Genomic DNA, 55,881 nt, shown 5'->3' with positions numbered 1-55,881 from the left:
GCAGGCTGGCCGAGCTGTACTCCCAGGAGCTGGCCGACGCCGTCCGTATCCAGTACGGCGGCTCGGTGAAGTCCGGCAACGTCGCGGCCATCATGGCGCAGCCCGACGTGGACGGCGCCCTCATCGGCGGCGCCGCGCTGGACGCCGACGAGTTCGTCAAGATCGTCCGCTTCCGCGACCAGTGAGTATGCGGTAGCGCGGATCCGTCGTACCCTTGCGGGGGCCGGAGGGGCTAGTCGCCCTTCGGCCCCCGGTGCACGTACACGCAGTAGTCAAGAATTCCGGAAAGTAGGGACCAGCCGTGGTTTTGGCGTTCCAGATCGCTCTGATCGTCTTCAGCCTGCTGCTGATGCTGCTGGTGCTCATGCACAAGGGCAAGGGCGGCGGCCTCTCCGACATGTTCGGTGGCGGAATGCAGTCCTCCGTCGGCGGCTCCTCGGTCGCCGAGCGCAACCTCGACCGGATCACCGTCGTGGTCGGCCTGGCCTGGTTCGCGTGCGTCGTGGTGCTCGGTCTGCTCGTCAAGCTGGACAGCTGACCCGTCGTCCGCGCATACCGGTGACGGTGTAACTCCTCCCACTGGACGCGCGTTGGGCCTTACGTAGACTGGGGCATCGCTCGACTCACGCAGGGAGTTACGACCGTGGCAAGTGGCAACGCGATCCGGGGAAGCCGGGTCGGAGCGGGGCCGATGGGGGAGGCCGAGCGGGGCGAGTCCGCGCCGCGCGCCCGCATCTCCTTCTGGTGCTCGAACGGGCACGAGACGCAGCCGAGCTTCGCCCATGACGCACAGGTGCCGGACACCTGGGACTGTCCGCGCTGCGGCTTCCCGGCCGGCCAGGACAAGGACAGCCCGCCCGACCCGCCCCGCACCGAGCCGTACAAGACGCATCTGGCGTACGTACGCGAGCGGCGGAGCGACGAGGACGGCGAGGCGATCCTCGCCGAGGCGCTGGCCAAACTCCGCGGCGAGATCTGACCTCACCGTTCCACGGACCACCCAGTCGTTCACCGGCCGGACACCCCACGGGTGTCCGGCCGTATCGCGTTCCCGCGCCACCGCCCCTCCCCACGCCTTCGGCCTCCTCGATCAATTAGGTTGGAGGGGCAGCGGGGATGCTGAGTGACGAGAAGAAGTGGGCTGATATCCGGGATGAACGCAGCAAGCCGAACCAAGCTCAACCAGACGCCCGAGTGGACGGCTCTCGCCCAGCACCGTGAGGAGCTCGGCGCACCCCAGCTGCGCGAGCTGTTCGCACGGCAGCCGGAGCGCGGCACCGCCTACACCCTCCGGGTCGGCGACCTCCACCTCGACTACTCCAAGCACCTGGTCACCGACGAGACACTGCGCCTGCTGCGCGAGCTCGCCGCCGCCACCGGGGTCGCGGAGCTGCGGGACGCGATGTTCCGCGGCGAGAAGATCAACACCACCGAGGACCGGGCGGTCCTGCACACCGCGCTCCGCGCCCCGCGCGACGCGGTCGTCGAGGTCGACGGGGAGAACGTCGTACCGGGCGTGCACGCCGTCCTGGACAAGATGGCCGGCTTCGCCGAGAAGGTCCGGTCGGGACAGTGGACCGGCCACACCGGCAAGCCCGTCAAGAACATCGTCAACATCGGCATCGGCGGCTCCGACCTCGGCCCCGCCATGGCGTACGAGGTGCTGCGCTCGTTCACCGACCGCGCGCTCACCCTCCGCTTCGTCTCCAACGTCGACGGCGCCGACCTGCACGAGGCCGTCCGTGACCTCGACCCGGCCGAGACGCTGTTCGTCATCGCCTCGAAGACGTTCACGACGATCGAGACCATCACCAACGCCACGTCCGCCCGGGACTGGCTGCTGACCGAGCTGAAGGCCGGTCAGGACGCCGTCGCCCAGCACTTCGTGGCCCTGTCGACCAATGCCGAGAAGGTCGAGGACTTCGGCATCGACACGGCCAACATGTTCGAGTTCTGGGACTGGGTCGGCGGCCGCTACTCCTTCGACTCGGCGATCGGCCTCTCGCTGATGGTCGCCATCGGACCGGACCGCTTCCGCGAGATGCTCGACGGCTTCCACCTCGTCGACGAGCACTTCCGCACCGCCCCCGCCGAGGAGAACGCGCCGCTCCTCCTCGGCCTCCTCGGCGTCTGGTACGGCAACTTCTTCGACGCCCAGTCGCACGCGGTGCTGCCGTACAGCCACTACCTGTCCAAGTTCACCGCGTACCTCCAGCAGCTCGACATGGAGTCCAACGGCAAGTCCGTGGACCGCGACGGCGACCCCGTCGACTGGCAGACCGGACCGGTCGTCTGGGGCACACCCGGCACCAACGGGCAGCACGCGTACTACCAGTTGATCCACCAGGGCACCAAGATGATCCCGGCCGACTTCATCGGCTTCGCCGCCCCGGTCCACGACCTGCTGCCCGGTCTGATCGCCCAGCACGACCTGCTGATGGCCAACTTCTTCGCCCAGACCCAGGCCCTCGCCTTCGGAAAGACGCCCGAGGAGGTCCGGGCGGAAGGAGTCCCCGAGGAGCTGGTCCCGCACAAGACGTTCCGGGGCAACCACCCCACCACGACGATCCTCGCCGACAAGCTGACGCCCTCGGTCCTCGGCCAGCTCATCGCGCTGTACGAGCACAAGGTCTTCGTCCAGGGCGCGATCTGGAGCATCGACTCCTTCGACCAGTGGGGCGTGGAGCTCGGCAAGGTCCTCGCCAAGAAGATCGAACCGCTGCTGACCGGTGACGGGGGCGCGGACGCCGGGGAGCTGGACAGCTCCACCGCCGCCCTGGTCGACGCCTACCGCACGCTGCGCGGGCGCTGAGCCGATGACCCAGGGGGAGGGGACGGCGGTAGTGCTCCGGCCGCCGCGCAACACGGTGAACGAGCGCGCCGTCGGCTGGTGGCGGGCCCAGTGGCTGCTGCTGGCGGCCGCGCCCGTCGTGCCGCTCGTGGTGCTGGGCGCGCTGATCGAGCCCGCCCGCTTCTGGCTGCTGCTGCCCGCCGCGGTCCTGGCCGGGGCGGGCACGGCGGCCGCCGTCCTCCTCCCCCTGTGGTGGTTCCGTACGCACCGCTGGGAGATCACCGAGGACGCGGTGTACGTCCGCACCGGGTTCTTCCGGCAGGAGTGGCGGATCGCCCCGATGTCCCGCATCCAGACCGTCGACACCGTACGGGGCCCGCTGGAACAGCTCTTCCGGCTCGCCACCGTCACGGTCACCACCGCCTCCGCCAAGGGCGCGGTGCGGATCGCGGGCCTGGACCACGAGGTCGCCGCCGACCTCGCCCAGCAGCTCACCCGGATCACCCGCGACACGCCCGGCGACGCCACATGAGCACCGCCGCCCCGCCCGCCGACTGGCGCCGCCTCGACCCCCGTACGGTCCTGGTCACCGCCCTCGTCGTGGCGGGGGTCGTCGCGGGCGCGGCCGTCCCCGTCACGCTCGGGCTCACCCGGTGGTTCAGCCTGCCCGCCGCCGTGCTCCAGGTGCTCGCCGGAGCCGTCGTGGTCATCGGGGCCGCGGCGGGCGCCGACCGCGTCCGCTGGCACCGCACGCGCTACCGGATCGGCGAGGAGCGCGTCGACCTCCACACCGGCCTCCTCCTCGTCAAGCGCCGCTCCCTGGCCCGCAGCCGCATCCGCACCGTCGACCTCACCGCCAACCCGATGCTCCGCCTCCTCCGTCTGGTCACCGTCAGGATCGGCACCGGCGAGCAGGGCCACGACTCCACCCTCGAACTGGACCCGGTCACCCGGGCCGAAGGCGAACGGCTGCGCCGCCTCCTGCTGGAGCGCGCCGCCACCGCACCGCCCGGCGTCCACCGCGAGGGCGAACTGGCCGTCCTGGACCCCCGCTGGATCCGCTACGCACCGGTCTCCTTCGTCGCCCCCATGCTCGGCGGCGCCGCCGCCGGGGCCGTGATGCAGGTCAGCGAATGGGTCGGGGCCCAGAGCGAGGTCATCGAGTGGGTCGGCGACCTCTTCCGGGACACGCCGCTGCTCTGGATGATCGTCGTCCTGGCCCTCGCCGCCCTGGTCGCGGGCGTCGTCGGGGCGCTCGGCCTCTGGATCGAGATGTGGTGGAACTACCGGCTGGAGCGCGAGCCCGGCGGCACCCTGCGAGTGCGGCGCGGACTGTTCACCTCCCGGTCCATCTCCGTGGAGGAGGCCCGGCTGCGCGGTGTCGACCTGGTCGAGCCCCTGGGCGTACGGCTGCTCGGCGCGGCCCGCCTCGACGCCATCACCACCGGTCTCGCCAAGGACGACGAGGCCAGGAACGCCGACCACAACACCCTGCTCCCGGCCGCGCCGAGGACCCGGGCCGACACCGTCGCCGCCGACGTGCTGCGCGAGGCGGCCGCCCCGACCGGAGCCGCGCTCGTCCGCCACCCGCGCGCCGCCCGGGGGCGCCGGCTGCGCTGGTCGCTCGCCGCGGCCCTCGGACCGGTCCTGGTCCTGGCCGTCCTCGGGGCGCTGCTCACCCCCGTGCTGCTGTGGATCGCGCTCGGCTGCGCGGTGGTGTCCGTCCCCGTGGCGGTGGCGCTCGCCCTGGACGCGTACCGGGGGCTCGGGCACGCCGTATCCGGGCGCTACCTGGTCACCCGCTCCGGCACGGTCCGCCGCTCCACCGCCGCCCTGGAGCGGGCCGGGGTGATCGGCTGGACGGTCAGGCAGTCGGTCTTCCAGCGGCGGGCCGGGCTGGTGAGCATCACGGCCACCACCGCCGCCGGCGGGGGCGCCTACACGGTGTACGACGCCGACGCGGCCGAGGGACTCGCCTTCGCCGCCGAGGCGGTGCCGGGCCTCCTGGAGCCCTTCCTGGAGCGCACCGGGGGCACCGGCGTGTGACGGACCGCACAGGAGGCCCCCTGTGCGGCGGGGGCGGTGTCGGCAACACCCGCGTGGGCCGGGCCGGGAGCACGACCCCGGTCTTCGACCGCTTCGTCGGCGCCTGCCGGGCCGCGATCACCGAGCTGGAGAAGGGCACGGACCAGGTCGTCCTCTGACCCCGGGAGCCCGGGCCGCCGTCAGCCGCCGTACGTCGTGTCGATGACGCAGAAGCGGTTGCCCTCGGGGTCGGCGAGCACCACGAAGTCCGGGTCCGGGGGATACAGCTCCCAGGCGACCCGTTCGGCGCCGAGCCCGATCAGCCGCTCCACCTCGGCCTCCCGGGTGTCGGAGTAGAGGTCGAGGTGGACCCGGGGCACCTCCTGGACGGGAGAGACGGAGCGTCCCAGCGAGAGCCCCACACCGGGTCCCTCCACCGGTACCAGCACCACCCAGTCGTCCGTCCCGGGCTCGCGCTCGGTGTACCGGAGCGCCGCCTTCCAGAAGGCGGCGGCCCGCCCCACGTCGGACGCGCCCATCACCACGGTTCCGATATGCACCATGGGCCGAGCCTTTCACGCCGCAGGCCCGGACCGCTCGGTGGGAGCGGTCCGGGCCTGCGAGGGTTGTCGGGGGTCAGGCGGAGGCCTGCGGGTACAGCGCGCGCGGCAGCTGCGAGGCCGCCGCGGAGTCCAGCAGCCACAGCGTGCGGCTCCGCCCGTACGCGCCGGCCGCCGGGGCCTGGATCTCCCCGGCACCGGACAGCGCGATCGCCGCCGCCTCGGCCTTGTCCTCGCCCGCCGCCAGCAGCCACACCTCACGCGCCGCGCGGATCGCCGGCAGCGTCAGCGAGACGCGGACCGGAGGCGGCTTCGGAGCCCCGTGCACACCGACGACGGTGCGCTCGGTCTCCCGTACCGCGGGCAGCTCCGGGAAGAGCGAGGCCACGTGCGTGTCCGGGCCGACGCCCAGCATCAGCACGTCGAACGTGGGGACCGCGTCGTGATCCTCCGGGCCCGCGGCCGCGGCCAGTTCGGCGGCGTAGCCGGCCGCCGCCGCGTCCGCGTCGTCGCCGTACGGGCCGTCGGACGCGGGCATCGCGTGCACCCGGGCCGGGTCCAGCGGCACCGCGTCGAGCAGCGCCTCACGGGCCTGGGTGACATTGCGCTCCGGGTCGCCCTCGGGCAGGAACCGCTCGTCGCCCCACCACAGGTCCAGGCGCGCCCAGTCGACCGCGTCCCGGGCGGGCGCGGCGGCGAGCGCGGCCAGCAGGCCGTTGCCGTTGCGCCCGCCGGTCAGCACCACCGAGGCGTGGCCCCGGGAGGCCTGGGCGTCCACGATCCTCGTGATCAGCCGGGCCGCCGCGGCCTGCGCCATCAGCTCCTTGTCGCGGTGCACGACCAGCTGGGGAGGCGTCACTTCGACGCCGCCTTCCTGGCCGGGGCCTTCTTCGCGGCGGGAGCCGCGGCCCCGGTGGCCTTCTCCGCCTTCTCCTCGGCGTTCCCGGCCGGCGCGGCCTTGGCCTCGCCGCCCGCGTGCAGCCGGTCGACGCCGTACTTCACCGCGGACGCGTAGGTGTTGTCCGGGTCGAGCCGCCGCAGCTCCTCCGCCAGCAGTTCGGCGGTGTCGCGCCGCTTGAGCGCCACCCCGCGGTCCGGCTGGTTGTGCATGGAGAGCGTGGCCAGCGTGCCGTCCGCGCGGTCGAGGACGATGACGCCGTTCTTCGTCTCCATCCGGACCGCCGTGAGGCCGGGGCCCTCGGAGACCGTGCGTTCCACCGGGACGTCGAGCCGGTCCGCGAGCCACATGGCGAGCAGCTCGCAGCTCGGGTTGTCGCTCTCGCCCTCGACGGTCGCGCCGATCACCTCGGCGGGCTGCTGGTCCAGCGACGCGGCCAGCATGGAGCGCCACGGGGTGATCCGTGTCCACGCCAGGTCGGTGTCGCCCGGGCTGTACGACGCCGCCCGCACCGCCAGTGCCTCGATGGGGCGCTCGGCCGAGTAGGTGTCGGTGATCCGGCGCTGGGCGAGGGCCCCGAGCGGGTCCTTCGCCGGGTCGGAGGGCGCGCCCTCGGGCCACCACACCACGACCGGCGCGTCCGGCAGCAGCAGCGGAAGCACCACCGACTGGGCGTGGTTGGCCAGTTCGCCGTGCAGACGCAGGACGACGGTCTCGCCGGTGCCCGCGTCGGAGCCGACCCGCACCTCGGCGTCGAGCCGGGCGTCCCGGCGGGCCCGTGGTGAGCGGCTGACCCGCTTGATCACCGCGATGATCCGCGAGGGGTGCTCGCGGGAGGCGTCGCCGGCCGACTTGAGCGCGTCGTACGCGTTCTCCTCGTCGGTGACGATGACCAGCGTGAGGACCATGCCGATGGCGGGGGTGCCGATGGCCCGGCGGGCCGCCACCAGCGCCTGGTTGATCTTGCTGGACGTGGTTTCCGTGAGATCGATCTTCATGGCCGCCTCCAGCTCCGTCCGTCGCGTGCGAGCATCTCGTCCGCCTCGGCCGGGCCCCAGGTGCCGGCCGGGTACTTCGCGGGCTTGCCGTGCTTGTCCCAGAACTTCTCGATCGGGTCGAGGATGTTCCAGGACAGCTCGACCTCCTGGTGGCGCGGGAAGAGGTTGGCGTCGCCGAGCAGGACGTCCAGGAGGAGCCGCTCGTACGCCTCCGGGCTGGACTCCGTGAACGACTCGCCGTACGCGAAGTCCATCGTGACGTCCCGGACCTCCATCGAGGTGCCGGGCACCTTGGAGCCGAAGCGCACGGTGACGCCCTCGTCCGGCTGGACCCGGATGACCAGGGCGTTGCCGCCCAGCTCCTCCGTGGCGCCGGACTCGAAGGGCAGATAGGGCGCGCGCTTGAAGACGACCGCGATCTCCGTGACCCGGCGGCCGAGCCGCTTTCCGGTGCGGAGGTAGAACGGCACGCCCGCCCAGCGGCGGTTGTTGATCGTCAGCTTGATCGCCGCGTAGGTGTCGGTCGTCGACTTGGGGTCGATGCCCTCCTCCTCGCAGTAGCCGAGGACCTCCTGGCCGCCCTGCCACGCGTGCTCGTACTGGGCGCGCACGGTGTGCTTGCCGAGGTCGTCGGGCAGCTCGACGGCGGTGAGGACCTTGAGCTTCTCGGCGACCAGGGCCTTCGGGTGGAAGGAGCCGGGCTCCTCCATCGCGGTCAGCGCCAGCAGCTGGAGCAGGTGGTTCTGGATGACGTCACGGGCGGCGCCGATGCCGTCGTAGTAGCCGGCCCGGCCGCCGATGCCGATGTCCTCGGCCATCGTGATCTGTACGTGGTCGACGTAGGACCGGTTCCAGATCGGCTCGAACATCGTGTTGGCGAACCGCAGCGCCAGGATGTTCTGGACCGTCTCCTTGCCCAGGTAGTGGTCGATCCGGAAGACCTCGTTGGGCGGGAAGACGTCGTGCACGAGCTGGTTGAGCTCCTGCGCGCTGGCCAGGTCGTGGCCGAACGGCTTCTCGATGACGGCACGCCGCCAGGAGCCCTCCTTCTGGTCGGCCAGGCCGTGCTTCTTCAGCTGCTGGACGACCTTGGGGAAGAACTTGGGCGGCACCGAGAGGTAGAAGGCGAAGTTACCGCCGGTCCCCTGGGCCTTGTCGAGCTCCTGGATGGTCGACTTCAGCGTCTCGAAGGCCTCGTCGTCGTCGAAGTTGCCCTGGACGAAGCGCATCCCCTGGATGAGCTGCTGCCAGACCTCCTCGCGGAACGGCGTACGGGCGTGCTCCTTGACGGCGTCGTGGACGACCTGGGCGAAGTCCTCGTCCTCCCAGTCGCGGCGCGCGAAGCCGATGAGCGAGAAGCCCGGCGGCAGCAGGCCGCGATTGGCCAGGTCGTAGACGGCGGGCATCAGCTTTTTACGGGACAAATCACCCGTGACGCCAAAGATGACCAGGCCCGACGGCCCCGCGATACGCGGAAGCCGTCGGTCCTGTGCGTCACGGAGCGGGTTGGCTCCGGGAACAGCAGACAAAGTGGTCAGCCCTCCGAGGGGGCGAGGCGCGAGAGCTCCGCCTCGGTCGACTTGAGCAGGTCGTTCCAGGACGCCTCGAACTTCTCGACGCCCTCGTCCTCCAGCACCTGCACGACGTCGTCGTACGCGATGCCGAGCTTCTTGATCGCGTCGAGGTCGGCGCGCGCCCGGTCGTAACCGCCGGCGACGGTGTTGCCGGTGATCTCGCCGTGGTCGGCCACCGCCTCCAGCGTCGCCTCCGGCATGGTGTTCACCGTGTTCGGCGCCACCAGGTCGTCGACGTACAGCGTGTCCTTCAGGGCCGGGTCCTTGACGCCGGTCGAGGCCCACAGCGGACGCTGCTTGTTGGCCTGCGCCTTGTCCAGGGGAGCCCAGCGGTCGGAGGAGAAGACCTCCTCGTACGCCTCGTAGGCCAGCCGGGCGTTGGCCAGCGCGGACTTGCCCTTGGCCGCCTTCGCCTCGTCGGAGCCGAGGGCGTCCAGCCGCTTGTCGATCTCGGTGTCCACCCGCGATACGAAGAACGAGGCCACCGAGTGGATCTTGGAGAGGTCCAGGCCCGCGGCCTTCGCCTTCTCCAGGCCCGCCAGGTAGGCGTCCATGACGGCGCGGTAGCGCTCCAGCGAGAAGATCAGCGTCACGTTGACGCTGATGCCCCGGCCGATCGTCTCGGTGATCGCCGGCAGACCTGCCTTGGTCGCCGGGATCTTGATGAGCGTGTTCGGCCGGTCGACCAGCCACGCCAGCTGCTTGGCCTCGGCGACGGTGGCCGTGGTGTTGTGGGCCAGGCGCGGGTCCACCTCGATGGAGACCCGGCCGTCCTGGCCGTCCGTGGCGTCGAAGACCGGGCGCAGGATGTCGGCGGCGTCGCGGACGTCCGCCGTCGTGATCATGCGCAGGGCTTCCTCGACGGTGACCTTGCGGGCGGCGAGGTCGGTGAGCTGCTGCTCGTAACCGTCGCCCGAGGAGATCGCCTTCTGGAAGATCGACGGGTTGGTGGTGACGCCGACGACGTGGCTCTGGTCGATCAGCTCGGCCAGGTTGCCGGACGTGATCCGCTTGCGCGACAGGTCGTCGAGCCAGATCGCCACGCCCTCGTCGGAGAGGCGCTTGAGTGCGTCTGTCATGAGTTGCATCTCCTACTAGTCGTATCTACCGGCGTCAGCGCGCGGCGGCTTCGAGAGATTCCCGCGCGGCGGCGGCCACGTGCTCCGGCGTGAAGCCGAACTCGCGGAACAGCACCTTCGCGTCGGCCGAGGCCCCGAAGTGCTCCAGCGAGACGATCCGGCCCGCGTCGCCCACGTACCGGTACCAGGTCAGGCCGATGCCCGCCTCGACGGCGACGCGCGCCTTCACCGACGGGGGCAGCACGCTGTCCTTGTACGCCTGGTCCTGCTCCTCGAACCACTCGACCGACGGCATCGAGACCACCCGGGTCGGCACACCGGCCGCCTGGAGCTGCTCGCGCGCCCCGACGGCCACGTGGACCTCGGAACCGGTCGCGATCAGCAGCACCTGCGGCGCCGCGGTCTCCCCGGGGGATCCTTCGGCCTCGAACAGGACGTAGCCGCCCTTGGCCGCGTTCTCGTTCGCCTCGTACGTCGGCACGCCCTGGCGGGTCAGCGCCAGACCGTGCGGGGCGCCCTTGCCGAACACCTTGGTGTAGCGGCGCAGGATCTCGCGCCAGGCGATGGCGGTCTCGTTGGCGTCCGCCGGGCGCACGATGTTCAGGCCCGGGATGGCGCGCAGCGCGGCCAGGTGCTCGACCGGCTGGTGGGTGGGACCGTCCTCGCCGAGGCCGATCGAGTCGTGCGTCCAGACGTACGTCACCGGCAGGTGCATCAGCGCGGACAGTCGCACCGCGTTGCGCATGTAGTCGGAGAACACCAGGAAGGTGCCGCCGTAGATGCGGGTGTTGCCGTGCAGCGCGATGCCGTTCATGGCGGCGGCCATGGCGTGCTCGCGGATGCCGAAGTGGATCGTCCGGCCGTACGGGTCGGCCTCCGGCAGCGGGTTGCCCGCCGGGAGGAACGAGGACGTCTTGTCGATCGTGGTGTTGTTGGAGCCCGCGAGGTCGGCGGAGCCGCCCCACAGCTCGGGCACGATCTCGCCGAGCGCCTGGAGCACCTTGCCGGAGGCCGCGCGGGTGGCCAGGCCCTTGCCGGGCTCGAAGACGGGGAGCTTCTCCTCCCAGCCCTCGGGCAGCTCGCCCGCGGCGATCCGGTCGAAGGAGGCGGCGCGCTCCGGGTTGGCGGTGCGCCACGCGGCGAACGACTTGTCCCACTCGGCGCGGGCCTCGCGGCCGCGGTCCAGGGCCTCACGGGTGTGGCCGATGACGGCGTCGGAGACCTCGAAGGTCTGCTCCGGATCGAAGCCGAGGACCCGCTTGGTCGCGGCGACCTCGTCGTCGCCGAGCGCCGAGCCGTGCGCGGCCTCGGTGTTCTGGGCGTTCGGGGCGGGCCAGGCGATGATCGAGCGGGCCGCGATGAACGAGGGGCGCTCGGTCTCGGCCCTGGCCGCCTGCAGCGCCGCGTACAGACCCGCCGGGTCCAGGTCGCCGCTGGGGAGCTGGTCGACACGCTGGACGTGCCAGCCGTACGCCTCGTACCGCTTGATGGTGTCCTCGGAGACCGCGGTCTCCGTGTCGCCCTCGATGGAGATGTGGTTGTCGTCCCAGAGCAGGACCAGGTTGCCCAGCTTCTGGTGCCCGGCCAGCGAGGACGCCTCGGCCGAGATGCCCTCCTGGAGGCAGCCGTCACCCGCGACGACCCACACCATGTGGTCGAACGGGGAGGCGCCGGGGGCCGCCTCGGGGTCGAAGAGGCCGCGCTCGTAGCGGGCGGCCATCGCCATGCCCACCGCGTTGGCGACACCCTGGCCCAGCGGCCCGGTCGTCGTCTCGACACCGGTGGTGTGGCCGTACTCCGGGTGGCCCGGGGTCGTGGAGCCCCAGGTGCGGAAGGCCTTGAGGTCGTCCAGCTCCAGGCCGTAGCCGGCCAGGTAGAGCTGGATGTAGAGCGTCAGGCTGGAGTGGCCGGCGGAGAGGACGAACCGGTCGCGGCCGGTCCACTCGGCGTCCGCGGGGTCGTGCCGCATCACCTTCTGGAAGAGGGTGTACGCGGCGGGAGCCAGGCTCATCGCCGTGCCCGGGTGGCCGTTTCCGACTTTCTGTACGGCGTCCGCGGCGAGAACGCGGGCGGTGTCCACGGCCCGCTGGTCCAAATCGGTCCACTGGAGGTCTGCGGTGGTCGGCTTGATGCTCACCCTGAGTCAGGGCTCCTCTCCACTGTCGTAAACCGGTGACTGTGACCGCACCGGGCGCTGTCGAGCCTACCCCCGTTGACAGGCACACTTTCCGAGCACTTTCCAGGGTGTGGGCGACCCGAGGAGTTCGCCTCCCGGCGGAATGCACATCCGGCGAACAGTCACCCTCAACACGACCCCACCCCCGCGATGGGCGGCGTATCCGCAACGTCTAGAGTGAACGGGTTCGCGCAAGTCTTCACCGGGCCTCTTCGCCCGGAGCTTGCTGGGATTTCTCTGTCAGGGGTGTGCGTGACGGCCGTCGAGTCCCGACCCGCAGGGGTCGCCTTGACTCCCAGCCCGGGGGGCCATCGCCCGTTCGGGGCCCGCGTCAAGGCTTTCGTGGCTCTTACCAAGCCACGGATCATCGAGCTGTTGCTCATCACCACCGTTCCGGTGATGTTCCTCGCTGCCCAGGGTGTACCCGACCTGTGGCTCGTCCTCACCACCACCATCGGGGGATATCTCTCCGCCGGCGGTGCCAACGCGCTGAACATGTACATCGACCGGGACATCGACGCGCTGATGGACCGGACGTCCCAGCGCCCGCTGGTCACCGGCATGGTCAGCCCCCGCGAGTGCCTCGCCTTCGGCATCGCCCTCGCGGTGATCTCGACGGTCTGGTTCGGGCTGCTCGTCAACTGGCTCTCGGCCGCTCTCGCGCTCGGCGCGCTGCTCTTCTACGTCGTCGTGTACACGATGCTGCTGAAGCGCCGCACCTCCCAGAACATCGTCTGGGGCGGTATCGCGGGCTGCATGCCGGTCCTCATCGGCTGGTCCGCCGTGACGAACGAGCTCTCCTGGGCCGCGGTCATCCTCTTCGCCGTCATCTTCTTCTGGACGCCGCCGCACTACTGGCCGCTGTCGATGAAGGTCAAGGACGACTACGCCCGGGTCGGCGTCCCGATGCTCCCGGTGGTCGCCTCCAACCGGGTGGTCGCCCAGCAGATCGTCGTCTACAGCTGGGTGATGGTCGCGGTCTCGCTGCTGCTCACCCCGCTCGGCTACACCGGCTGGTTCTACACCGCGGTGGCGCTGCTGTCCGGCGGCGCCTGGCTCTGGGAGGCCCACGGCCTCCAGAACCGGGCCAAGGCCGGGGTGACCGGGGCCAAGCTCAAGGAGATGCGGCTCTTCCACTGGTCCATCACCTACGTCTCGCTCCTCTTCCTCGCGGTCGCGGTGGACCCCTTCCTCCACTAGGACGTCCCCGACGGGCGGGTCGCGTGGCACAGGCCACGCGACCCGCCCGTCGCCAGTTCATCTACCCGTCGGTAGCATCCTGTTCATGGCAGAGACGGCAGCAGACGCAATCGACGGCGGGCAGACCTCACGCACGGACGCCAGGAAGGCGGCCCGAGCCGAGCGCAGGGCGGCGAAGCTGGCCCGCGAGATCGGCGCCTTCGCCAAGGAGCACGGCGGTGCCGAGGGACAGGTCGCCTACATCGGCCAGGCGGGCGCCCGCATCGTCCTGGTCGGCGAGGACGGCGCCTGGGGCGACCTCGTGGCCCCGACCTACGCGGTGGCCGAGAGCGCGGCGCGGAAGTCCGGCATCACGGTGCACGAGGAGTTCGACGGCGAGTTCGCGCTCAAGGTCCGCACCGGCCCGTACGAGTGGTCCCGGATGGCCGGGATCCAGGTCGGCGGTCCCTCCAACGACCGCTGAGGCGTCCACCTCGGACGGTGTCCCGCCCGGGGCCCCCACCCGTTGGGCAGTGCGTCAGCACGCCTTCCCGGGGAGCCCCGGACGACCGGCACGCGGTCCGGGTCGCCGCGCTGGTCGGGTCGGGCAACGCGCACCGGGTGCACGGGCCGGAGCGAGGGGCCGCGGCACACGTGAGGGGCGGCGGGCCACCGCGGCCCGCCGCCCCTCAGTGACGGATGTCCGTCAGACCGCCGTCGCCGGTGCCGTCTCCGGCCGCTCGGCGGACGGGCCGGGCAGCGGGGCGGGTGCGTCGTCGCCGCGCTCGCGCATGCTCAGCACCAGCCGGATCACGGCGATCCACAGGATGGCCGAACCGAACATGTGGACGCCGACCAGGATCTCGGGGACGTCGCTGAAGTACTGGACGTATCCGATCGCACCCTGGGCGAGCAGCACGACCAGCAGGTCGCGGGCGCGGGCCCGGGTGTCGGCGGGCGCGTCGACCACCCGCAGGGCCAGCCACATCGCGATGGCCAGGGCGCAGACGACCCAGGCGGAGATGGCGTGCACATGGGCGGCGGCCGACCAGTCCCACGGCATGCGCGGTACGTCGCTGCTGTCGCCGGCGTGCTTGCCGGACCCGGTCACCGAGGTGCCCAGCACGATCAGGACCACCGTGGTCGCCACGATCGCCCAGGCCAGGCGCCGCACCGGCAGCGGGGTCCGGGGGCGCGGCGGGCCGTCGCCCTCGCCGACCCGCACCCAGGTGATCACGGCGACCGCGAGGAGCGCGTTGGCCAGCAGGAAGTGACCGGCCACCGTCCAGGGGTTGAGGCCCGCCCAGACCGTGATCCCGCCGAGGACGGCGTTGCCCAGCACGATCCAGAACTGCAGCCAGCCCAGCCGGGCGAGCTTGCGGCGACGCGGCTTGGCCGAACTGATGGCGATGATCGCCCAGCCCACCGCGGCCGACAGGACGTAGGTCAGCATCCGGTTGCCGAACTCGATCGCGCCGTGCAGCCCCTGTTCGGGCGTCGCGAACAGACTGTCGTCGGTGCACTTGGGCCAGGTGTCGCAGCCGAGGCCCGAACCGGTGAGCCGGACGGCCCCGCCGGTGACGATGATGAAGACGCTCATCATGACGGCGGAGAGCGCGGCGCGCTTCACCACCTTGGTGGACGGCGTCCAGCGCTTGGCGATGAGGGAGATGGGGGTTTCCACGCGGACCATCGTAGGACGGGGCTTGTGCATGATTTCACGAGGGGGTGGGTTCGTACCCGGTTGCCCGGACACGTCCAGCCGTACGGCCCCCGCGGGCTACTCCCAGCGGAAGAACCTCGCCGCCGCGCCGAGCCCCAGCACGGCCCACACCGCCAGGATCCCGGCCTGGGCCCACGGCATCGACGCGCCGTGCTGGAGGACGTCCCGCAGGCCCTCGGAGAGGGCCGACACGGGCAGCAGCCCCAGCACCGACCGCACGGCGTCCGGGAACTTCTCCAGCGGCACGATGACCCCGCCGCCGACCAGCAGCAGCAGGAACACCAGGTTGGCGGCGGCGAGCGTCGCCTCCGCCTTGAGCGTCCCCGCCATCAGCAGCCCGAGCCCGGAGAACGCGGCGGTCCCCAGGACGAGGAGCAGCAGCACGGCGAGCGGATTGCCCTGCGGGGACCAGCCGAGCGCCAGGGCGATGGCGGCCAGCAGCACGATCTGGAGCACCTCGGTGACCAGCACCGACAGCGTCTTCGCGGTCATCAGCGCCCAGCGGGGCAGCGGGGAGGCCCCGAGCCGCTTGAGGACCCCGTAACGGCGTTCGAAGCCGGTGGCGATGGCCTGACCGGTGAAGGCGGTGGACATCACGGCGAGCGCCAGGATGCCCGGGGCCAGGAAGTCGACCGACGCGCCCGAGCCGGTGTCCACGATGTCGACCGCGCTGAACAGCACCAGCAGCAGCGTCGGGATGATCACCGTCAGCAGCAGCTGCTCGCCGTTGCGCAGCAGCATCCGGGTCTCCAGCGCGGTCTGCGCGGCGATCATCCGGGGGAGCGGGGCCGCGCCGGGGCGCGGGGTGTACGTACCGGCGCTCATGCGCGCAGCTCCTTGCCGGCCAGCTTCTTGCCGGTCAGTTCGAGGAAGACGTCCTCCAGGGTGTGCCGCTCCACGGAGATGCCCTCGGGCATCACGCCGTGCTGGGCGCACCAGGAGGTCACCGTGGCCAGCAGCTGCGGGTCGATGGACCCGGTGATCCGGTACGTCCCCGGCAGCGGCTCCGCGGCCCCGGAGCCGTCGGGCAGCGCCTTGACGAGCGAGCCGAGGTCGAGGCCCGGGCGGCCGGTGAAGCGCAGGGTGTTCTCCGCGCCGCTCCGGCAGAGCGCCTCCGGGCTGCCCCGGGCGATGACCCGGCCCGCGTCGATGATCGCGACGTCGTCGGCGAGCGCCTCGGCCTCGTCCATGAAGTGGGTCGTCAGCACCACGGACACGCCGTCGGCGCGCAGCTCGCGCACCAGCTCCCAGGTGGAGCGGCGGGCCGACGGGTCGAGCCCGGCGGTCGGCTCGTCCAGGAAGACCAGCTCGGGCCGGCCGACGACCGCCATGGCCAGCGAGAGGCGCTGCTGCTGGCCGCCGGAGAGCCGCCGGTAGGTGGTGCGGCCGCAGTCGCCCAGGCCGAGGCGTTCGATCAGGGCGTCCACGTCGAGGGGGTGGGCGTGCAGCCTGGCCATGTGGCGGAGCATCTCGTCGGCGCGCGCTCCGGAGTAGACGCCGCCGGACTGGAGCATCACCCCGATCCGCGGACGCAGCCGCTCCGCGTCGGCGACCGGATCGAGGCCGAGGACCCGTACGGTGCCGGCGTCGGGGCGGCGGTAGCCCTCGCAGGTCTCGATCGTGGTGGTCTTCCCGGCGCCGTTCGGGCCGAGGACGGCGGTCACCGCGCCGGTCGCGACCACCAGATCGAGGCCGTTCACCGCGGTCTTCGTGCCGTACCGCTTCACCAGGCCCTTGACCTGTACGACGGGCTCGTTCTCCATGGCGCACCAGTCTAGGCAGCGTTCCGGAGGGGGTGTCTCCCGGGGCCAGATTAGGTAACCCTAAGTGACGAACCACACCGTTGATCGTTCCGGACCGTGGTTGTCAGAGTCGAATGAATTACGCAACAATGGTGTTGTGAAATACGACGGACGGGCTCCCCAGGAGGAACTCGCGACCGGTGAGCGCTCGACGCGCAACCGGGTCGCGCGCTCCATCCTGGACCACGGCCCCTCCACCGTCGCGGACCTCGCCAAGCGCGTCGGCCTCACCCAGGCCGCCGTCCGCCGCCACTTGGACGCCCTCGTCTCCGACGATGTCGTCGAAGCCCGCGAACAGCGGGTCTACGGGGCGCGGACCCGCGGCAGGCCCGCCAAGGTGTTCGCCCTGACGGACTGCGGCCGGGACGCCTTCGACCAGTCCTACGACAAGCTGGCCGCCGACGCCCTGCGCTTCATCGCCGCGTCCGGGGGCGACGAGGCGGTCCTCGCCTTCGCCCGCGCCCGGATGGCCGCGGTGGGCGAGGCGTACCGCGCCGTGGTCGAGGCCGCGGAGCCCGAAGGGCGCACCGAGGCCCTGGCCAAGGCCCTGTCGGCCGACGGGTACGCTGCTATGGCGCGAAGCGCGCCGGGCCCGCAGCAGGGCGAGCAGCTGTGCCAGCACCACTGCCCGGTGGCGCATGTCGCCGAGCAGTTCCCACAGCTGTGCGAGGCGGAGACGGAATTCTTCTCCAGCCTCCTCGGGACCCATGTGCAGCGTCTGGCCACCCTCGCCCACGGCGATGGTGTGTGCACGACCTACGTGCCGAGAAGTGGCCACGCAGCACCCCCACAGACCACCCATTCAGCATCTGCAAGCACGGCCGGGAGGAACCCCGCATGACGCTCCCCACGGAGACTGCCCACCCTGAGCTCGAGGGTCTGGGTACGTACGAATTCGGCTGGGCCGACTCCGACGCGGCAGGCGCGGCGGCGAAGCGCGGCCTCTCCGAGGCTGTCGTCCGCGACATCTCGGAGAAGAAGAACGAGCCCGAGTGGATGCTGAAGCTGCGGCTCAAGGGCCTCAAGCTCTTCGGCAAGAAGCCCATGCCGAACTGGGGCTCCGACCTGTCGGGCATCGACTTCGACAACATCAAGTACTTCGTGCGGTCCACGGAGAAGCAGGCGGCCTCCTGGGAGGACCTGCCCGAGGACATCAAGAACACGTACGACAAGCTCGGCATCCCCGAGGCGGAGAAGCAGCGCCTCGTCGCCGGCGTCGCCGCGCAGTACGAGTCCGAGGTCGTCTACCACCAGATCAACGAGGAGCTGGAGGCGCAGGGTGTCATCTTCATGGACACCGACACCGCGCTGAAGGAGCACCCGGAGCTCTTCAAGGAGTACTTCGGCACCGTCATCCCCGTCGGTGACAACAAGTTCGCCTCGCTGAACTCGGCCGTGTGGTCCGGCGGCTCGTTCATCTACGTGCCCAAGGGCGTCCACGTGGACATCCCGCTCCAGGCCTACTTCCGTATCAACACGGAGAACATGGGCCAGTTCGAGCGGACGCTGATCATCGTCGACGAGGACGCCTACGTCCACTACGTCGAGGGCTGCACCGCCCCGATCTACTCCTCGGACTCGCTGCACAGCGCCGTGGTCGAGATCATCGTGAAGAAGGGCGGCCGCTGCCGCTACACGACCATCCAGAACTGGTCGAACAACGTCTACAACCTCGTCACCAAGCGGGCCGTGGCCTACGAGGGCGCGACCATGGAGTGGGTCGACGGCAACATCGGCTCCAAGGTCACCATGAAGTACCCGGCCGTCTACCTGATGGGCGAGCACGCCAAGGGCGAGACCCTGTCCATCGCCTTCGCGGGCGAGGGCCAGCACCAGGACGCCGGCGCCAAGATGGTCCACATGGCCCCGAACACCTCCTCCAACATCGTCTCCAAGTCGGTGGCGCGAGGCGGCGGCCGTACGTCCTACCGCGGTCTGATCGAGATCGGCGAGGGCGCGCCGGGCGCGAAGTCCAACGTGCTCTGCGACGCTCTGCTCGTCGACACGATCTCCCGCTCGGACACCTACCCCTACGTCGACGTCCGCGAGGACGACGTGTCGATGGGCCACGAGGCGACCGTCTCCAAGGTCTCCGAGGACCAGCTCTTCTACCTCATGAGCCGCGGACTCACCGAGTTCGAGGCCATGGCGATGATCGTGCGCGGCTTCGTCGAGCCGATCGCGAAGGAGCTGCCCATGGAGTACGCCCTGGAGCTCAACCGGCTGATCGAGCTGCAGATGGAGGGTTCGGTCGGCTAGGTCCTCGTCCGAGGACCACCGGGACGGCCGTTCGCGGCCGTCCCCGCACTCCCACCGAACCACCCCCCTTCTTGACTGAGAAAGCGAGCACTACGACAGCCATGGCTGAGGCTCAGAACACTCCGGTGGGCTCCACCACCGCCGGCTCCATCGCGGTGGCCGCCGAGTCGACCGTCGCCACCCGCATGAGCGCACCCCCGTCCTTCGACGTCGCGGACTTCCCCGTCCCGCACGGCCGCGAGGAGGAGTGGCGCTTCACGCCGCTGGAGCGGCTGCGCGGACTGCACGACGGCACCGCGGTCGCGAACGGCGGCGGCGTGAAGGTCGCCATCGAGGCCCCCGAGGGCGTCACCGTCGAGACCGTCGGCCGCGACGACTCCCGGCTCGGCAAGGCCGGCACCCCGGTGGACCGGGTCGCCGCCCAGGCGTACAGCTCCTTCGAGCAGGCCTCGATCGTCACGGTCGCCAAGGAAGCCGTGCTCACCGAGCCGGTCCGGATCGCCGTGCACGGCGAGGGCGGCGTCGCCTACGGCCACCAGCTCATCCAGCTGGGCGCCTTCGCCGAGGCCGTCGTCGTCATCGACCACACCGGTGACGCGGTGCTCGCCGCCAACGTCGACTACGTGCTGGGCGACGGCGCGAAGCTGACCGTCGTCTCCGTCCAGGACTGGGACGACACGGCCGTCCACGTCGGCCAGCACAACGCGCTGGTCGGCCGGGACGCCTCGTTCAAGTCGATCGTCGTCACCTTCGGCGGCGATGTCGTCCGCCTGCACCCCCGGGTGGCCTACGCGGCCCCCGGCGGCGAGGCGGAGCTCTTCGGCCTGTACTTCACCGACAAGGGCCAGCACCAGGAGCACCGCCTCCTGGTCGACCACAACACCCCGCACTGCAAGTCCAACGCGGTGTACAAGGGCGCCCTCCAGGGCGACGGCGCGCACGCCGTCTGGATCGGCGACGTCCTCATCCAGGCCGCGGCCGAGGGCACCGACACCTACGAGATGAACCGGAACCTCGTCCTCACCGACGGCGCCCGGGTCGACTCCGTGCCCAACCTGGAGATCGAGACCGGCGAGATCGTCGGCGCCGGCCACGCCTCGGCGACCGGCCGCTTCGACGACGAGCAGCTCTTCTACCTCCAGTCCCGCGGCATCCCGGCCGAGGAGGCCCGCCGTCTCGTCGTGCGCGGCTTCTTCGCCGAGCTGGTCCAGCAGATCGGTCTGCCGGACGTCGAGGCGCGCCTCATCGAGAAGATCGAGGCCGAGCTGAAGGCGTCCGTCTGATGTCCTTCGTCAAGGCCTGTGCGCTGAGCGAGCTGGAGGACGACACCCCCAAGCGGGTGGAGCTCGACGGCACGCCCGTCTCCGTCGTCCGCACCGAGGGCGAGGTGTTCGCGATCAACGACATCTGCTCGCACGCGAACGTGTCCCTCTCGGAGGGCGAGGTGGAGGACTGCTCGATCGAGTGCTGGCTGCACGGATCGTCGTTCGACCTCCGCACCGGCAAGCCGTCCGGCCTTCCCGCGACGCGCCCCGTCCCCGTATACCCCGTAAAGATCGAAGGGGACGATGTGCTCGTCTCCGTCACCCAGGAGTCCTGAGTCACCCATGGCAACGCTTGAAATCCGCGACCTGCACGTTTCCGTCGAGGCCGACAACGCCACGAAGGAGATCCTCAAGGGCGTCGACCTGACCGTGAAGCAGGGCGAGACCCACGCCATCATGGGCCCCAACGGGTCCGGCAAGTCCACCCTCGCGTACTCGCTCGCGGGTCACCCCAAGTACACGATCACCGGTGGCACGGTCACCCTGGACGGCGAGGACGTCCTGGAGATGTCCGTCGACGAGCGGGCCCGCGCCGGCCTGTTCCTCGCCATGCAGTACCCGGTCGAGATCCCCGGTGTCTCGGTCTCCAACTTCCTGCGCACCTCCGCCACCGCCATCCGCGGCGAGGCCCCCAAGCTGCGTACGTGGGTCAAGGAGGTCAAGGAGACGATGGCCGGGCTCCAGATGGACCCGTCCTTCGCCGAGCGCAACGTCAACGAGGGCTTCTCCGGCGGTGAGAAGAAGCGCCACGAGATCCTCCAGCTGGAGCTCCTCAAGCCGAAGATCGCCGTCCTGGACGAGACCGACTCCGGCCTGGACGTCGACGCGCTCAAGACCGTCTCCGAGGGCGTCAACCGGGTCCGCGAGTCCGGCGAGGTCGGCACCCTGCTGATCACGCACTACACCCGCATCCTGAAGTACATCAAGCCCGACTTCGTGCACGTCTTCGCCAACGGCCGTATCGCGGCCTCCGGCGGCGCCGAGCTGGCCGACCAGCTGGAGAACGAGGGCTACGAGGCCTACACGAAGGGTGGCGCTTCCGCGTGACTGACGCCCGACAGGGGCTCACCGGCCTCCTCGACACCGAGGCGATCCGCAAGGACTTCCCGATCCTGGACCGCACGGTCCACGACGGCAAGAAGATCGTTTACCTGGACTCCGCGGCGACCTCGCAGAAGCCGCGCCAGGTCCTCGACGCGCTCAACGCGTACTACGAGCGGCACAACGCGAACGTGCACCGCGGCGTCTACACGATCGCCGAGGAGGCAACCGCGCTGTACGAGGGCGCCCGCGACAAGGTCGCCGCCTTCATCAACGCACCCAGCCGCGACGAGGTGATCTTCACGAAGAACGCCTCGGAGTCGCTCAACCTCGTGGCGAACATGCTCGGCTGGGCGGATGAGCCCTATCGGGTGGACCGTGAGACCGAGATCGTCACCACGGAGATGGAGCACCACTCCAACATCGTGCCGTGGCAGCTGCTCTCGCAGCGCACCGGCGCGAAGCTGAAGTGGTTCGGCATCACCGACGACGGCCGGCTCGACCTGTCGAACATCGACGAGATCATCACCGAGAAGACGAAGATCGTCTCCTTCACGCTGGTCTCCAACATCCTGGGCACCGTCAACCCGGTCGAGCAGATCATCCGCCGCGCCCAGCAGGTCGGCGCGCTGGTCTGCATCGACGCCTCGCAGGCGGCCCCGCACATGGTGCTCGACGTGCAGGCGCTCCAGGCCGACTTCGTGGCCTTCACCGGTCACAAGATGGTCGGCCCGACGGGCATCGGCGTGCTGTGGGGACGGCAGGAGCTCCTGGAGGACCTGCCCCCGTTCCTCGGCGGCGGCGAGATGATCGAGACCGTGTCGATGCACTCCTCGACGTACGCGCCCGCGCCGCACAAGTTCGAGGCCGGTACGCCCCCGATCGCCCAGGCCGTCGGCCTCGGCGCGGCCGTGGACTACCTCTCCTCGATCGGCATGGAGAAGATCCACCAGCACGAGAAGGCGATCACCGAGTACGCGGTGAAGCGTCTCCTGGAGGTACCGGACCTGCGGATCATCGGCCCGGCGACGGCCGAGGACCGCGGGGCCACGATCTCCTTCACGCTCGGCGACATCCACCCGCACGACGTGGGCCAGGTGCTCGACGAGATGGGTATCTGCGTCCGGGTCGGCCACCACTGCGCGCGCCCGGTCTGCCTGCGGTACGGAATTCCCGCGACGACGCGAGCGTCGTTCTATCTGTACTCCACGCCCGCCGAGGTCGACGCCCTGGTGGACGGACTGGAGCACGTCCGGAACTTCTTCGGCTGAGGGTTGACTGGTGAAGCTTGAATCCATGTACCAGGAAGTGATCCTGGACCACTACAAGCACCCCCACGGGCGCGGCCTGCGGGACGGCGACGCCGAGGTGCACCACGTCAACCCGACGTGCGGCGACGAGATCACGCTCCGGGTGAAGTACGACGGCGAGACCATCGCCGACGTGAGCTACGAGGGCCAGGGCTGCTCCATCAGCCAGGCCAGCGCCTCCGTGCTGAACGAGCTGCTCGTCGGCAAGGAGCTGTCCCAGGCGCAGAAGATCCAGGACGCCTTCCTGGAGCTGATGCAGTCCAAGGGCCAGCTGGAGCCGGACGACGCGATGGAGGAGGTGCTGGAGGACGCCGTCGCGTTCGCCGGCGTCTCCAAGTACCCCGCCCGGGTCAAGTGCGCGCTGCTGAGCTGGATGGCGTGGAAGGACGCGACGGCCAAGGCGCTGTCCGAAGGGAAGACCGCATGAGCGACAACGAGACCGCGACCATGAAGCCGGCCTCCGAGGAGGAGGTCCGCGAGGCGCTGTACGACGTCGTCGACCCCGAGCTGGGCATCGACGTCGTCAACCTGGGCCTGATCTACGGCATCCACGTCGACGACGCCAACATCGCCACCCTCGACATGACCCTGACGTCCGCGGCCTGCCCGCTGACCGACGTCATCGAGGACCAGGCGAAGTCCGCCACGGACGGCATCGTCAACGAGCTCCGGATCAACTGGGTCTGGATGCCGCCGTGGGGTCCGGACAAGATCACCGACGACGGGCGCGAGCAGCTCCGCGCGCTGGGGTTCAACGTCTGACACGCTCCGCCGGGAGCGATGAACGGCCATGCCCGCCAGGCAGACTGGCGGGCATGGCCGTTTCCCTTTACCACATCGCCGTCGACGCTCACGACCTGCCGCTCATGGCCCGCTTCTGGAGCGCGGTGCTGGACTGGCAGGTGCTCTTCGAGCACGAGGAGGAGATTGTCATCGGCGCGCACGGGACCGCGCTGCCGGGCATGTGCTTCCTCCCCGTGCCGGAGGGGAAGACCGTCAAGAACCGGCTGCACATCGATCTGGCGCCGGACGACCAGGACGTCGAGGTCGAGCGGATCCTCGCGCTCGGCGCCCGTCGGACGGACGTCGGGCAGGGGCCGGACGCCACCTTCGTGGTGATGGCCGATCCGGAGGGCAACGAGTTCTGTGTGCTGCGCCCCAAGCGGACCCTGACCGACTGAGCCGGGCCGGCCCCCGCGTGCTCAGACGTGGGCGGGCGGCGGCGGGCCGTACTGCTCGGGCAGGGTCGTCGCCGCCGCCTCGGCCAGGACCGGGCCCAGGTTCTCCGTGCGCATCCGGAGGTCGACGTACAGCAGGCCGACCACCAGCGGCGGGAAGATCGCCGTGATCAGCTGGGAGATCATCTGGCTGAGGAAGGACAGCAGCATCACGCTGCCGATCACGGCGATGATCGTTCCGTTGCTCGGGTCGGCGTCCAGGTCCGCGGGATCGAACATGCCGGGAAGCGCGCCGGCCATCTGGAACGGCATCTGGATCATGAAGCCCATCATGGACGCCAGCGTGTAGGCGAGCAGTCCGACGCCGAAGACCCGCCACCACGTGCCGCGCACCAGCTGGGCCGAGCGGCGCAGGGCCGCTACCGGGCGCTGCTGCTCGAAGACCACCACCGTCGGGGCCAGCGAGAACCGCACCCAGAGCCAGACCGCCACCGGGCCCACGATCAGCACGCCGACGAGGCCGGTCACGATCAGGGGCACGACACCGTCCTCGTCGCCCAGCGAGATGGTGTAGATCATCAGTCCGGTGAAGCCGGCCAGGAAGAGCGCCATCGGGACGATCATGATCAGCCCGGTCAGGAACACCGTGCCGATGATCGACCAGACCCGCGACCACGCCCGCCTCCAGACCTCCCCGAAGCGGAGCGGGCGGCCGAGGACGGCCTCCTGGAGGACGACGGGGACCGCCGCCTGCACCACGGCCGACGCCAGCATGTAGATGATCAGGCCGACGATCATCAGCACGCCGAACGCGATGCCCAGCGGGACGAGTTCGGCGGCGTCGGGGGAGCCCGGGGAGTCGGACGTCAGCTCGTCCCAGTGGGTCGCGACGGCGGAGGCGGCTACCACCAGCGCGGCGATCATCACGAGCGTCGCCGCGCCGAACAGCGTCAGGGCGATTCCGATCAGCGGTTTCCAGTACCGCCCGAGCGTCGAGAAGGCGCCGCTGAGCATGTCCGAGACCCTCAGCGGCGCCAGGGGTATGACCCCCGGCTTGGGTGGTGCGGCCCACCCGCCGTTCCATCCCCCGCCCGGTCCCTGCGCGCCCCCGTGGAAGGGCCCCCCACCGTGAGGTGCGCCCCCGTACGGGCCGCCGCCCCACCCTGCGTCCTGCGCCACTGCGTCTCCGTCGTGTCGTCGGCCCGGATGCCGGGCCGTTGTGGTCGGTCGGCACACCGTAGCGCCCCCGACGTGGGCCGATGATATGTACGGGCGTACGCAACGTTGGGTACAGTCGTACACATGGGATACGCATACGGACTGCTGGCCGCCGCCATCGCGGCGGAGGTGGCCGGGACGACGGCCATGAAGTACAGCGAGGGCTTCACCCGGCTCTGGCCCTCGATCGGGACCGTGGTGGGCTACCTCATCGCCTTCACCCTGCTCGCGCAGACCCTCAAGACGCTCTCCGTGGGCACCGCCTACGCCATCTGGGCCGGCGTCGGCACCGCGGCCGTCGCCCTCATCGGGATCCTGTTCCTGGGGGAGTCCAGCGGCCTGGTCAAGATCACGGGGATCGCCCTGATCGTGGCCGGGGTCGTCGTCCTCAACCTGGGGGGCGCGCACTGATGGCCCGGCGGTACGACCCCGGGCGGCGGGCGCGGATCATCGACGCGGCGCTGCGCGTGATCGCGTCCGACGGCATCGACGGTCTCAGCCATCGCACCGTGGCGGCCGAGGCCGATGTGCCGCTCGGCTCGACCACGTACCACTTCGGCTCCCTCGACGAACTCCTGGTCGCCGCCCTGCGCCGCTGCAACGAGAACTTCGTGCAGGAACTGCGCGGCAGCGAGGCCCTGGCCGGAGGGACTGCCGGACCCGCCGGCTCCGCCGGTCTCGCGGAGGAGCTGACCCGGCTGCTGGGCCGGTGGTTCGCGGGCGAACGCGGGGCGATCGAGCTGGAGTACGAGCTGTACCTCGCGGCCCTGCGCCGCCCCGCCCTGCGCCCCGTCGCCGCCGAGTGGACGGAAGAAGCCGTCGAGCTGCTGTCCCGGCGCACCGACCCGGAGACCGCGCGGGCCCTCGTCGCGCTGATGGACGGCGTCTGCCTCCAGGTACTGCTCACCGGCGGCACGTTCGACGCGCCCTACACCCGCGAGATGCTGACCCGGATCGTGGGCCGCGGCAGCAGTCGCTGACGCTCACCGCGAGCCCCCGCGCCGTCCCCCTCACCGCCGTGTTCGGGGTAGCGCGGACGCCGCTCCGCCGGTACGTGACCCCTCACGCCAGGCACGGCAACGTCGGCGCGGCCCCCGCCGGTACCCGGCCCCCACCACCCTCGCCGTACGCACGGCCTCCTCGCGCCCCTGTCTCCACCACGGCGTACCCCGGGCGAAGGCTGTGGACCGCCCGGCGGTGCGCCCCGCCGGACAGCTCGCCCCTACCCGCTCCCGCGGCCCTGCCCCCCGCCGCGTGCGCTCGGCCCTGCCGCAGCACCGGGCCATCCAGTACCAGGCCGTCCAGTACCAGGGCCAGCTCCCACACCACCGAGTCCCACGTCCGCCGCTCCGCCAGCCGTCGGGCGGCGGTGAGACACGCCCGTTCGGCGTGGAACCACGCCCCCGCCGCACGCCGGTCGGCGGGCCGTTCCGGGGCCACCCCCGGCAGCGGCGACCCCAGCCACCCCGGCCGTGGCCTGTACGGGCCCAGCAGCCGACGGGCCGCCCACGCCGTGTGCGCGTAGTGGTCCAGCACCCGCCGCAGCGCCCGCTCGAACGGCCCCGCTTCCCGCAGTTCGGCCGAGAACACCCGTACCAGCCCGTGCATCCGGTACCGGCCGGGCCAGTGCTGCTCCAGCAGGTGGACCGCCTCCAGCTCCCGCAGCAGCGCCCGCGCCGACACCGGGGAACAGCCCAGCAGACTCCCCGCGGCGCCCAGCCCGATGTCCGGCCCCGGCGCCGCCGACAGCAACCGGAACGCCCCGGCCGCGGCATCGCTCAGTGCCCGGTACGACAGACGCAGCGCCGTCCGGACATCCGCCGATGGATCACCCGTGCCCAGAGCTGTCAGCCGGCCCGTCGGGTCCCGCAGCTCCTCGGCCAGGTCCGCCAGCGGGAAGCACGGCCGGGCCGCCGCCCGCGCCGCGACAACGCCGAGCGCCAGCGGCAGACCCGCGCACCGCTCCAGTACGGCCGCCGCCGACTCCGGCTCGGCCGCCAGCCGCGCCTCGCCCAACCGGTGCCCCAGGAGTTCCCGGGAGTCCGCCCGGGACAGGGTGGACAGCGACACCGCGTACGCCCCCTGGGTGACGGCGAGCCCCGTCAGCCGACGGCGGCTGGTGACCAGCACGGTGGCCCCCGCGCTCCCCGGCAGCAGGGCCGCGACCTGTTCGGCGTCGGCGGCGTCGTCCAGCACGATCAGCACCCGGCGATCCGCGACCAGGCTCCGGTACAGCCCGGCGAGCGCCTGCCGGCCCGCCGGAGCCGCCGCCGGGTCCTCGCCGAGACCGCACAGCAGCAGCCGGAGCGCCGCGGCGGGCGTCAGCGGACCGCCCGAGCGGGCGAACCCGCCCAGATCCACGTACAACTGCCCGTCGGGGAAACGGCAGAGGTTCCGGTGCGCCCAGTGCAGCGCCACCGAGGTCTTCCCCACCCCCGCACCGCCGCTGATGACACACACGGGCCCCGCGCCGGGGCCGCCGGGTCCCGCTCTGCCGGCCGTCTCGTCCGGCGACCGGCTCAGCGCCTCGTCCAGCAGCGCGAGCTCGGACGTACGCCCGGTGAAGTGCCGGGTCGCCGAGGGCAGTTCGCGCGGCACCGGGCCGATGCGCGGTCCACCGGGGAGCGGCCGGGAGTCCTCTCCCACGGGAGCTCCGGCCGTCGTGAAGGAGCCCGGCGCCGGCGAGCCCGGCCGCCCGGCCGGCCCGAGGGCCGCATCGCCTGCCAGCACCCGTTGATGCAGCCGCCGCAGCTCCGGCCCCGGGTCGCTGCCCAGTTCCTCCGCCAGCGCGCACCGCACCCGCTCGAAGCAGCGCAGCGCGTCCGCCGTCCGTCCGCTGCGAGTCAGCGCGATCATCAACTGGGCGGTCAGTCGCTCGTCCCAGGGGCGCTCGTCGTGGCAGGCGCCCAGTTCCGGTAAGAGCGCGCCGTGACGCCCCAGCCGCAGTGCCACATCGTTGCGGTCCAGGCGGCAGGCGTGCCGTTGCTCCGACAGCGAGACGCGCGCCGCGTTGAACCACGGGGTGTCCACCGCCGCGAACGGCTCGCCCCGCCACAGGGCGAGCGCCCGGTCGTACAGCTCCAGCGCCCCGCCGTCGTCGGCCGACCGCGCGCGGGCGACCAGATCGCGGAAGAGATGCACGTCCACCGTGCCCGGACCGGCCGGCACCGTGTACCCGCCGGTCCGCCGCACGATCGCGGGCGGCCCCGTACCAGCACCGTCCGGTACGACGGCGTCCGGCGCGGGTCGCTCCAGCGCCCGCCTCAGCCGTGACAGATAGGTGTGCACCGCCGCCGCGACCCGGCGCGGAGGCCGGTCGCCCCAGACCCGCTCCGCCAAGCCGTCCACCGGAACCACCCGGTCCGCGTCCATCAGCAGTGCCGCCAGCACGGTCCGCTGCCGGGCCGGGCCCAGATCCACCCGGCGTCCGTCCCGCCGGGCCTCGATCTCCCCGAGGACTCCGTACCAGATTGCCAACGCGCTCCGCCCGTCTGCCGAGTGCCGCCCCACCAGCCGCCGCCGGTTTCAGATCCGATCAAGATTCGTGCAAGAGCGCCCACGGAAGCTGACGGGGTCCAAGGCGCTCCCACGCAACCGGCCGGGAGCACACCGCGGGTCTCTCATTCACGAGAGGATTTTCCTGCATGAGCGGTTCCAGAACCCGCCCTGTTCTTCGGCCCCCGTCCGGACACCCCGGGCGGTCGGCCCCACCGGGCGTCGGTAGGAGAAGGCTCGCCGACAGGGCGACCCGGCTCCGCGACGGGGCCTGAACGGGCCCCCTTGAAAGGCCGCTGTCCGCCACACCCGGGCGGACACCGGTCGGCTTCCCCCGCGCCACCGCCGCGAGCGCCGCACCGGCCGGCCCGCCCCGGGCCGGCCGCTCACCCACGGACCGAAGGATCTGCCATGCGTGCCTGGTTCGAGAACCTCTCCGATGCCCTGATCGACCGCCTGGTCCCGAAGACCGAGGCTGCCGCCGCCACCCAGTGCTGGACCGAGGAGGTCTGCCAGCAGGGCCCGCTCCAGCTTTGCGGCTCCACCGGCCGCTGGGGCTACTTCATCTACCAGGTGTGCGCCGACGGCACCCGCACCTTCCGGGGCGTCCGCTGCGCCCGCTGCAACGGCTGACCTCACCCGGCCCCCTCCCACCGGCCGAAGTCGAAAGGATCTCCATGCGCGACTGGATCCGGAACCTGTCCGATTCGCTGGTAGAGCACCTGGTTCCCCGCACGGAGGCGGCTGCCGCCGTCGAGTGCTGGATCGAGGAAGTGTGCGGTTCGACGATGGTGCCGATGTGCCACCACACCGGCTTCAGGGCGGTCTTCGCCACTCAGGTCTGTTCCGACGGAACCCGGGTGTACCTGGGCAAGCGCTGCGCCAACTGCTGACGGCTCCCCCGGAGAGGTGACCTGACGGTGGCCTCCCGGGGCCGTGCCCCCGGATACGTGCCGCTCCCGGGCCACCGGCCCGGGAGCGGCACGCACCTCGCCCGGCGGCGCGGGACGAACCCCTTCCGTTGTCGGGACGCCCGCGATCGAACGCGCCCTCACCCACGGCACCCACGGCTGGACCGACCCGCACCGCACCGACCGTGCCGCGCTGTCGGCGCCCGTCGCGGTCGCCCCTCAGAAAGGACACCGTCGTGGAACTCGTCGTCTGGGCGGTCCGAGGCTGTCTGCTGCTGGTGTTCACGCGCTCTGTCCTCGGCAAGGTCCAGAACCCGGCCGCCTTCGCGGAGTTCACCGGCACCGTGCGAGCCCTGCGGCTCCCCGGGCCGTTGCCCGCCCGCCCTCTCGCCGCGCTGGTGGTGACCGCCGAGGCCGCCCTCGTACCCGCCTTCGCCCTGCCCGGCCTCCTCGCTCCGCCGACGGTACTCGTCGCCGGGCTCGCCATCGCCGCCGTACTGCTCGCCTCCTTCACCGCGCTTGCCGTCGTCGCCGCCCGCGACGGCCGTCCAACGCCCTGCCGCTGCTTCGGTCGTACGACGACTCCGCTCGGCGCGGTTCATGCCGTACGCAACTCCATCCTGCTGGCCGTGGCGGTCACCGGCCTCGTCGCCGCGGCCGTCCGCGGCCCGGACACGGGCGCCCCGGTGGCTGTGCTGACCGCCTCCCTCGCGGGCGCGGTTCTCGGCCTGCTCGTCACGGCCCTCGACGACCTCGCCGCGCTCTTCCGTCCCCTGCCCCGAAAGGAAACCCCGTGAGTCCGCTCGCCGCCGCCGTCCTCGCCGTCGGAGCCCTGGCCATGGTCGACCTCGTCCTCACCGTCGGAGTCGTCCGGCGGCTGCGGGAACACTCCGACCTGCTGCGACAGGTATCGGCACCGGCCGCCGCCCTGCCCGGAGGCATGTCCGGGATCGCGGCCGTCGGCACCCCTGTGCCCTCCTTCACCGGCGGCCCGTCCGACAGCCCCGTCACCGACCGGGACCTCACCGACGGGGCCCTCGTCGCGTTCTTCTCGCCCACCTGCGAGCCCTGTCGCGACAGACTGCCCGGCTTCGTCGCCCGGTACGCGGACCGGCCCGAGGAGGCCCGGCAGGTGCTCGCCGTCGTCGTCGACGAATCCCACAGCCCGCACGGAGCACGGGACCCGCACGGGCCGGGCATGCCGGGCGAGGACACCGGATCGATGGCCGCCGCCCTGGCCGCCGTGGTGCCGACCGTCCAGGAGTCCTATGACGGCCCGGTGACCACGGCGTTCGCCGCCAAGGCGTTTCCCAGCTGTGTACGGGTGGGAAACGGCCCTGACGGTGGTCTCGTGGTGACGGAGGTCGGCCGGTGGCCCCAGACCCCCGTCGCCGCCCGATGACCGGGCCCGTCCCCGCCGCCCGGACCGACGACCAACCCGGCCACTCCCCGCTCCGCGCGGTCCTGGCCGCCGCGGTCCGTCTGGCCGGCCGAGCGGCGCCCGCCACCCTGACGGGCTGGCTGCTGCTCACGGTGGCCGCGTCCGCCGCCCCGGTCGCCGCCGCCTGGACCCTCAAGACCGTGATCGACCGCCTGGTCACCGCCCCCTTTGCCGACGGCTCCCTCACCGGCCCGGTTCTGCTGCTGGTCGGATGCGGTGTCGTCCTCGCCGTCGTCCCCCAGTTCCTCCAGTACCTGCGGGCCCAGCTCGGCCGGGCGGTCGGACTGCGCGCCCAGATCGAACTCCACACCGCCGTCGACCGGTTCACAGGCATCGGCCCCTACGAGAACCCGCGCTTCCTGGACCGGCTGCGCATGGCCCGTCAGTACGGCGGCTCCGCGCCGGTCGACGCCGTCGGCAGCGCCATCGGCACCGTCGGCGCGGCGGTGACCCTGACCGGATTCCTCGGCGCGCTCACCCTGCTGGGCCCCTGGATGGCGGCGGCCGTCCTGACCTCGGGCGTCCTCGTCCTCGGCGCCGAGATCGCGCTCAGCCGTCGACGGGCCGCCCTCGTCTGGTCGGTGGGCCCGGTGGAGCGTCGGGAGCTGTTCTACAGCGCCTTGCTGACCGACCTGCGGGCCGCGAAGGAGATCCGGCTCTTCGGCCTCGGGCGCTTCCTCGGTGACCGGATGGTCGAGGAGCGCCGCACCTCGGATGCGGCGAAACGGGGCCTGGACCGTCAGGAGCTCGCCGTCCAGGCCGGGCTCGCGCTGCTCTCCGCCCTGGTCGCGGGGGCTGGACTGCTGTGGGCGGCCTCGGCCGCCCGCTCGGGTCAGATCACCGTCGGCGGGGTGACCGTCCTGGTCACCGCCCTGCCCGCGGTCCAGGCGGCGCTGGCGGGCCTCGCCGTCGAACTCGCCACGGGCCACCACGCCCTCCTGATGTTCCGCCACTTCCTCACCGTGACCGACGCCGGGCCCGACCTGCCCGTACCCGCCCGGCCGCGTCCCGTCCCGCCGCTGCGCCACTCGGTGGAGTTCCGCGATGTGTGGTTCCGCTACGGGGAGGACCAGCCCTGGGTGCTCCGGGGCGTCGACCTGGTCCTGCCCGCCGGACAGGCCGTGGGCCTCGTCGGTCTCAACGGCGCCGGGAAGTCCACGCTGGTGAAGCTGGTCTGCCGGTTCTACGATCCCGTCCGGGGACAGATCCTCTGGGACGGCGTCGACCTGCGCGAACTGTGCCCGCGTGAGCTGCGCCGCCGGATGGGGGCCACCTTCCAGGACTTCATGGAGTACGACCTGACCGCCCGCGAGAACATCGCCCTCGGCGACCTCACCGCGCTCCAGGACCGCGACCGGGTGGAGGAGGCCGCCCGTGTCGCGGGAATCCACCACCGGCTGACCGGCCTGCCCCACGGCTACGACACCCTGCTGAGCCGGATCTTCTTCAGCGAGCGGGACAAGGACGACGCCACGACCGGAGTCGTCCTGTCCGGCGGACAGTGGCAGCGGCTCGCCCTCGCCCGCTCCCTGATCCGGGACGACGCCGACCTCCTCGTCCTCGACGAGCCCGGCTCCGGTCTCGATCCCGAGGCGGAGTACGAGATCCACCGCCGGCTGCGACGCCACCGGGCGGGCCGGGCGGGGCTGCTCATCTCCCACCGCCTCAACACCCTGCGCGACGCGGACGTGATCGTGGTCCTGGAGGACGGCCGGATCGTCGAACGGGGACCGCACGCCGACCTGATGCGCCGTTCCGGGGTGTACGCCCGGTTGTTCACCCTCCAGGCCAGTGGGTACGCGCCCGACGCCGGTGCGCACGGCGCGGGGGCCTCCGTACCCACCACGTCGGCCACCGGCGCCGATGCCGGGCCGCGGCCGTCCGCCGACGTGGTGGCCGCAACCTCCCGGAGCGGAGGAGCCGCGTGATCGTGCGCCTCGCCCGCCGTCTGCTGCGGAACCGCCTGCTGGCCGTCACCGTCGCCGGCCCGAGCATGGAGCCCGCCCTCCGTGACGGGGACCGCGTCCTGGTCCGCCGCCGCGCGCGCCGGGTGGCCCGGGGAGACGTCGTCGTCCTCGAACCGCCTCCCGGCGCGCGTGACGAGGGGCTCACGCGGGAGGGCCTGATCATCAAACGGATCGCCGCCGGACCCGGCGACCCGGTTCCCGCGCACATGGCCGAGCGGCTGGACGTACCTCCCGGCTCGATCGTGCCACCCGGCCACTACCTGGTCCTGGGCGACAACCGGCCCGTGAGCATCGACTCCCGCCGCTTCGGCTATGTCCCCCGCACCCTGCTGACCGGCAGGGTGATACGCCCCCTGCGCCGGCACACCCCCGCGGTTCCGGCGGAACCTCCCGTCCTGGAGGTGAGACCGGTGATGGACGCGGGGTGACCGTTCGGGGACCGCTCCGGCCACCGCCGCGCCCTGCTCGCCACCGCCGCCGGCTGCCCGGACCGGGGGAGCGGGCGCGGGTGGCGGGGAAGGGGCCGCACGCTGAGACCGGTTCGCCCGAGCGGGCCCCGGCCGGTTAGGTTGCTGTTCATGACCGACACGACTTCCCAGGGTTCTGCCCGCACCACCGGCGCCGTCGCCGCCGGCCTCGCCACCGTCGCCGGTGACGGCACCGTCCTCGACACCTGGTTCCCCGCCCCCGAGCTGACCTCCGACCCCGGCCCGGCCGGCACGACGCGCCTCAGCCCGGACGAGGCCGTCAACCTGCTCGGCGAGGGCGCCGCCAAGGCCCTCGGCGTGGACGCCCGGCGCGGCGTCGAGGTCGTCGCCGTGTCCACGGTCATCTCCTCGCTCGACGACAAGCCGCTCGACGCGCACGACGCCTACCTGCGCCTGCACCTGCTCTCGCACCGGCTCGTCCGGCCGCACGGCCAGAACCTCGACGGCCTGTTCGGGCTGCTCGCCAACGTCGCCTGGACCTCGCTCGGCCCGGTTGCCGTCGACGACCTGGAGCGGGTGCGGCTCAACGCCCGCGCCGAGGGCCTGCACCTCCAGGTCACCTCGGTCGACAAGTTCCCCCGGATGACGGACTACGTCGCCCCCAAGGGCGTACGCATCGCCGACGCCGACCGCGTCCGGCTCGGCGCGCACCTCGCCGCCGGGACCACGGTCATGCACGAGGGCTTCGTCAACTTCAACGCCGGCACGCTCGGCACCTCCATGGTCGAGGGCCGGATCTCCGCGGGCGTCGTCGTCGGCGACGGCTCGGACATCGGCGGCGGCGCGTCCACCATGGGCACCCTCTCCGGCGGCGGCACGGAGCGCATCGTCATCGGCGAGCGCTGCCTGGTCGGCGCGGAGGCGGGCGTCGGGATCGCGCTCGGCGACGAGTGCGTCGTCGAGGCCGGTCTGTACGTCACCGCCGGCACCCGGGTCACGCTGCCGGACGGCCAGGTCGTCAAGGCCCGCGAGCTGTCCGGCGCCTCCAACATCCTCTTCCGCCGCAACTCGGTCACCGGCACCGTCGAGGCCCGCCCGAACAACGCGGTGTGGGGCGGCCTCAACGAGGTCCTGCACGCCCACAACTGACGCCTTCAACAGGCCGCGAGAAGTTCAGGCCGCCCAGAAGTCCGGGCCGCCGGAGGTTCAGGCCGCGAGGAGTTCCTCGTACGCCTTCCGCAGCCCGTCGGTCGCCCCGCGCCCGGCGGGCTGCAGCGGTTCCCGGACCGGTCCCGCGCCCAGGAGCGCCTTCGCGGTGACGGTCCCGGGGAGGCCGCTCGCCATCATCAGCTCGGTGAGGCGCACCGTGAGCCCGTTGAGCCGGGCCGCCTCGTCGGTGCGGCCCGCGTCGAACGCGTCCAGCGGCGCCCGCACCTGGCGCGGGGCCACGTTCGCGACGGTGCTGACGTATCCCGCGCCGCCCAGCGCGTACAGCGGCAGGTTCAGCTCCTCGCAGCCCGAGTAGTACGCCAGTGAGGTGCGGGCCAGCACCTTCGTCGAGCCGAGCAGGTCCAAGGAGCAGTCCTTCACCGCCACCACGCGCGGGTGCTCCGCCAGCCGCAGCAGGGTCTCCGGCTCGATCCGGGTGCCGGTGCGGCCGGGGATGTCGTACAGCATCAGCGGCAGGCCGGTGGAGTCCGCGACCCGCAGGAAGTACGCCTCGACGGCGGCCTGCGGCGGGCGGCTGTAGTACGGGCCGACCACCAGCAGCCCGTCCGCGCCCCCCTCCTCGGCCTCCCGCGCCAGGCGCAGGGTGTGCGCGGTGTCCGGGCTCCCGACGCCGGTGAGCAGCGGCACCCCGTCGCCGACCTCGGCCCGGACGGCCCGCAGCAGGGCGGACTTCTCGGCGTCCGTCGTGGTGGGGGACTCGCCCGTGGTGCCGCTGAGCACGATCCCGTCGCAGCCCTCCGCCACCAGGCGCGCGGCGTGCGCACGGGCGGCGTCGTGGTCCAGGGCCCCGGTGGCGGTGAAGGGCGTGATCATGGCGCAGAGCGTGCGGCCGAAGGGGCGCGGTGCGGTGGCGGTCATGCCCGAAGTGTCGGCTCCCGGAACCGTGCAGGTCCACTTAGAACTTCTTGCCGCGGCCGGCAAGGGATGCTGAAGAGTCCGGGGAGCGGCGGCTGCTTCCGGCACCGCTTCTGACATGATCGAACGCACGGACGACGGGCCGCGACGACGGGCCGCGACGAGGGGGCATGGTCATGGGCGTGGGCATGAGCAGGGGTGTGCGCGTACGGGGGCGGGTGCGGAGGCGGGCCGCCGCCGTGCTGCTGTCGGCGACGGTGACCGCGCTGACCGGCTGCTCCGGCTTCCTCGTCCCGGCCGGCGAGGGCGAAGTGCCGGACCCCGCCCCGTCCGCCTCCGCGCCCCGCTCCGGCCTCGTCCGCGCCGAGACGCTGCCCCCGACACCCGCGCCCGCCCACGGCGATCCGGCGCGGACCGGCCCGCCCTCCGCCCCGCCTCCGGAGGAGTGCCCCGCCTCCGGGGCCGTGGTGACCATGGGGGAGGTGCTGACCGCGATGATGAGCCGTGCGGTCGTCCTGACCCTGACCAACTGCGGCGCCAAGCCCTACCGGGTCGACGGCTACCCCTCGGTCCAGGCACTCGGCGAGGACGGCGAACGCCTCCCCGTGAAGGTCAACCCGGCCGGCTCGCAGTTCGGCCGCGACCACGGTCCCGCGGCGCTCACCCTGAAGCCGGGCGGCACCGCGCGGTCGATGCTCGCCTGGGTCTCCACGAAGGAGGGCGGCGAGCTCGTCATGGCCGACGCCCTGGAGCTGGCCGCCGCACCCGACGCCGGGGCGCGGGTCCACCCGCTGGTGGGCCACGACATCCGGTACATGGACGAGCTGAACATCACGGCCTGGCGGGCGGAGCTGCCCGAGTGACCGGCCGGGCGGGTCCTGTCCGGCCGGTCAGCCGTCGCCCACCGGCACGGTGTGGGTGACCCAGGCCGTGCCGGGCGGCCCGTCCGGCAGGACGTGCAGCAGAAAGGCCGCCGGCTCGTCCGGATAGCCGGGCACGCCCTCCCGCAGCGCCAGCCCGCTCTGCCGGTACGTACTCGGCGCGACGGCCACCGTGCTGCCCGCGAGGGACGCCGTGACCGGGCGGTGCACATGGCCCGCCAGCACCCGCACGACCCGGGGGTGCGCGGCGACCACCTCCGCCAGCGCGGGGCCGTCCGCCAGGCGCATCGCGTCCAGGAACGGAATGCCGACCGGAACCGGCGGGTGGTGCAGACAGACGAGGGCCGGTACGCCGGGGCGCCGGGAGAGGTCCCGGTCCAGCCGGGACAGCCGTTCGGGACCCAGGCGACCGCCCGGCGCACCGGCGACCCACGAGTCCAGGACCAGCACGGTGAACGCCGGGTGCTCCACGGTGTACGACGTCGGCGTCCCCCCGCCCAGGAAGCGCGTCCCGCCGAACGCGTCCACGAGAGCCTCCGGCACGTCGTGGTTGCCCGTCACCAGATGCAGCGGCAGCGCGAACGCGCCGACCTCCTCGCGCAGGGCCGCGTACTCACCCGGCTCACCGCGCTCGGTGAGGTCACCGGTGATCACGACGCAGTCCGGGCGCGGGTCCAGGGCGAGCACCCGGCGCAGGGCCGCCCGCAACCCGGCGGCGGGCGCCGCCGCCCCGGGACCGGTCGTGAGGTGCGGGTCGCTCAGATGCGCCACGGAGAGGGCCATGCCCCCACCCTTCCCCGGCCGTCTCCGGCCGCACCCGGGGCGCTCACGCCGTGGGCGAACGGGCGGCGCGGCACATCGCCCGGGAACGACCTTGACCTCAAGCGGACTTGAGGTGTGATCGTGGGGAGCACGACGCACCGACCGGCGCGCGTGACGAGGGGAACACCACCATGACCACGCACTTCACCGACCGCCCCGACCCGGCCCGCCCCGACGCGCGGATCGCCAAGGCCAGCACCTGGAACGTCGGTACACCGCAGCGGCGGCGAGAGGCCGTCGACGCCGTCCGGAAGGCATGGGAGAGCCGGGAATGGCCGCACCCCGGGCTGCTCTCCTACAGCGTCCACGAAGGGGAGGACGGCGTGACCCTGCTGCACTACTCCCAGTGGTCCGGCGAACAGGCCTACCAGGACTTCGTGCGGCAGGGGCGCGACGTCCGCAACGCGGAGATCGACGCCGCCGTCCCCGGCATCGAACGCCTCGGACCGCACACGTACGAGCTGTACCGCTCCGGCCTCCGGGCCGAGGGCGACACCAGGGAGACCGGCTGCGTCGTCATCGTGGACGTCGAGTTCGACGGGCCCGACCCGGCCCGCCAACGCGACTGGGTGGACACGGTGTTCGAGGCGCTCGGCGAAGAGGCCGGACTGCCCGCCGGCGGCATCGCCGCGCACTTCCACGTCAGCACCGACGGCGCCCGGGTCCTCAACTACGCCGAGTGGGAGAGCGCCGAGCACCACATCGCGGCCCTCGCCGCACCGGGAGAGGGCGTCGGCTCCCCGTCCCCGCTCTGGGAACGCGTCCAGAAGTACCCGGGCATGACCGGCGGCGGCGTGCACCGCTACACACCCGCGCTCAGCATGGAGCCGGGCGCGGGCGCATAGGGGCGCGCCGGGCGGTATGCGGCGAAGCGGCGGGCGGCACGCGCCGCATTGCGTCTAGGCTTGGGCGGCTGAACCGCGTACGCACTCCGTACGCCCCGAGCACGCACCGAGGAGAACCCCCGATGTCCGCAGAGCGCCCCTCCCTGCCGCCGGTGCGGCTGAACTCCGAGGCCGAACTGGCACGGGACGCGCTCGCCGCTCCGCTGTTCGTCCGCGCCGTCAGGCTCGCCCGGTGGGCGGGGCCGGACAGCCGGGTCGGGGCCGGCGGCGAACTGGCCGAGGACCAGCTGCCGGCGGCCGCCGAGCACCTCGCCCTCCCGGCCGACGAGGACGGCGCCGCGTACGCCAGCGAGGCGTGGCGGCTCGCCGTGGACACCGGCCTCCTCGACGTCACCGACCCCGAGGAGGGCGAGGGCGGCGAGGGCACGGACGGCGACGCCGAGGGCACCGTCACCGCGGGCGAGAACCTGGCCCTGCTCACCGGCGGCTCCCCGCAGGACGTCCTGTCCATCTGGCTGGACGGCCTGGACGCCGTGCACGCCGATGCCACCGCTCCCGTCCTGGACGACTTCGCGGACCTCGTCGGCGAGGACGGCTCGATCGACTTCGACGCCCTGGACTGGGACCCGGAGGCCGAGGCGGAGTTCCTCGACGGCGTCCTCGGCAACCTCTACCTGCTCACCCTCGCGGACAACGGCGCGGGCGAAGGGCCGGTCCCGCTGCCCGCCCTCGCCGCGTCGATGATCGTCCCCGACGACATGGGCGAGCCCACCGACGACATCCTGGAGCAGGTGTCCGAGGCGATGATGCGCCTCGACGACCAGTTCCGGCTCCTCGAACCCATCGGGATCGTCGAGTACCACCCGGTCGACGAGGCGCTGCTGGTCGAGGAGGGCGAAGCCGCGGACGCCTCCGCGGCCGGCGCCGACGACGAGGACGTCACCCGGTACGGCATGGTCAAGCTCACCCCCCTCGGCCTGTACGGCGTCCGGGCCCGGATGCTGGAGGCCGGGGTGGACGCCCCCGCCGTCGGCGACCTCGCGGGCAAGGGCGCCGACGTCCTCCTCGACGGCATCGCCCACTACCCGGAGTCCGCCGCCCGCGCCGAGGTCAAGCTCTGGCTCGCGGGCCACGGCGCGGAGGGCGCGGCGGCCGCGGCGGCCGAGCTGCTGGCCGCGGCGCGCGGCACGGACGAGGGCGCGCCGCTGCGCCGCCTCCACTGCCAGCAGGCCCTCGCCCTGGCCGGCCCCGAGGCGGAGCCCGCCGTACGCGCGGTGCTCGGCGACCCGGAGCTGGGCGGCCTGGCCCGCGTCTGGCTCGCGGAGCGCGGCGCGGCCGACGTGCCCGCCCCGCCGGAGGACATGATCTTCTGGCTGGCCATCGACACGATCGCCGCCCAACTGGACGCGGAGGGCGAGCTGGACGAGCTCCAGGGCCTGGTCGAGGGGCTCTCGGCCCAGCACAGCGGCTTCTTCGACGAGGTCTGGCGCGTCGACCACCCGGCCACCGCAGAGGTCCTGGAGGCCATGGGCCGGCTGCACAGCGACAAGAAGGCCGCCAAGGACGCCCGCAAGGCCGCGTTCAAGGCCCGCTCGCGCGCGGGCGGTTGAGAGCCCGCACGCAGGGCTCGGAGCGGCGTTCGGCTGCGGGACTCCGCTCCTGTCCCGCACGGGGGCCGGCCGCGGCCGTACGGTGTCGGGGCCGGCGAAAACCCGGCGCGTGCGACCGGGCCGTTCCCTAAGGTCATGGACATGCACCTCCCGGTGCGAAGGCGGCGGCTCCTTCCCTTCAACGGAATGTGCCGCAGCCACTGGTGATCTCGGGAGGCGCGAGCGCCGGGGTGCCCGGTGCGCAGGCGACGCGTGCTTGTCGTCACCGACGAGCAGACCGCGTACACGCGCCGTGGCGACGCGACCCGGAGCGTTCCGGACACGGTGCCCGTCTACACCTGGAATCTGGCCGGATACCGGCTCGGTCACGCCCCGTCCGGCGAGGGAAACCGCCACACGTTCGGGGGGCTTTCCGACGCGGCGTTCCGCATGGTTCCGCTGCTGGAGGCGGGAGGAAGCGCTGACTGGCCGTGGTGAGCGCTGATTACGAATCCGGCACGTCTGGGGCCCCGGGCACCGGCGGGCATGGCGTCGGGCCTTCACAGGGCGCATACTCGACGTAATGAAACAGTCAGCCGGATCCCGGCGTCACCTGCCTTCCAGTCCCTTCAACCGCCCGGCCCAGGAGGCCCCACCGGTCGAATGCTTCGATGTGGGCGACAGGGTGTCGCACGACCAGTTCGGGCTCGGCAGGATTCTTGCTGTCGAGGGCGACAACGACGCAGTCCTCATCGACTTCTCGGGGCGACAGGGAAGGATCCTGAGCCCGTACTCCAAGTTGACCAAGCTCTGAGACGCGAGACGAGCACGAGCAGCGTCCGTCTTCTCCGGATCCGGGGCGCCTGAAGCACTTCAGGCGCCCCGGACTCCGTTGCGGCCCTCCGGGGGAGGGCCCACGGCGGCTACAGGGACTTGGCGGCGGGCTTCACCATGCCCCGCACGGTGCGCGACTTCACGAACTCGCCCATCGCGGTCATCTCCCACTCGCCGGTGAACTGCTTGATGAGCTTGGCCATCATCACACCGGTCTGCGGCTCGGCGCCGGTGAGGTCGAAGCGGACCAGCTCCTCGCCGGAGGCGTCGTCGATCAGCCGGCAGTAGGCCTTGGCCACCTCGTTGAACTTCTGGCCGGTGAACGAGTTCACCGTGAAGACCAGGCCGGTCGCCTCGGCGGGGATCCGGCCGAGGTCCACCATGATCACCTCGTCGTCGCCCGCGCCCTCACCCGTGAGGTTGTCGCCGGAGTGCTTGATCGCCCCGTTCAGGATGGTCAGCTTGCCGAAGTAGCAGCTGTCCAGGTGGTTGCGGTTGGGACCGTAGGCGATCACCGACGCGTCCAGGTCGATGTCCTTGCCGCGGAACGCGGGCTCCCAGCCCAGGCCCATCCTGACCCGCGAGAGCAGCGGGGCGCCGCCCTTGACGAGGGACACGGTCTGGTTCTTCTGGAGGTTGACCCGGCCCTTGTCCAGGTTGATCTTCCCGGAGCCCGCGGGCGCGGCGGGGGCCGCCGGGGGAGCGGGCGGGGCGGCCGGAGCCGGCGGGGCGATGCGCGGGTCGACGGGGGCCGCGACCGGAGCGGCGGGAGCGGCGGCGACCGGGGCGGGGGCCACCGGCGCCGGAGGGGCGGCCGGGGCCGCGGGCTCCTCGACCGAGACGCCGAAGTCCGTGGCGATCCCGGCCAGCCCGTTCGCGTAACCCTGGCCGACCGCGCGGGCCTTCCAGGCCCCGTTGCGCAGGTAGATCTCGATGACCACGAGCGCCGTCTCGGCGCCCAGCTGCGGCGGGGTGAAGGTGGCGAGCGCGCTGCCGTCGTCCGCGTTGCGCACGGTGGCGGTGGGCTCGACGCCCTGGAAGGTCTGGCCCTCGGCGTCCGGGCTCGCGGTGACGACGATCTTCTCGATGCCCGGCGGGACGGCCGCGGTGTCCACCACGATCGCGTCGGGCGCGGAGCCCCCGCCGGAGCGGTAGGTCACGCCGGGGCCCGAGGGCTGGTTGTAGAAGATGAAGTCGTCGTCGGAGCGCACCTTGCCGTCGGCGGTGAGCAGCAGGCCCGAGACGTCGAGCCGCACCGGAGCGGCGACGTCCACCGCCACGCGGGCGGCGGAGAGAGGGATGTTCGAGCCGGGGGTCATTGCGGTCATGCACGGGGTAACGAACGACCCGGCTTTGCCGTTCCCTTACCTTCGGCCGTCCGGAGCAGGGCCGCGGACGTGCTCTCAGCGGCGGTTGCGCGGGTGGTCGCGGGCGGTGCGCTCGTTGCCGTGCTTGTACGCGCCGGTCCAGCGCGCCATCACCAACTGGGCGTCGCCCGAGCCCACCTCGGCCAGGAACTTCTCCGCCCGGCCGCCGCGCAGGGTGCCCGCGGCCCGGCCGTGGTGGGTGATGGTGACGCTCTGGTCGCCGTGCTGTTCGTACTGGAATCCGGAAGGTCTCGGCATGGCCCGTATCCTGCCCGCCCCGCCGCGCCCGCGTCGCCCGGATTTCCGCCGCCCGGCCCCGCCACGACGCCCGCCCGCCCCCGTCGCTGCTCCCGCCCCCCTCGTCGCCGCGCCCGCCCGCCGTCCTCCCCGCCGGCTCGGCGCGGCTCAGTGCGGCCAGATCGGCGGGTCGGTCGCGAAGTGGCCGCCCACGCGGGCGTGCGCCGGGTTGTCCGGGTCCAGTTCGCCCTGCTCGGCGACGAGCTTCGCCGCGTAGGGCTCCGAGTCGTCCAGCGGCCGGTAGCCCAGCGCCCGCGCCGGGGCCAGGTCCCACCACAGACGGGTGTTGGCGGAGGAGCCGTAGACGACGGTGTGCCCGACGTCCTCGGCGGTCAGGGCCGCGTGGAACAGCCGTGCGCCGTCGCCGGGGCTCATCCAGACCGACAGCATCCGTACCGACGTGGGCTCGGGGAAGCAGGACCCGATGCGCACGGAGACCGTCTCCAGCCCGTGCCGGTCCCAGTAGAGCTGGGCCAGGTCCTCGCCGAAGCACTTCGAGAGCCCGTAGAAGGTGTCGGGGCGGCGCGGCGCGTCCAGGGGGATCGGCGGATCGCCCGGAGCCGGGCGCGGGGTGTGACCGATGACGTGGTTGGAGGAGGCGGCCACGATGCGCCGGACGCCCTCCTCGCGGGCGGCCTCGTAGAGGCGGTGCGTGCCCTGGATGTTGGCGCGGAGGATCTTGTCGAACGTGGACTCCAGCGAGATGCCCGCCAGATGGATGACCGCGTCCACCCCGCGCACGGCCTCACGCAGCGCCTCCCGGTCGTTCAGGTCGGCGGTGATCGCCCCGGGCTCGCCCTCCACCGGTACCAGGTCGAAGAGCCGCAGGTCGTATCCGTACGCGGGCAGCAGCCCCCGCATCAGGGTGCCGAGGCCGCCTGCGGCACCGGTGAGCAGGACGGTACGGGGAGCGGTCATACGGGGATCTCCTCGGGGCGTACGCGGGCGCTGTGCGCAATCCTGGCTGGCATTCACATGCGTGGACAAGCTAAGGAGCGGAGATGGGGTGCGTCAAGGGCTCGCGGCTGCCTTGACCTGCCGTCGGAGGCTGCCTTAGCGTTGCGATGTTCAGAAATATGGACACCGATCAGAATTGTGCACGCCTGTATCTGTTCAGGGAGCGCCCGTGACCTCAGCCCCCCTTGCCGCCCGGCTCAGCGAAGTCGCCGGGCCGCTCTTCTTCCCCGTGACCGCGTTCGGGCCGGACGGCACCGTCGACCTCGCCGTCTTCCGCGCCCATGTGCGGGCGGGGATCGACGCCGGAGCCGCCGCGGTCTTCGCCTGCTGTGGCACGGGCGAGTTCCACGCGCTGACCCCCGAGGAGTTCCGCCTCGCGGTCGCCGCCGCCGTCGAGGAGAGCGCCGGACAGGTCCCCGTCCTCGCGGGAACCGGCTACGGGACGGCGCTCGCCGTCCAGTACGCGCGCACCGCCGAGGAGGCCGGTGCGGACGGACTCCTCGCCATGCCGCCCTACCTCGTCGTCGCCGACCAGGAGGGTCTGCTGAAGCACTACGCGGCGCTCGCGGCGGCCACCGGCCTGCAGACGATCGTCTACCAGCGCGACAACGCGATCTTCACCCCCGAAACGGTCGTCGCCCTGGCCCGCACGCCCGGCATCATCGGGCTCAAGGACGGACACGGCGACCTCGACCTCATGCAGCGCATCGTCAGCGCGGTCCGCACCCACCGGCCCGACGGCGGCTTCCTCTACTTCAACGGGCTGCCCACCGCCGAACTCACCGGCCCCGCCTACCGGGGCATCGGCGTCACCCTCTACTCCTCCGCCGTCTTCGCCTTCGCCCCGGACATCGCCCTCGCCTTCTACCGGGCCCTGGACTCCGGCGACGACGCGCTGGCCGACGGGCTGCTCGACCACTTCTACCGGCCGCTCGTCGAACTGCGCGCCAAGGGCCGCGGATACGCCGTCTCCCTGGTCAAGGCCGGGGTCCGGCTCCAGGGCCTGGAAGTCGGCGAGGTCCGCACCCCGCTCACCGAACCGCCCGGCGCGCACATCAAGGACCTCATCGAGATCATCGCGAGCGGCCGCGCCCTGCTGGCGGAGCACACCTCCGCGGGAGGCGGGGCGTGAAGGCGGGCGCGTTCCTCTACCCGTGGGACGTCGTCGGGGACCCGGACGCCGCCGCCCGGATCGCGGACCTCGGCGTACGGCAGGTCACCCTGGCCTCCGCCTACCACTCCACCCGGGCCCTGACCCCACGCCACCCCGCCCACCGCGTCGTCACCGCGGAGTACGCCGCCGTCCTCTATCCGCCGGACCCGGACCGCTGGGCGGGGCGGGCCCTCGCCCCGTACCGCCAGAGCTGGACGGCCGGCGACGATCCGTACGGGGAGGCCGCGGGAGCCCTGGCCGCCGCCGGCCTGGAGGTGCACAGCTGGGTGGTCCTCGCGCACAGCTCGCGGCTCGGCGCGGAGCATCCGGACACCTCGGTGGTCAACGCCTACGGGGACCGCTACCCCTGGGCCCCCTGCATCGCCCGCCCCGCCGTGCGCGCGTACCTCGTGGACCTGGCGGCGGAGGCCGCCGCCCGGCCCGGCACGCACGGGACCGAGCTGGAGTCCTGCGGCTGGTACGGCTTCGCCCATCCGCACGCCCACGACAAGGTCGCCGGCGTGGTCCTCGGCGAGGCGGCGCAGTACCTGATGTCGCTGTGCTTCTGCCCGGAGTGCCGCGCGGGGTACGGGGAGGAGGGGGCCGACCCCGGCGGCCTGTCCGCCGCCGTCCGCCTCGCCCTGGAACCGGCCTGGTCCGGCGGAGGCTCCCCGGAGGCCGGCCGGGACGGCATCGCGGAGCTGCTCGGACCCGGACGCGCGGACGCGACCCTGCGGTGGCGCGGCCGGGTCGCCCGCGCGTTCCAGGAGGCCGCCGTCGCGGCGGTACGGGCGGCGGCCCCGCCCGGTTTCCAGGTGCTGCTGCACGCCGACCCCGTCCCGTACCGCACCGGGGCCAACGCCGGCGTCGGGACGGACCACGTCCTGGCCGTGGCCGACGGCGTGGTGCTGCCCTGCACCGGACCCGACAGCGCCCGGGAAGCGGTCCTCGGGCCGTTCGCCGGCCGGGGCGGTGTGCGCGCCGCCACCTTCGGGATCGTCACCGGGATGGGCGGAAGCCCCCGCACCCTGGAGCGCGACGCGGCGCACGCCGCCTCGCTCGGCGCGGACCAACTGCGCCTGTACCACGCGGGACTCGCCTCGGGCCCGGACCTGGAGGCGGTCGCCGCGGCGCTCTCACGGCTGGGGTGAGGCGGGGCCGGGCGCCTCCTCGGGTCCGGGCGCCTCCGCGGGTCCGGACGCCGACGCGGGTGCGGTGCGGCGCCGTGCCGTCCCCGCCGCCAGCAGGGCCGCGGCCACCAGCCCCGCCGCCCCGCAGACCGCTGTCAGCACCCGCACGTCCACCACCGCGACGAGCCCCGCTCCCACCGCCAGGGCCACCGCGTTGGGCGCCGTCATCAGCGAGCCCGCCGTCGCCGCCGTCCGCCCCAGCACCGCGTCCGGCGTCTCCCGCTGCACCGCGGTCATCGTCGCGATCAGCACGCACGGCAGACCGAACCCGATCGCCGCGCTCGCCGCCAGGGCCACCCCGTCGTGCGGCAGCGACCGCGCGCCCACCGCCAGCGCGAACAACGCCGTCCCGCCCGCCGCGAACACCCGCTCCGGCAGCCGCCGCAGCAGCGGCCCCACCAGCAGTCCCACCGCCACGGAACCGGCGCCCTGCACCGCGTACAGGACCCCCGCGTACTCCGGCGTCCGGCCCAGCACGTCATCGACGTAACCGAACGTCACGGCCCCGTTCACCCCCGCCAGCAGCATCGTCGCCGCCCCCGCCGTCACCAGCGGGCGCAGCACGGCCGAGGCGCGTATCCGCCGCAACCCGGCGAGGAGTTCACCGCGCCACGCCCCCACCGGGGGCCGCGGGGCCTCCCGTACCCGGAGCCGGGCGAAGACCAGGGCGGCCAGGGCGCACGTCGCCGCGTCCACCAGCGCCACGGCCGGGCCGCCGAACCGCGCGTACAACCCGGCGCCCGCCAGCGGGGCGACCAGCTTCATGCCCTCGTTGGCCGTCGTCCGCAGTCCGTTGAAGTCCGCCAGCAGCGAGGCGTGGACGGTCCCCGCGACGAGCGCCGACTCCGCCGCGTCGAGCAGCACGCCGCTCGCCCCGTAGAGGACCAGCACCACGAAGACCAGCCAGACGGTGCGGTCCGAGTCCACCAGGACCAGCGTGGCCAGCAGAGCGGCCATCGCCAGGTTGACCCGGACCAGCAGCTTCTTCCGGTCCATCCGGTCCGCGAGCGCGCCGAGCGCGGGCCCGGCCAGCACCGGGGCCCACATCGCGCACACCGTCAGCGCCGCCAGACTGTCCGACCCGGTCAGCGACTTGACCCAGATCCCCGCCGTGAGCCACATCGCGGACGTACCGAACCCGGAGACGACCACCCCCGCCAGATACCGCCCCGCCGTCGGGTCCCGCAGGACCCGCACCACCGCCGGACCGCCCATTGCCGCCCCGCCCTCTCCGCCTCGTGCTCCGCACCCCGTCCGTGCGGGCCGTGCGGCTCATGCTGCGGAGTAAGGCGGTGCGGCGGCATCGGGCGGATGCCCTAGGGTCTGTCGTCAAATGCCACGCCCACATCAGGAGTGATGCGAGGGCGACGGCTGCTTCGTAGGACTGGGCGATTTTGTCGTAGCGGGTAGCGATGCCACGCCACTGCTTCAGCCGGTTGAAGCACCGTTCCACGAGGTTGCGGCGCTTGTAGACCTCACGGGCGCTCCGTTGATGACTGTCAGGCCGTCTTCCGGCATGCTGGCGTGACAAGTACATTCTGCAGAATGGCGGCGAATCCGACATCGGGCGCCCCGCTCCCAGGAGCCTTCCGTCCTGGCTCGGGCGTGACAGCGCGAGCGCGAGGGCCACCACCAGGCAGGCGAGGACCGAGTGGCCGTCGCCCCGTGTCGCGATGCCGCACACAGAGGCATTGTGAAGAACCGTGCGCCGAGTCCTCGGCTTCGGCGGTCATGCGGCGGGTCGGCCTCCTCACCAGCTGACACACCCTCACGATCGGGAGACATCGATGACCAATGACCCGTCCCCCCACCACACCGTCCCGTCGTCACAGGACGCCGGACGACTCCATGACGAGCAGACCGAGGCCGCGGACGGCGCCGCCGTCGACGGGAACATCCACGTCGGCTACTGGGACAACGCCGCGGACGACCGCTCCCTCGACGAAGCCACTGACCGGCTCACCGACCGCGTGGCGGCTCGGCTGGCCGCCGCACCCGGCCGGCGCCTGCTGGACGTCGGCTGCGGAACCGGACGGCCCGCCCTGCGCATCGCCCGGGCCACCGGCGCAAGAGTGGCGGGAATCTCGGTCAGCAACGAGGACATCGACCTCGCCCGGACCCGCGCGCACGCTGCCGCCCTCGCCGACCGGGTGGACTTCCGGTACGCGGACGCCTGCGCACTGCCCTTCGACGCCGCCTCCTTCGACGGCGCTTGGGCGATCGAGTCCATGATGCACATCCTCGACCGGACCGCAGCCCTCACCGAGATCGCCAGGACCTTGCGACCCGGAAGCCCGCTGGTCATCACCGATGTGCTGCTCCGCTCGCCGGTAACCGGGGACGACGCGGAGACAGTCCGCCGGACGTGCCGGGCGTTCGGGTCCCCCGGCTTCCCCCAACCGGCGGAGCTCCGTACGGCCCTCGACCACGCCGGTCTGGAGGTGGTGGAGTTCAACGACATCGGAGAGCACGTCCAGCGCACCTACCAGGCGTTCGCCGATGCCTTCGCCGATGTCGCACCCTCCGCCGACGACCCCCATTACGAGTTCTTCAACTCCACGCGCACACTTCCCCAGTTCGGTGCGCTCCCGCAGGTCGGCTACGTCTTCCTGGTCGCCCGCCGTCTGTGAACCAAGCACACGCCTGTCGGGGGCCCGTGGCGGCACCACAAGCCCCCGACAGGCGTGTGGGCCGGCGTTCGTGGCCGACGGGAAGCGTCACCGGGACCAGGAAAGTGGAAAATCCGGCCGACATGTTCGACCGTGCAACGGTCGGCGATGGCAAGAAAAAGTGTCCGCTCAAAGCGAAGTGCACCTATGAAACGTTTCACGCACCGAGCGGGCAGACCGAGACGACAGCGGCCGCGGTTCGGTGCAGACTCCGGAAACCTACGCCCGGCAGGATATGCAGCACCCCGTAATGTCACACCCGCAGCATATGAATTGATGCCGCGTCAAGGAAAAAATGAGGCGTCCGAAGACGCATTCGAACGCGTGTGCAGCGCAGGGTTCCAGGTAATATTCAGGGCGGAGAATCAGGCCCGGCGTAGAGCATGATCCGCCGACAGGTCGGGCAACTCGATTTTCTATTCGAACCGTTCGAATCCTTTTCCATTCTACCCGAAGCTTGGCGCACGAAATCTCTTACGTGCAGGTGAAACGAGGGAAGAAAATGGCTGGCATGTTCCCCGGGAGATGGGAGTGGCTGCAGGTGCGGCTGGGGCCCCGACCCTCACTCGGTTCCTCCAGTAGTCCTCGCCGGCCGCTGCCGCGGATTCACCGACCGTGCGATCTCCCGAGCCCGGTGGACGGCTGACGTGACCGGGGCGACCGAACCCCGACGCGTGGTGGGCGCGCTGATCCGCGACCCGCACGACCGGATCTTCGTCCAGCGCCGCTCGGCCGAGCGGCGCCTCTTCCCCGGGTGCTGGGACGTCGTCGGCGGAGCCGTGGAGGAAGGCGAGTCCCTCCTGGACGCGCTGGGCAGGGAGATCGCGGAGGAGACCGGCTGGCGGCTGCGCCGCGTTGTGGCCCTGGTGGTCCATGAGGAGTGGGTGGCTGACGGACTGCGGCACGTCGAGTCGGACTACGTCGTCGACGTGGACGGGGACCTCTCCTCGCCCGCACTCGAACGAGACAAGCACACCGAGTTCACCTGGATCGCAGCCGATGAAGTATCGCTGCTCGACGAGAACGCGCGGGGCAGCGGAAGCAACTTCATCAAGGGCGTGGTGACCGCAGGACACGCCTGGCTCTCCAATTCTTCCGGGAAGCGCGGAAGGTTCCTCTGAACCCGCTGCCACAAGAGTCCCATCGGTGTCTCCACGATCCTTTCTGGATGCCCACGTCATCCTCAGATCTTCTGCGAGGGGATATTCCGCATGCCCGGTGACAGGTTGAAGAACGTGCGCCCGCGACCGCGAGTACTGGTGGTCGGATTTGCTGGACATCAGGGAAAGGAGTATCTGCCGGTCGTTCAGGAGAATGCAGAATTGGTCGGCGGCGTGGACCCGGCTCCGGCGGCCTCGTCGCTTGCCGAAAAATGGGGCTTCCCGCATTACGACGCCCTCGGCGAGGCGCTTGAGAAGGTAGAATTCGATGTCGCAGTGGTTACCGTGCCGCACAGTGACCACTTCCCAGTCTGTGTGAAACTCCTGGCGCACGGCAGGCACGTCATCAAGGAGAAGCCGTTCGCCGTCACAGAACAAGAGGCCCGGCAACTGGTATCCCTGGCACAACGGGCTGACCGCAGCGTCTTCACGCTGCTGCAACGGAATTTCCACCCCGCGTTCCAGTTCGCCCAGGAGAACCTCGCGCGGATCGGGCAGCCCTACTGGTTCTCCTACGACTACCACTTGAACCTGGCCCATCCGACCACGGGTTGGCGCGCCTTGCGGGAGCAGGCGATGGGCGGGGTGCTCCTCGACATGGGCTACCACCTCATCGATGTGCTCTGCGGAATGTTCCCTGAACCTCCTCGGGTGCACTCCGCCTTCGTGCACCAGTACCAGGAGATGCGGGATCGTCGGCTGGAGGATCTCGTCAGCCTCATGTGCGGTTATTCCTCGACGGGGTTGACGGGCTCGCTGCGCATCTCCCGCCACAGCCACGAGAAGATCGAGCACCTCTGCGTGCTCGGTACGGAGGGCGCCTTGAACGTCGATGCCGGGGTCGCCACCCTGCACGCCGTCGGGGGGCTGTTGCTGGAGCGCCACACCTGGGAAGGCGCCAAGATCGACGCCGTGCGTTCCATGATCGCCCACCATCTGGAGCACCTGGACGACCGCTACTACCGCCAAAACCACCTCCAGCGTCAGCTCGCCGCCGTGCGCACGATCGACGGGATCTACCGGGAGCGGTTGCGCGAGCGAAACGAGCTCGCCGACCGGTGTGCCTGACCCCGTACACGCACCGCCCAGGTCTGACGCGCCGTTCCCCAGCCTCACGCAAAGACAGGAAGGACACATGACCACCACCGATCAGCTCGCCCTTCTCGGCGGCAGGCCCGTGATCGAGCAGCCGCTCCCGCACGAAGTCTGGCCACCTCCCGCCGAGGAGGCGGAGCTGTCCGAACTGGCCGAGCAGCGGAACACCGACATCTCCATCAAGGGCAACAGCGGCCCTATCGGCCGACTGGAGTCCGACTTCCTCGCCTTCCTGGACGGCGGAGCCCGCTTCGCCGTCACCTTCAACTCCGGTACCAGCGCTCTGTTCGCCGCCTACTTCGCCCTCGGGGTGCGCGAAGGCGTGGACGTCGTGGGACCGGCACTCACCTACCACGCGGCGCTGAGCCCCGTCTTCGCCCTCCGCGGCGACGTGGTCCTGGCCGACATCGACCCCGACACCCGCGGCCTCGACCCGAAGGCGCTCCAGGCCACGATCACCGAGCACACCAAGGTGATCACTGTCGTCCACCAGTGGGGCCACCCCTGCGACATGGACGCGATCCTCCAGATCGCCGAGCGGTACGGGCTGCGCGTTCTGGAGGACTGCTCCCACGCCCACGGCAGCCGTTACAAGGGCAGGCCCGTCGGCACCTTCGGCGACGCCGCGGTCTTCTCCCTCCAGGCCAACAAGGCCGTCTACGCGGGCGAGGGGGGCATCCTCGTCACGAGCGACCCCCAGGTGCACGATCGCGCCACGCTCCTCGGGCACTACCGGGACCGGTCCCGGGACGCCGTCCTCGACGAGGAGTTGCGGACGCACTGGGTCACCGGCTTCGGGCTGAAACTGCGCATGTCGCCTTTCAACGCCATCGTCGCCCGGCACGCGCTCGCGGCGTTCCCGGCACGCATGAAGGCCCGGCACCGTTGTCTGCGCCACCTGGGCGGGCAGCTCGGCGACGTGGCCTATCTGGAGCCGGTGCACGTGGCCGACCACGTCGACATGGGCGCCTGGTACGGCTACAAACCGCTCTACCGGCCCGGGGCACTGGGTGGTGTCCCCCGCGCCGTCCTCATCGAGGCGCTGCGCGCCGAGGGCATGGAAGTGGGCGCTCCCTCCGGCCCCCGGCTCTCGACCTTGCCGCTCTACGCCCGCCGGGAGAACCCGCTCTTCCCCGGCACGGCGAAGAAGGGCGTCCCGCCGGAGAGCGGCTCTCGCGCGGAGCACGTCGAGCAGCACGCGCTGTCCCTGCCCACGTTCACCAACTGGCCGGAGGACAAGACGCTCATCGACCAGTACGCCGAGGCTTTCCGCAAGATCGGCCGCCACCGCGAAGCGCTCGTACGGTATGCCGCCGGGCCGAACCAATGACCCGTACCGCCGCCCGAAAGGCACAGACGATGACTGTCGAGGAGACCCCCGAGACCGTTGCCCAAGCCCTCCAGCACGCCCTCGTCGGTGAAGACCTGCCGGACTCCTTCACCCTGCTGGGCCGGGAATGGAGCCTGCACCGAGGCGTCTTCCCGAGCACCCTGAGCGCCGCCACCGAGGTACTGGCCTCGATCGTGCCGTATCCGTCCGGCGGCTCGTTCCTGGAGGTCGGCTGCGGCACGGGCGTCATCTCCGTGACCGCAGCCCTGACCGGCTGCACCTCCGTCACCGCGCTGGACATCAATGACAAGGCAGTGGCCAATACGGCCGCTAACGCAGAGCGTCACGGTGTCAGCGACCGGATGCGCGTCCTCCACAGTGACATGTACGCGGGACTGGACCCCTCGGACCGCTTCGACGTCATCTTCTGGAACGTGCCTTGGACCTATGTGGAGGACGACTTCTCGCTCTCCACAGACCTGCACTCCGCCGTCTTCGATCCGGGCTACCGGGGCCAGGCCCGGTACCTCGCCGGCGCCCCCGAGCACCTGTCCGACGGCGGAAGGCTGCTGCTCGGCACAGCCGACCTCGGCGACCGCGAACGACTCGACGCCATCGCCGCGCAATCCGGTATGCGGGTCGAACTGCTGCACCGGGTGCGCCGGATCGAGGAGGTCCGGGTCATGGAATACCACCTGCTCGAGCTGCACGCGAAGTAGTCCCGCACCCCCTGGTCGCTCCGCCCGGATCCGCCGTGGGCCGAGCCCCCGAAACCCCCCGAAGAGTGCAGTGAGGCGCCCCATGGCACGACAGGACGATCTCGAACTGGCCCTGGGACTGAGCGACATCGCCGACCGCATCACCGGCCGTCGCTTCCAGGCGCTCGACCTCAGGGTCCGGGAGAAGCCGGACCGTACACCCGTGACCGACGCGGACACCGCCGTCGAGACAGCGGTACGCGAGGCACTGGCATCCGCCCGCCCCGACGATGCCTTCGCCGGGGAGGAGACAGGTGGCTCCGTCACAGCCGGACGCACCTGGATGCTCGACCCCATCGACGGAACCAAGAACTTCCTGCGCGGAGTACCGGTCTGGGCCACACTGATCGCTCTGCTGGACAACGGCCGGCCCACCGTCGGCGTGATCAGCGCCCCCGCCCTGCACAGCCGCTGGTGGGCAGCGGCCGAACGGGGCGCCTGGCTGCGACGCGGGCCGGTCGGCAGCGCCCCCCTGCCCCTGCGGGTCTCCGGCAGCACCCGTCTCGCCGACGCCTACCTCTCCACCACCAGCACACGCACCTGGGACGTCTTCCACTCCCGTGCGGCCTATCTACGCCTGGCCGAGGAGTGCTGGGAGGACCGCGCCTTCGGGGACTTCCTCCAGCACTGCATGGTCGCCGAAGGAACCCTCGACATCGCGGCCGAACCGGTCGTGAACCCCTGGGACATCGCCGCCGTACAGATCCTCGTGGCGGAAGCCGGTGGTATCTGCACCGATCTCCTGGGCGCCTCGCCCCACCACGGCACCGGCGCCCTGTCCGCCAACCCGCAGTTGCATCGGCTCGCCCTGAAAATCCTCTCGCCGGCAACCGGTCCCAGCGCCGTCTGATCCCGGCATCCCACGGTCAGTGCGGAAGTTCGCAGCGCATTCACAGAGAAACGGACCATCATGCTGATTCTTTCCCTCAAGGAAGGCCATGACGGGGCAATCGCGGCCGTCGAGGACGGGAAGCTGCTCTTCTCCCTCGAAGCCGAGAAGGACTCCTTCCTCCGCTACAGCACCCTGACGGCCGAGGTGTTCGCAGTAGCGGCCGACCGGCTGGACAAACAGCCCGACGTCATCGCCGTGAGCGGCTGGATCAAGGGGACCCAGGCCACCGACCAACCCTCCCGTGCCGGATACTTCGGTGTGGGCGAATCCGCGATCTCGGACGACGCCGGCCGTTTCTTCGGGAAGAATGTGCGCGTCTTCTCCTCCACTCACGAGCGCTCTCACATCATGACGTCCTACGGAATGTCGTCGTTCCGTAGGGATCAGCCCTTCTACAGCCTGGTATGGGAGGGGAACATCGGCTCGTTCTACCGCATCGACGAGCGCGGGACGGTGACCCATCTCCAGGAGGTGCTCAACTACCCGGGCAACAAGTACTCCTACGGCTTCGCGCTCGCCGACCCCAAGTACAGCTCGCACGAGGAGTTCGTCCGCTTCCAGGATGCGGGCAAGCAGATGGCCCTGGCCGGATTCGCCGAGGACCGGCTGCCCACCCCGATGGAGCGGGACGTCATCGACTTCGTACTCGGTCAGAGGGAGGTCATCACCGGCAGCCTGAAGGACCGGATGACCGATTCCCCCTACTACAACATCGGCGTGGAGACGGACGCGTACAAGAACCTCGCCGCCCGTCTGTCGGACGCCATCTTCGACCGGTTCCACGCCTACGCCCGGGAGCATTTGACGGAAGGCCTCCCGCTCCTCATCTCCGGCGGCTGCGGGCTCAACTGCGAATGGAATCGCCGTTGGCGCGAGTGCGGAATCTTCCCCGCGGTCTTCGTCCCACCGTGCCCCAACGACAGCGGCTCCGCGATCGGAACCGCCATCGACGCCCAGCACTTCTACACCGGGGAGGCCGGGCTGGACTGGGGCGTCTACGCGGGCGGCGAATTCGTCGAGGACGTGGCCTTTGACTCCCAGCGCTATGAGATCCGGCCGCTCGACTACAGCGAGGTGGCCCGCTACCTCCACGACGGGAACATCGTCGGCTGGGCACGCGGCCGCTGGGAGATCGGCCCCCGCGCGCTCGGGAACCGGTCGATTCTCGCCGCTCCCTTCACCGAGCAGACGACGGACAGGCTCAACAAGATCAAGCAGCGCGAGAGCTACCGCCCCATCGCCCCGATCTGTCTGGAGCAGGACGCGGGCCGCTGGTTCAGCGGAGGAGTGCCCGATCCCTACATGCTGTACTTCAGCCAGGTCGAGTCCCGCGAACTGCGGGCGGTGACCCACGTCGACGGAACAGCCCGCACCCAGACCGTCCATCCGACGGCCAACCCGGAGATGGCGAAACTCCTTTCCGCCTTCCGCGAGTTGACTGGATTCAGCGTCCTCTGCAACACCTCGCTCAACTACTCAGGACGCGGGTTCATCAACCACAGCAGCGACCTGATCGCGTACGGCGAACTCCACGGGCTGGACGGATACGTCGTGAACGACACATTCATCACCCCGCGGCGGTGACGTCTCCGCCCTCGGCGGGCCCGTCCCCGTGCCTGATGAAAAACTGCTCGTGTCCGCCCGGGGTACACATGAACAGGAATGTCGCGCGGTTGTCCGCAGAGAGACGTCCAGCGCTACGCCCTGAATGGCGCCGCCGTGGAGAATGATGCTGCGGGCTCGGTGGTTCACGCCTGTGCGACGGCGTCGCACAGGGACTTCGGGTCGTCCGCGTGCAGCCTGATCGGCTGTACGGGGCGGTGGGCGACGAGGAACCTGGGCAGGTTGAGGGGTTCGGTCAGGGCTAGGGCGTGTTTCGAAAGTAGCGCCGTCCGCTAGGGGTGCGGTGCCCGGCACCGCTCCGGCGCCCCCCGCGTCACCGTTCCAGCGCCGCACGCATCGTCTTCTGCGCGATCGGCGCGGCCAGCCCGTTGCCGCTGATCTCGGAGCGCGCCGCCCCGGAGTCCTCGACGATCACCGCGACGGCGACCTCCTTGCCGCTGTCGCGGTCCTTCGCGTACGAGGTGAACCAGGCGTACGGGGTGTTGCTGTTGTCCACGCCGTGCTGCGCGGTGCCCGTCTTCCCGCCGACCTCGGCCCCGGGAATCCGGGCGTTGGTGCCGGTGCCCTCCTCGACGACCGTCACCATCGCGCTCCGCAACTGCTCGGCGGTCGACTCCTTCACCACGCGTTCGGTGTCGCCGTCGGCGGTCTCCTCCAGCACCGTGCCGTCCCCGTCGGTCACCTGGGAGACCATGTGCGGCGCGGCCAGCTCACCGCCGTTGGCCAGCGCCGAGGTGACCATCGCCATCTGGAGCGGGGTCGCGGTGACCTCGAACTGGCCGATCCCCGTCAGCGCCGTCTGCGCCTTGTCCATGCCGGTCGGGTAGACGCTCTTCGCCGCCCGCACCGGGACGTCCAGCTTCTCGGTGTCGAACCCGAACGCGTCCGCCATCTCCTTGACCTCGTCCTGGCCGAGGTCGGCGGCCGCCTTCGCGAAGACGTTGTTGCAGGAGTAC

The 55,881-nt window shown here is 71.6% G+C and carries 58 protein-coding genes and 2 pseudogenes (2 of these 60 only partly in view); 41 read left to right on the top strand and 19 right to left on the bottom strand.

Going from position 1 to position 55,881, the window contains the following annotated elements; genetic code table 11:
* From tpiA to OG245_RS07945, 7 genes are all read left to right on the top strand, one after another.
* On the top strand, nt 1-185 hold the 3' end of the coding sequence (gene tpiA, locus OG245_RS07975) for a triose-phosphate isomerase (RefSeq protein WP_371622822.1). It extends 592 nt beyond the left edge of the window; the window shows 185 of its 777 coding nt (coding positions 593-777); its start codon lies off the left edge, out of view; the stop codon is at nt 183-185.
* A 116-nt stretch (nt 186-301) separates the two neighbouring features.
* Nucleotides 302-538, top strand: coding sequence for a preprotein translocase subunit SecG (secG, locus tag OG245_RS07970; protein WP_003969872.1), 237 nt, complete (start codon nt 302-304; stop codon nt 536-538).
* A gap of 105 nt (nt 539-643) precedes the next feature.
* Nucleotides 644-979: an RNA polymerase-binding protein RbpA gene (locus tag OG245_RS07965; protein ID WP_006123681.1), complete on the top strand. Its 336-nt coding sequence runs from the start codon at nt 644-646 to the stop codon at nt 977-979.
* Nucleotides 980-1,153: 174 nt separating this feature from the next.
* Nucleotides 1,154-2,812: a glucose-6-phosphate isomerase gene (gene pgi / locus OG245_RS07960; RefSeq protein ID WP_371622821.1), complete on the top strand. Its 1,659-nt coding sequence runs from the start codon at nt 1,154-1,156 to the stop codon at nt 2,810-2,812.
* A gap of 4 nt (nt 2,813-2,816) precedes the next feature.
* The gene (locus tag OG245_RS07955; protein ID WP_371622820.1) at nt 2,817-3,323 is read left to right on the top strand and encodes a PH domain-containing protein; all 507 of its coding nucleotides are present in this window, start codon (nt 2,817-2,819) and stop codon (nt 3,321-3,323) included.
* Nucleotides 3,320-4,837: a PH domain-containing protein gene (locus OG245_RS07950; RefSeq protein ID WP_371622819.1), complete on the top strand. Its 1,518-nt coding sequence runs from the start codon at nt 3,320-3,322 to the stop codon at nt 4,835-4,837. Before OG245_RS07955 ends, OG245_RS07950 begins: the two co-directional genes overlap by 4 nt.
* On the top strand, nt 4,834-4,995 hold the full coding sequence (locus OG245_RS07945; RefSeq protein WP_371622818.1) for a hypothetical protein: 162 nt from the start codon (nt 4,834-4,836) through the stop codon (nt 4,993-4,995). The genes OG245_RS07950 and OG245_RS07945 overlap by 4 nt, the downstream gene beginning before the upstream one ends.
* Nucleotides 4,996-5,016: 21 nt before the next feature.
* Here OG245_RS07945 and OG245_RS07940 read toward each other — a convergent pair whose 3' ends face one another.
* The 6 genes from OG245_RS07940 to tkt form a co-directional block, all read right to left on the bottom strand.
* Entirely contained in the window at nt 5,017-5,379 is a 363-nt protein-coding gene (locus OG245_RS07940) for a VOC family protein (RefSeq protein ID WP_371622817.1), read from the bottom strand.
* 73 nt (nt 5,380-5,452) lie between these two features.
* Entirely contained in the window at nt 5,453-6,235 is a 783-nt protein-coding gene (gene pgl / locus OG245_RS07935) for a 6-phosphogluconolactonase (RefSeq protein WP_371622816.1), read from the bottom strand.
* On the bottom strand, nt 6,232-7,272 hold the full coding sequence (gene opcA / locus OG245_RS07930; RefSeq protein ID WP_371622815.1) for a glucose-6-phosphate dehydrogenase assembly protein OpcA: 1,041 nt from the start codon (nt 7,270-7,272) through the stop codon (nt 6,232-6,234). The genes pgl and opcA overlap by 4 nt, the downstream gene beginning before the upstream one ends.
* Complete coding sequence (gene zwf / locus OG245_RS07925) at nt 7,269-8,801, bottom strand: glucose-6-phosphate dehydrogenase (RefSeq protein WP_371622814.1); 1,533 nt, start codon at nt 8,799-8,801, stop codon at nt 7,269-7,271. Before zwf ends, opcA begins: the two co-directional genes overlap by 4 nt.
* Nucleotides 8,802-8,806: 5 nt before the next feature.
* The gene (gene tal / locus OG245_RS07920; protein ID WP_371622813.1) at nt 8,807-9,925 is read right to left on the bottom strand and encodes a transaldolase; all 1,119 of its coding nucleotides are present in this window, start codon (nt 9,923-9,925) and stop codon (nt 8,807-8,809) included.
* Nucleotides 9,926-9,959: 34 nt separating this feature from the next.
* Nucleotides 9,960-12,062, bottom strand: a complete 2,103-nt coding sequence (gene tkt, locus OG245_RS07915; protein ID WP_371622812.1) for a transketolase — start codon at nt 12,060-12,062, stop codon at nt 9,960-9,962.
* 285 nt (nt 12,063-12,347) lie between these two features.
* Here tkt and OG245_RS07910 point away from each other — a divergent pair, with 285 nt between their 5' ends.
* Together OG245_RS07910 and OG245_RS07905 are read left to right on the top strand one after the other, a co-directional pair.
* Entirely contained in the window at nt 12,348-13,301 is a 954-nt protein-coding gene (locus OG245_RS07910) for a heme o synthase (RefSeq protein WP_371622811.1), read from the top strand.
* Between the two features lie 85 nt (nt 13,302-13,386).
* Nucleotides 13,387-13,764, top strand: a complete 378-nt coding sequence (locus tag OG245_RS07905; RefSeq protein WP_371622810.1) for a hypothetical protein — start codon at nt 13,387-13,389, stop codon at nt 13,762-13,764.
* A gap of 222 nt (nt 13,765-13,986) precedes the next feature.
* On the opposite strand, the gene OG245_RS07900 is transcribed toward OG245_RS07905, so the two are convergent.
* From OG245_RS07900 to OG245_RS07890, 3 genes are all read right to left on the bottom strand, one after another.
* Nucleotides 13,987-14,973 carry a heme A synthase gene (locus OG245_RS07900; protein WP_371622809.1) on the bottom strand — a complete coding sequence of 329 codons (987 nt, stop codon included), beginning with the start codon at nt 14,971-14,973 and terminating at the stop codon, nt 13,987-13,989.
* 87 nt (nt 14,974-15,060) lie between these two features.
* Nucleotides 15,061-15,828: an ABC transporter permease gene (locus OG245_RS07895; protein ID WP_371622808.1), complete on the bottom strand. Its 768-nt coding sequence runs from the start codon at nt 15,826-15,828 to the stop codon at nt 15,061-15,063.
* Entirely contained in the window at nt 15,825-16,766 is a 942-nt protein-coding gene (locus OG245_RS07890) for an ABC transporter ATP-binding protein (RefSeq protein ID WP_371622807.1), read from the bottom strand. Before OG245_RS07890 ends, OG245_RS07895 begins: the two co-directional genes overlap by 4 nt.
* Nucleotides 16,767-16,902: 136 nt before the next feature.
* Here OG245_RS07890 and OG245_RS07885 point away from each other — a divergent pair, with 136 nt between their 5' ends.
* The 9 genes from OG245_RS07885 to OG245_RS07845 all read left to right on the top strand — a co-directional run bounded on the left by OG245_RS07885 (nt 16,903) and on the right by OG245_RS07845 (nt 23,921).
* Nucleotides 16,903-17,646 carry a metalloregulator ArsR/SmtB family transcription factor gene (locus tag OG245_RS07885; protein ID WP_050358183.1) on the top strand — a complete coding sequence of 248 codons (744 nt, stop codon included), beginning with the start codon at nt 16,903-16,905 and terminating at the stop codon, nt 17,644-17,646.
* Entirely contained in the window at nt 17,643-19,064 is a 1,422-nt protein-coding gene (sufB, locus tag OG245_RS07880) for a Fe-S cluster assembly protein SufB (protein WP_007448476.1), read from the top strand. The genes OG245_RS07885 and sufB overlap by 4 nt, the downstream gene beginning before the upstream one ends.
* Nucleotides 19,065-19,165: 101 nt before the next feature.
* Nucleotides 19,166-20,347: a Fe-S cluster assembly protein SufD gene (gene sufD, locus OG245_RS07875; RefSeq protein ID WP_371622806.1), complete on the top strand. Its 1,182-nt coding sequence runs from the start codon at nt 19,166-19,168 to the stop codon at nt 20,345-20,347.
* The gene (locus OG245_RS07870) at nt 20,347-20,664 is read left to right on the top strand and encodes a bifunctional 3-phenylpropionate/cinnamic acid dioxygenase ferredoxin subunit (protein WP_356841302.1); all 318 of its coding nucleotides are present in this window, start codon (nt 20,347-20,349) and stop codon (nt 20,662-20,664) included. The genes sufD and OG245_RS07870 overlap by 1 nt, the downstream gene beginning before the upstream one ends.
* A gap of 7 nt (nt 20,665-20,671) precedes the next feature.
* Nucleotides 20,672-21,436, top strand: a complete 765-nt coding sequence (gene sufC / locus OG245_RS07865; RefSeq protein WP_371622805.1) for a Fe-S cluster assembly ATPase SufC — start codon at nt 20,672-20,674, stop codon at nt 21,434-21,436.
* Nucleotides 21,433-22,701: a cysteine desulfurase gene (locus OG245_RS07860; protein WP_371622804.1), complete on the top strand. Its 1,269-nt coding sequence runs from the start codon at nt 21,433-21,435 to the stop codon at nt 22,699-22,701. Before sufC ends, OG245_RS07860 begins: the two co-directional genes overlap by 4 nt.
* 10 nt (nt 22,702-22,711) lie before the next feature.
* Nucleotides 22,712-23,167, top strand: a complete 456-nt coding sequence (gene sufU, locus OG245_RS07855; RefSeq protein ID WP_063886126.1) for a Fe-S cluster assembly sulfur transfer protein SufU — start codon at nt 22,712-22,714, stop codon at nt 23,165-23,167.
* Entirely contained in the window at nt 23,164-23,502 is a 339-nt protein-coding gene (locus OG245_RS07850; RefSeq protein ID WP_003969897.1) for a metal-sulfur cluster assembly factor, read from the top strand. Before sufU ends, OG245_RS07850 begins: the two co-directional genes overlap by 4 nt.
* Nucleotides 23,503-23,555: 53 nt before the next feature.
* Complete coding sequence (locus tag OG245_RS07845) at nt 23,556-23,921, top strand: VOC family protein (protein ID WP_371622803.1); 366 nt, start codon at nt 23,556-23,558, stop codon at nt 23,919-23,921.
* A 21-nt stretch (nt 23,922-23,942) separates the two neighbouring features.
* Here OG245_RS07845 and OG245_RS07840 read toward each other — a convergent pair whose 3' ends face one another.
* Nucleotides 23,943-24,932, bottom strand: a complete 990-nt coding sequence (locus OG245_RS07840) for a hypothetical protein (RefSeq protein ID WP_371622802.1) — start codon at nt 24,930-24,932, stop codon at nt 23,943-23,945.
* 288 nt (nt 24,933-25,220) lie between these two features.
* Between OG245_RS07840 and OG245_RS07835 the strand changes: the two genes are divergently transcribed.
* Both OG245_RS07835 and OG245_RS07830 read left to right on the top strand, forming a co-directional pair.
* Nucleotides 25,221-25,547: a multidrug efflux SMR transporter gene (locus OG245_RS07835; protein WP_215111704.1), complete on the top strand. Its 327-nt coding sequence runs from the start codon at nt 25,221-25,223 to the stop codon at nt 25,545-25,547.
* Nucleotides 25,547-26,116: a TetR/AcrR family transcriptional regulator gene (locus OG245_RS07830; RefSeq protein ID WP_371622801.1), complete on the top strand. Its 570-nt coding sequence runs from the start codon at nt 25,547-25,549 to the stop codon at nt 26,114-26,116. The genes OG245_RS07835 and OG245_RS07830 overlap by 1 nt, the downstream gene beginning before the upstream one ends.
* 82 nt (nt 26,117-26,198) lie before the next feature.
* On the opposite strand, the gene OG245_RS07825 is transcribed toward OG245_RS07830, so the two are convergent.
* On the bottom strand, nt 26,199-28,613 hold the full coding sequence (locus tag OG245_RS07825; RefSeq protein WP_371622800.1) for a BTAD domain-containing putative transcriptional regulator: 2,415 nt from the start codon (nt 28,611-28,613) through the stop codon (nt 26,199-26,201).
* 429 nt (nt 28,614-29,042) lie between these two features.
* Here OG245_RS07825 and OG245_RS07820 point away from each other — a divergent pair, with 429 nt between their 5' ends.
* The 7 genes from OG245_RS07820 (at nt 29,043) to dapD (ending at nt 34,527) form a co-directional block, all read left to right on the top strand.
* The gene (locus OG245_RS07820; protein ID WP_371622799.1) at nt 29,043-29,264 is read left to right on the top strand and encodes a hypothetical protein; all 222 of its coding nucleotides are present in this window, start codon (nt 29,043-29,045) and stop codon (nt 29,262-29,264) included.
* Nucleotides 29,265-29,308: 44 nt separating this feature from the next.
* Nucleotides 29,309-29,524: a hypothetical protein gene (locus OG245_RS07815; protein ID WP_371622798.1), complete on the top strand. Its 216-nt coding sequence runs from the start codon at nt 29,309-29,311 to the stop codon at nt 29,522-29,524.
* Nucleotides 29,525-29,778: 254 nt separating this feature from the next.
* Nucleotides 29,779-30,339, top strand: a complete 561-nt coding sequence (locus tag OG245_RS07810; RefSeq protein ID WP_371622797.1) for a MauE/DoxX family redox-associated membrane protein — start codon at nt 29,779-29,781, stop codon at nt 30,337-30,339.
* Nucleotides 30,336-30,944, top strand: a complete 609-nt coding sequence (locus tag OG245_RS07805; RefSeq protein ID WP_371622796.1) for a hypothetical protein — start codon at nt 30,336-30,338, stop codon at nt 30,942-30,944. Before OG245_RS07810 ends, OG245_RS07805 begins: the two co-directional genes overlap by 4 nt.
* Nucleotides 30,941-32,911, top strand: a complete 1,971-nt coding sequence (locus OG245_RS07800; protein WP_371627836.1) for an ABC transporter ATP-binding protein — start codon at nt 30,941-30,943, stop codon at nt 32,909-32,911. The genes OG245_RS07805 and OG245_RS07800 overlap by 4 nt, the downstream gene beginning before the upstream one ends.
* Nucleotides 32,908-33,378, top strand: a complete 471-nt coding sequence (locus OG245_RS07795; protein ID WP_371622795.1) for a S26 family signal peptidase — start codon at nt 32,908-32,910, stop codon at nt 33,376-33,378. The genes OG245_RS07800 and OG245_RS07795 overlap by 4 nt, the downstream gene beginning before the upstream one ends.
* 150 nt (nt 33,379-33,528) lie before the next feature.
* Nucleotides 33,529-34,527: a 2,3,4,5-tetrahydropyridine-2,6-dicarboxylate N-succinyltransferase gene (gene dapD / locus OG245_RS07790; RefSeq protein ID WP_371622794.1), complete on the top strand. Its 999-nt coding sequence runs from the start codon at nt 33,529-33,531 to the stop codon at nt 34,525-34,527.
* 57 nt (nt 34,528-34,584) lie between these two features.
* On the opposite strand, the gene OG245_RS07785 is transcribed toward dapD, so the two are convergent.
* A complete protein-coding gene (locus tag OG245_RS07785; protein ID WP_371622793.1) occupies nt 34,585-35,466 on the bottom strand; it encodes a 4-hydroxy-tetrahydrodipicolinate synthase in 882 nt (293 codons plus the stop codon).
* 185 nt (nt 35,467-35,651) lie between these two features.
* On the opposite strand from OG245_RS07785, the gene OG245_RS07780 reads away from it, so the two are divergent.
* Nucleotides 35,652-36,326: a DUF4232 domain-containing protein gene (locus OG245_RS07780; protein ID WP_371627835.1), complete on the top strand. Its 675-nt coding sequence runs from the start codon at nt 35,652-35,654 to the stop codon at nt 36,324-36,326.
* Between the two features lie 27 nt (nt 36,327-36,353).
* On the opposite strand, the gene OG245_RS07775 is transcribed toward OG245_RS07780, so the two are convergent.
* Nucleotides 36,354-37,127, bottom strand: a complete 774-nt coding sequence (locus OG245_RS07775) for a phosphodiesterase (protein ID WP_371622792.1) — start codon at nt 37,125-37,127, stop codon at nt 36,354-36,356.
* Nucleotides 37,128-37,297: 170 nt separating this feature from the next.
* Between OG245_RS07775 and OG245_RS07770 the strand changes: the two genes are divergently transcribed.
* From OG245_RS07770 to OG245_RS07755, 4 genes and pseudogenes are all read left to right on the top strand, one after another.
* Nucleotides 37,298-38,011, top strand: coding sequence for an antibiotic biosynthesis monooxygenase (locus OG245_RS07770; RefSeq protein WP_371622791.1), 714 nt, complete (start codon nt 37,298-37,300; stop codon nt 38,009-38,011).
* 122 nt (nt 38,012-38,133) lie between these two features.
* Nucleotides 38,134-39,621, top strand: a complete 1,488-nt coding sequence (locus tag OG245_RS07765) for a hypothetical protein (protein ID WP_371622790.1) — start codon at nt 38,134-38,136, stop codon at nt 39,619-39,621.
* Nucleotides 39,622-39,870: 249 nt separating this feature from the next.
* Nucleotides 39,871-40,098, top strand: a pseudogene (locus OG245_RS07760) (TROVE domain-containing protein); the annotation flags it as partial.
* Nucleotides 40,099-40,183: 85 nt separating this feature from the next.
* Nucleotides 40,184-40,414: a hypothetical protein gene (locus tag OG245_RS07755; RefSeq protein WP_003969918.1), complete on the top strand. Its 231-nt coding sequence runs from the start codon at nt 40,184-40,186 to the stop codon at nt 40,412-40,414.
* 109 nt (nt 40,415-40,523) lie between these two features.
* Here the strand turns inward: OG245_RS07755 and OG245_RS07750 are convergent, their stop codons facing one another.
* The 3 genes from OG245_RS07750 to OG245_RS07740 all read right to left on the bottom strand — a co-directional run bounded on the left by OG245_RS07750 (nt 40,524) and on the right by OG245_RS07740 (nt 43,016).
* Nucleotides 40,524-41,762 (bottom strand): TerD family protein, encoded by a 1,239-nt coding sequence (locus tag OG245_RS07750; protein ID WP_371622789.1) that lies wholly within the window; start codon nt 41,760-41,762, stop codon nt 40,524-40,526.
* A gap of 75 nt (nt 41,763-41,837) precedes the next feature.
* The gene (locus OG245_RS07745) at nt 41,838-42,059 is read right to left on the bottom strand and encodes a hypothetical protein (protein ID WP_371622788.1); all 222 of its coding nucleotides are present in this window, start codon (nt 42,057-42,059) and stop codon (nt 41,838-41,840) included.
* A 147-nt stretch (nt 42,060-42,206) separates the two neighbouring features.
* On the bottom strand, nt 42,207-43,016 hold the full coding sequence (locus OG245_RS07740; protein ID WP_371622787.1) for an NAD-dependent epimerase/dehydratase family protein: 810 nt from the start codon (nt 43,014-43,016) through the stop codon (nt 42,207-42,209).
* A gap of 208 nt (nt 43,017-43,224) precedes the next feature.
* Here OG245_RS07740 and OG245_RS07735 point away from each other — a divergent pair, with 208 nt between their 5' ends.
* Entirely contained in the window at nt 43,225-44,187 is a 963-nt protein-coding gene (locus OG245_RS07735) for a 5-dehydro-4-deoxyglucarate dehydratase (protein ID WP_371622786.1), read from the top strand.
* On the top strand, nt 44,184-45,359 hold the full coding sequence (locus OG245_RS07730; RefSeq protein WP_371622785.1) for a hypothetical protein: 1,176 nt from the start codon (nt 44,184-44,186) through the stop codon (nt 45,357-45,359). The genes OG245_RS07735 and OG245_RS07730 overlap by 4 nt, the downstream gene beginning before the upstream one ends.
* On the opposite strand, the gene OG245_RS07725 is transcribed toward OG245_RS07730, so the two are convergent.
* A complete protein-coding gene (locus tag OG245_RS07725) occupies nt 45,345-46,613 on the bottom strand; it encodes an MFS transporter (protein WP_371622784.1) in 1,269 nt (422 codons plus the stop codon). The genes OG245_RS07730 and OG245_RS07725 overlap by 15 nt on opposite strands.
* Nucleotides 46,614-46,740: 127 nt before the next feature.
* A pseudogene (locus OG245_RS07720) lies at nt 46,741-46,935 on the bottom strand (transposase); the annotation flags it as partial.
* Between the two features lie 250 nt (nt 46,936-47,185).
* On the opposite strand from OG245_RS07720, the gene OG245_RS07715 reads away from it, so the two are divergent.
* The 7 genes from OG245_RS07715 to OG245_RS07685 all read left to right on the top strand — a co-directional run bounded on the left by OG245_RS07715 (nt 47,186) and on the right by OG245_RS07685 (nt 54,886).
* Entirely contained in the window at nt 47,186-48,028 is an 843-nt protein-coding gene (locus OG245_RS07715; RefSeq protein ID WP_361329922.1) for a methyltransferase domain-containing protein, read from the top strand.
* Nucleotides 48,029-48,714: 686 nt separating this feature from the next.
* Nucleotides 48,715-49,188, top strand: coding sequence for an NUDIX hydrolase (locus OG245_RS07710; protein WP_371622783.1), 474 nt, complete (start codon nt 48,715-48,717; stop codon nt 49,186-49,188).
* A gap of 90 nt (nt 49,189-49,278) precedes the next feature.
* Nucleotides 49,279-50,295, top strand: coding sequence for a Gfo/Idh/MocA family oxidoreductase (locus OG245_RS07705; RefSeq protein WP_329353961.1), 1,017 nt, complete (start codon nt 49,279-49,281; stop codon nt 50,293-50,295).
* Between the two features lie 67 nt (nt 50,296-50,362).
* Entirely contained in the window at nt 50,363-51,652 is a 1,290-nt protein-coding gene (locus OG245_RS07700) for a DegT/DnrJ/EryC1/StrS family aminotransferase (RefSeq protein ID WP_371622782.1), read from the top strand.
* Between the two features lie 29 nt (nt 51,653-51,681).
* Nucleotides 51,682-52,371 (top strand): methyltransferase, encoded by a 690-nt coding sequence (locus OG245_RS07695; protein WP_329353959.1) that lies wholly within the window; start codon nt 51,682-51,684, stop codon nt 52,369-52,371.
* Between the two features lie 82 nt (nt 52,372-52,453).
* Nucleotides 52,454-53,260 (top strand): histidinol-phosphatase, encoded by an 807-nt coding sequence (gene hisN, locus OG245_RS07690; RefSeq protein WP_371622781.1) that lies wholly within the window; start codon nt 52,454-52,456, stop codon nt 53,258-53,260.
* 60 nt (nt 53,261-53,320) lie between these two features.
* Entirely contained in the window at nt 53,321-54,886 is a 1,566-nt protein-coding gene (locus OG245_RS07685; protein WP_371622780.1) for a carbamoyltransferase C-terminal domain-containing protein, read from the top strand.
* Between the two features lie 352 nt (nt 54,887-55,238).
* On the opposite strand, the gene OG245_RS07680 is transcribed toward OG245_RS07685, so the two are convergent.
* On the bottom strand, nt 55,239-55,881 hold the final stretch of the coding sequence (locus OG245_RS07680; RefSeq protein WP_371622779.1) for a peptidoglycan D,D-transpeptidase FtsI family protein. It continues 809 nt past the right edge of the window; the window shows 643 of its 1,452 coding nt (coding positions 810-1,452); its start codon lies off the right edge, out of view — the gene reads right to left on this strand; the stop codon is at nt 55,239-55,241.

This window comes from Streptomyces sp. NBC_01116 (assembly GCF_041435495.1).
Lineage (GTDB): Bacteria > Actinomycetota > Actinomycetes > Streptomycetales > Streptomycetaceae > Streptomyces.
Note: the sequence above shows the minus strand (reverse complement) of the source record. Positions and strands in the feature narration are given on the sequence as shown.

Coding starts and splice junctions, on each gene's coding strand:
- pgi (WP_371622821.1), top strand. CDS start 1,154: ATGAACGCAGCAAGCCGAACCAAGCTCAACCAGACGCCCGAGTGGACG.
- OG245_RS07955 (WP_371622820.1), top strand. CDS start 2,817: ATGACCCAGGGGGAGGGGACGGCGGTAGTGCTCCGGCCGCCGCGCAAC.
- OG245_RS07950 (WP_371622819.1), top strand. CDS start 3,320: ATGAGCACCGCCGCCCCGCCCGCCGACTGGCGCCGCCTCGACCCCCGT.
- OG245_RS07940 (WP_371622817.1), bottom strand. CDS start 5,379: ATGGTGCATATCGGAACCGTGGTGATGGGCGCGTCCGACGTGGGGCGG.
- opcA (WP_371622815.1), bottom strand. CDS start 7,272: ATGAAGATCGATCTCACGGAAACCACGTCCAGCAAGATCAACCAGGCG.
- tal (WP_371622813.1), bottom strand. CDS start 9,925: ATGACAGACGCACTCAAGCGCCTCTCCGACGAGGGCGTGGCGATCTGG.
- OG245_RS07905 (WP_371622810.1), top strand. CDS start 13,387: ATGGCAGAGACGGCAGCAGACGCAATCGACGGCGGGCAGACCTCACGC.
- OG245_RS07900 (WP_371622809.1), bottom strand. CDS start 14,973: ATGGTCCGCGTGGAAACCCCCATCTCCCTCATCGCCAAGCGCTGGACG.
- OG245_RS07895 (WP_371622808.1), bottom strand. CDS start 15,828: ATGAGCGCCGGTACGTACACCCCGCGCCCCGGCGCGGCCCCGCTCCCC.
- OG245_RS07890 (WP_371622807.1), bottom strand. CDS start 16,766: ATGGAGAACGAGCCCGTCGTACAGGTCAAGGGCCTGGTGAAGCGGTAC.
- sufB (WP_007448476.1), top strand. CDS start 17,643: ATGACGCTCCCCACGGAGACTGCCCACCCTGAGCTCGAGGGTCTGGGT.
- sufD (WP_371622806.1), top strand. CDS start 19,166: ATGGCTGAGGCTCAGAACACTCCGGTGGGCTCCACCACCGCCGGCTCC.
- OG245_RS07870 (WP_356841302.1), top strand. CDS start 20,347: ATGTCCTTCGTCAAGGCCTGTGCGCTGAGCGAGCTGGAGGACGACACC.
- sufC (WP_371622805.1), top strand. CDS start 20,672: ATGGCAACGCTTGAAATCCGCGACCTGCACGTTTCCGTCGAGGCCGAC.
- OG245_RS07850 (WP_003969897.1), top strand. CDS start 23,164: ATGAGCGACAACGAGACCGCGACCATGAAGCCGGCCTCCGAGGAGGAG.
- OG245_RS07845 (WP_371622803.1), top strand. CDS start 23,556: ATGGCCGTTTCCCTTTACCACATCGCCGTCGACGCTCACGACCTGCCG.
- OG245_RS07840 (WP_371622802.1), bottom strand. CDS start 24,932: ATGCTCAGCGGCGCCTTCTCGACGCTCGGGCGGTACTGGAAACCGCTG.
- OG245_RS07835 (WP_215111704.1), top strand. CDS start 25,221: ATGGGATACGCATACGGACTGCTGGCCGCCGCCATCGCGGCGGAGGTG.
- OG245_RS07830 (WP_371622801.1), top strand. CDS start 25,547: ATGGCCCGGCGGTACGACCCCGGGCGGCGGGCGCGGATCATCGACGCG.
- OG245_RS07820 (WP_371622799.1), top strand. CDS start 29,043: ATGCGTGCCTGGTTCGAGAACCTCTCCGATGCCCTGATCGACCGCCTG.
- OG245_RS07815 (WP_371622798.1), top strand. CDS start 29,309: ATGCGCGACTGGATCCGGAACCTGTCCGATTCGCTGGTAGAGCACCTG.
- OG245_RS07800 (WP_371627836.1), top strand. CDS start 30,941: ATGACCGGGCCCGTCCCCGCCGCCCGGACCGACGACCAACCCGGCCAC.
- dapD (WP_371622794.1), top strand. CDS start 33,529: ATGACCGACACGACTTCCCAGGGTTCTGCCCGCACCACCGGCGCCGTC.
- OG245_RS07785 (WP_371622793.1), bottom strand. CDS start 35,466: ATGACCGCCACCGCACCGCGCCCCTTCGGCCGCACGCTCTGCGCCATG.
- OG245_RS07780 (WP_371627835.1), top strand. CDS start 35,652: ATGAGCAGGGGTGTGCGCGTACGGGGGCGGGTGCGGAGGCGGGCCGCC.
- OG245_RS07775 (WP_371622792.1), bottom strand. CDS start 37,127: ATGGCCCTCTCCGTGGCGCATCTGAGCGACCCGCACCTCACGACCGGT.
- OG245_RS07770 (WP_371622791.1), top strand. CDS start 37,298: ATGACCACGCACTTCACCGACCGCCCCGACCCGGCCCGCCCCGACGCG.
- OG245_RS07765 (WP_371622790.1), top strand. CDS start 38,134: ATGTCCGCAGAGCGCCCCTCCCTGCCGCCGGTGCGGCTGAACTCCGAG.
- OG245_RS07755 (WP_003969918.1), top strand. CDS start 40,184: ATGAAACAGTCAGCCGGATCCCGGCGTCACCTGCCTTCCAGTCCCTTC.
- OG245_RS07750 (WP_371622789.1), bottom strand. CDS start 41,762: ATGACCGCAATGACCCCCGGCTCGAACATCCCTCTCTCCGCCGCCCGC.
- OG245_RS07745 (WP_371622788.1), bottom strand. CDS start 42,059: ATGCCGAGACCTTCCGGATTCCAGTACGAACAGCACGGCGACCAGAGC.
- OG245_RS07740 (WP_371622787.1), bottom strand. CDS start 43,016: ATGACCGCTCCCCGTACCGTCCTGCTCACCGGTGCCGCAGGCGGCCTC.
- OG245_RS07725 (WP_371622784.1), bottom strand. CDS start 46,613: ATGGGCGGTCCGGCGGTGGTGCGGGTCCTGCGGGACCCGACGGCGGGG.
- OG245_RS07715 (WP_361329922.1), top strand. CDS start 47,186: ATGACCAATGACCCGTCCCCCCACCACACCGTCCCGTCGTCACAGGAC.
- OG245_RS07705 (WP_329353961.1), top strand. CDS start 49,279: ATGCCCGGTGACAGGTTGAAGAACGTGCGCCCGCGACCGCGAGTACTG.
- OG245_RS07700 (WP_371622782.1), top strand. CDS start 50,363: ATGACCACCACCGATCAGCTCGCCCTTCTCGGCGGCAGGCCCGTGATC.
- OG245_RS07695 (WP_329353959.1), top strand. CDS start 51,682: ATGACTGTCGAGGAGACCCCCGAGACCGTTGCCCAAGCCCTCCAGCAC.
- hisN (WP_371622781.1), top strand. CDS start 52,454: ATGGCACGACAGGACGATCTCGAACTGGCCCTGGGACTGAGCGACATC.
- OG245_RS07685 (WP_371622780.1), top strand. CDS start 53,321: ATGCTGATTCTTTCCCTCAAGGAAGGCCATGACGGGGCAATCGCGGCC.